We start from the raw sequence: 57,457 nt of genomic DNA on the forward strand, positions 1-57,457 counted from the left end.
ATGCGATCGTCGGCAGCGTCAGATGTGTATACGAGACAGGGCATGGGTGGGCTCGTCGGCGCCGACTTCGGTGGCGGACTCCTCGACTTCGAACTCGCGACCAACATCTACGACTTCGCCCGTCTGCAGCCGATCGCCAACGCGATTGTCGGACAGACCAATACGACCCTCGGCCCGGTCTTCGTCGACAAACTGCCCCGCGGCCTGCGTGCGCTGGCACGTGTCGGAGCGACCATCTCCGCAGACGACCTGCGCAAGATCCAGGGCGACATCCTGGTGATGCAGAAGAACATCTTCTCCGACCTCATGCCGATGCACCGCGCCTACGTCGTCGGCGGGCTGCCCGCTCTCGACGAGATGCATCGGGCCGGCCTGTTCGACGCCGAGATCCTGCGTGCCTGGCAGCAGATCGCGTCCAAGCAACCCGACGCGATCGCCGCAGGCAACGCGCGACTGCTGCGTCGCGAGCAGGGCGAGGTCATCAAGGATCAGTGGGACGCGACGCGTGCGTACAAGGGCGACGTCGGCGAGGCGATGACGTATGCGAGCACCGTTGCCGGATCGCCTTCTGTGGCAGGCGTTGTCGCGCCGCGCTCGTTCCGCTCGATCGAGATCCACGGCACCGCGCCGAACGGGCGTCCGGCGACATTGACTGTGCCGCTGCCGGATTGGAACTGGTCGGTCTTCCCCGAACGGTGGGCATACATCACCGATCAGCTGCTGCCCAAGTACAAGCTGCAGGTCAACAATCACTGGCCGGAGCTCTCCGCGACGCTGCGCAAACCGTATGACCAGCAGTTGGAGAGCCACCGGCCGATGTGGAACATCGCGCCGATGCTGCAGTCCGCCCTGGAGACGACGAAGGTGAGCTACCAGTGAGTCACACACCAAAGGTGTTGCGCGGCAACCGACGACGCGGCGCACTCGGCGTGGTTCTCGCCGTCGCAGCGCTTGCGGCAGCGGTGCTGTCGGCACCCGCCGCCCACGCCGCACCACCCAATCGCACACCGGGACTCGATGAGATCTTCAACGGCTACGTCGTCGGCACGTTCACCAACGGCAGGCTGGCGAGTCCCGACGAGGTGATCAAGCCACTCACTTCCGGCGACCCGTTCTACGCCGAGCCGCGTCTGCGTGGCGACGAGAAGCCGGGCACCGTGCTCAAGGCCAAGAAGGTCGACGTCCAGTTCACCGGATTCCGCCCTGGCAACCTCGACGCCTACAAGTTGATGTACGTCACGCGCGGACTGCACGACGAACCCGAGATCAGCACGGGAATCCTGATGGTGCCGGTCGATGGTCGCGACAACGCGACCCGGCCACTCGTCGGCTATCAATTCGCCAACGACAGCGTCGGGGCGTACTGCCACCCGTCGTCGATGTGGACCGGAGCCGATCCGCTCGACGGTGCGTCGTGGTCGGCGCTCGGACCGCTCGCGCAGATGTTCGGCAAGGGCTATGCGGTGATGATCAGCGACGTCGGCAACGACGGCGACCCCAAGCCGCATGGCGTCTTTGCGGGCAAGTTCGGTGGAAACGCTCTGCTCGACGGCATGCGCGCAGCGCTCGCCCATCGACCGGCGGGACTGTCGAAGAGCGCTCCCAAGGCGATCTTCGGGATCGCCGGGGGCGGCGTCGGGGCTGCATTCGGCGCCGAGAAGGCCGCGGCTTACGCGCCCGAGTTGAACATCAAGGGCACCGTGCTCGAGGGCATGGTGGTCAACCAGCGCAACTTCATCCGTACCTCCGACGGCTCGGTCGGTTCGGGCTTCGCGTTTGCGACGCTGCTCGGGCTCGAGCCGCGGTACCCGGAGATGAAGATCGACGACAAGCTGACGCCCGCGGGCAAGGCGCTCGCCGATGTGTTCCGCACGCAGTGTCAGACGCCCGCCTACTTCGGCACGCCGTTCGTGCCGCTGCGCACGCTGTTCAAGGGCGGCAAGAGTCCCGCCGACATCCCCGAGTTCCAGCACGTCTACCGCGACAACCTACTCGGCACGAAGTCGCCGAAGTCGCCGGTGCTGATCGCCTCGTGCGCCAAGGACGACTCGCCGATGTCGCTGGTGCCTGCCGCGGATTCGCGCAAGCTCGCCGCGACCTATCGCGCGGGCGGCACCCGCGTCGACTACCAGCCGACGGACTGCAGCATGCTGCACTTCTTGACCAACATGTACGGCTGGGGCACCGACCTCTTCGGGATGCAGACGATCGACTGGCTCGACGCGCGGCTGAAGAGCTGAGGTCTCGCCTGGGGTGATCTCGACAAGCTCGATCAGCGGTGGGGCTCGATCAGCGGTGGGGCGCTCGATCAGCGAGGGGCATACGATCGTGGCATGACCCGAATCACGCTCAACGGCTCGTCGGTGCTCCACAACGGCGGATTCCCCTACAGCGCGACAGTGAGCGCGGGGCCGCTGCTGTTCACCGCGGGAATCTCGCCGCTCGACGAAGAGGGCGTCGTCGTCGCGGCCAACGATGTCGTCGGGCAGACTCGCCGGTGTCTGGAGAACCTGTCGGCACTGCTGGCCGAGCGCGGCGCGACAACGGCCGATCTCGCCAAGTTGACGATCTATGTCGCCGAGCATCTCCAAGCCGACCTCGCCGTCGCGTGGGACGCGGTCGTCGCAGAACTCGGTGAGTCGGTGCCGCCGGCCATGATGGTGGGCGTCACGGTGCTGCCGTACGACGAGCAGGTCGTCGAAATCGACGCTGTCGCTGCACTTCCCGCGTGATCGCGGCTCGATGAGCTCTGCGCTCCGGCCGCACATCTCCGACGCCCAGCGTCGCGCTCGCCTGATGCGCAGGCACCGACTTGCCGAAGATTTCTCGGCCGCGACGCCCGTCGACGTCGCGCAGTCGATGGTCGGGCTGCACGCGACCACGTGGTCGACGGTCTATCTGTCGACGTGGGCTCGGATGCCGGGCTTCGTGCCCGCCGACCTCGACGCCGCACTCTACGACGACCGCAGCCTGGTCCGACAACTTGCCATGCGCCGCACCATGTTTGTCTTGCCGAGGGAGACCCTGCGCGACGCCGTCGGCGCTGTCGGTCCGCGCGTCACCGCGTCGGAGCGGACCAACATGCTGCGAGACCTGCGGCGCAGCAGCGACTTTCCCGATCCCGACGGCTGGATCGACACGGCGCGGGCGGCGGTTGCGCACCTGGTCTCCGACGGTGTTCCACGCAGCACGACCCAATTGCGCAAGGCGCTACCGGAACTCGATGGTCGAGTGACCATCGGCACGGGAAAGTCGTGGGGCGGAACGATTCCCATGGCACCGCGTGTCCTGAACATGATGAGTGCAGCCGGCGAGATCGTCCGCGGCCCCAACGACGGTCCCTGGCATCGGTCCAAGCCGCTGTGGGTCGGGATGGAGCAGTGGCTCGAAGAACCGCTCGATCCGCCCGACATCGAGACCGGCCACGTCAGAATGATCGACAGGTGGCTGCGTGCCTTCGGACCGGGTACCGAGACCGATATCGTCTGGTGGCTCGGGAGTACCAAAACCGCTGTGCGAGCGGCACTTGCGCAGCTCGACGTCGTCGAGGTCGACCTCGACGACGGATCGGTCGGCTACGTGCACGCCGACGACACCGAAGAAGTCGGCGCCGTGGAACCGCAGGCGGTGCTGCTCCCCGAGCTCGACCCGACGACGATGGGTCACAAGCAACGCGCCTTCTACCTCGGTGAGCACGGCGAGCACGTCTTCGATTCGAACGGCAACGGCGGACAAACCGCGTGGTGGGACGGTCGGATCGTCGGAGGTTGGTCGCGCCAGCCGGATGGATCGGTGGAGATCCATTCGTTCGAGCGACTGCCCCGCGCCGCGACTCGAGCACTGACATCGCGCGCGGACACGTTGGCCGAATGGCTCGGCGACGAGAACCCGCGGCCCGCATACCCGGCGCCGTTCATGCGTGGGGCGCCTCGATGAGAGCTATGGGCCGCTGACTACGACCGGGGTGGCTGCTCTCGAACTACACCCACTCGACGAACTGCACGATGATGCCGTTCGGATCCTCGATCTGGAAGTAACGCTCGCCCCAGGGTTCGGTCTCCGGTTTGGTCACCACCTGTGCGCCCGCGTCGCGCACTGCGCGGAAGACACCGTCGACGTCGTCGACCACGAATGCGAGGAGTAGCCCGTCTCCCGCGCTCCCCGCACGATGGGCGGGTTTGAAGGTTCCCAAGCCGGTCTCGAGAAAGATGACGTTCGGTGTCCCCGTCGGCGCATCGTCCGGTGCGGCGAGTGAGATAAAGCCGTCCGCCTGCATGGCGACGGTGTATCCGACGTGGCGGGATAGGAAGTCGGCCGACGCCTGTGGGTCTGGCACGTTGAGGGAAATCGCGGTGGCTGTGATGGGCATGTGGGCCTTTCTCGTATGGGGTACGAGATCCAGTATCCGTATAGTGTACGAAAAGTCAAGGAACGGGAGATGCACTGGTGAGCACCATCGAACTGCTCTGGCGCAAGGTGGTGCCGCTGCCCGCGCGGCAGGGGAGGCCGCCGCGCTTCACGGCGGACGCTGTCGTGGACTCGGCGATCACGGTCGCCGACCGTATCGGGTCGAGATTCACCCTGCGCGACATCGCGCAGGAGCTGGGAGCGCCGGTGATGTCGCTGTACTCCTACGTCGACAATCGTGAGCAGCTCGTCGAGCTCATGGTCGACCAGTGTCGTGCCGACATGACGCATTCGGTGCTGACCGGAACGTGGCAGTCGCGCCTGCGGCAGGTCGCAGCCGACAACCTGAGCCTGTTCGACCGCCACCCGTGGATGGTCGACGTCGAGTCCGAACGCGCGATTCTCGGACCGGGAACCCTCGGCAAATACGAGCGCGAACTCGGCGCCGTCGAATCTCTCGAGCTCAGCGACGCGGCGAAAGATGCTGCGCTGCAACTGGTGCTGAACTTCGTTCGTGCGTCGGCTCGTTCGCTGCATCACGCGATTGCGGAGCGGCGAGAAGAGACCCCCGAGCATTGGTGGGAGCGGGAGGGCGCGCAGCTCGCGAAACTCGGTGTCGAGGAACGCTATCCGCTGGCATCCCGTATCGGTACGGCCGCTGGACAAGCGACCGGGGCGGCCGAGAACGCCGACGCCGCTCGCGACTTCGGATTGTCGGCGCTGCTTCTCGGCATCGAGGCGATGGAGTCCTCGGGGGTGTGAACGCAGCGAGGAGGCCGCGAGCGCGACAAACTGCGTACACAATTCGGTCGTCAGCGCGAGGCCACGACAATAATTGTCTCGGCGCCCCGCTGACGTCACAGTTGTGTACGTATCCATGGGCAACGTGTTCGTGTGTCGGCGCGACGATGAGTTTTCCCGGCCACTGTGGTCAGTCTCTGTGACCGGACTTCTTCTCGGTTGAACTCGGCCCGACTTCCTCGGCTCAACTCGAAGGACAGGAGCACTGAATGTCTGAAGGACTCCCACCCGTCGTCGACGTAGATACCTGGCGTCGCGAACTCGACGAGCTGCGCGCCCGTGAGAAGGCCGCAACTCGTGAACTCGATGCGATTGCGGCGCAACGTCGTCGAATGCCGATGGTCGAGGTCACCGATCACATGCTCACCGGCCCGGAAGGCCCGATCGCGCTCTCGGACATCTTCGACGGTCGCTCACAGTTGATCGTCTACAACCACATGTGGACCGACGGAGCAGCGTTGCAGTGTGGCGGTTGCACCGGGTACACGTCGCAGTTCACCCGGCTCGACTTCCTGGACAACTACGACGCGCGTTTCGTGATCGTCACCAACGGACCGATCGGCGAGGCGCTGGACTACAAGCGGCGGGTCGGCAACCAGATGGATTGGTACTCGGCGGCGGGCACGACCTTCGGCACCGAGGTCGACGCGGCACCCGGCGAGGGCTTCGCCATCAACGTCTTCCTCCGCGACGGGCAACGGGTCTTCCGTACCTGGCACACCGCCGGCCGCGGCACCGAGCAACTCGGTCATAGCTTCTCGCTCCTCGACATCCTGCCGTGGGGCAGGCAGGAGGAGTGGCAGGACGTGCCCGACGGCTGGCCGCAGCGTCCGACATACTCGGGGTGGGCGAGCTCGGCCGACATCGCGCGCCTCTACGGAGAGGCGTAGGCCCAAGGCTCGGGACCCGGCGTCGCAGAATGAACGCTCCCGAACGTGCAGGTCAACGCTCACAGGAAGCTGCCAGCTCGTCTCCAGACTGATGGCAGAATGCTGCGAGAAGGTGTATCTGTGAACGAGATGGGTCAGGGAACACACCAGTTGATCAGCAGGGGCGCCGGAACCGGGCCGCGAGTGCTCGTCGTCGACGACGAGACCAATATCCGTGAGCTGCTCTCGGTGTCGTTGAAGTTTCAGGGATACGACGTCGAGGTCGCCGCGGGCGGCCCCGAGGCCATCGACAGGTGCCGAACCTACAAACCCGACGTGCTCATCCTCGACGTGATGATGCCCGGCATGGACGGATTCGGGCTGCTGCGCAGGTTGCGCGCCGACGGCGTCGACGCTCCCGCGCTGTTCCTGTCTGCCCGCGACAGCGTCGAGGACAAGATCAACGGCTTGACGGTCGGCGGCGACGACTACGTCACCAAGCCGTTCAGCCTCGAAGAAGTGGTCGCGCGGTTGCAGGTGTTGTTGCGCCGCAGCGGATTCGACGCGCAGGCCAAAGAGGCGTCGCGCGTCACCTTCGCCGACATCGAACTCGACGACGAGACCCACGAGGTCTGGAAGGCGGGCAAGCTGGTCTCGCTGTCGCCGACGGAGTTCACGTTGCTCCGCTACTTCATGGTGAACGCGGGCACGGTGCTGTCGAAGCCTCGTATCCTCGACCATGTGTGGAACTACGACTTCGGCGGCGAGGTGAACGTCGTCGAATCGTATGTCTCGTACCTGCGTCGCAAACTCGACTTCGGCGAGAAGCCACTCATCCACACGCTGCGCGGCGTCGGATATGTGATGCGAGAGCCGCGTACCTGATGGTGGCAACGCAGCCGCACTCTGCAGCGGCACGGTCTGCTCCGCAGCACGCCGAGTCTGCGGGCGGACTATCTGGCGCGGTCGCCAGTCGCGCGAAACGTGGTGTACCACTGCGTATCTCGCTGGTTGCGTTGACGGTGCTGCTGATGGCCGTCGGCCTTCTGGTGTCCGGGATCGCCGTGACGTCGGCGATGAAGAGTGACCTGATGTCGCGCACGGACGCGGGTCTCGTTTCGGCCGTCGACACCTGGGCCAAGCCCCGGATCCACGTCAGCGACTCGCCCGGCCCACCGCCGGGGCCTCGCAGGCCGCCGTCGCCGTACTTCGTGGAGAACACCCTGTCCAACGGGACGGTGATCTCCAGCAATGACTTCGACGACGAGCCCGCCACCTCCGCTCTGCCCCAGGGCGATGACGGCCCGGTGACGGTGAATTCCGCGGACGGCAACGGGCCGCAGTGGCGGGTGATCAAGCGGTCGAGTCCCGAGGGGCAGTCGATCGTCGCGATCCCGCTGACGGATGTGAACAAGACCATCTCGCGTCTGCAGTGGCTCGAGTTCGGGATCGGTGCGGCGATCGTTCTGGTGATCGGGGTGCTGAGCTATCTACTCGTCCGCTCCTCGCTGCGCCCGTTGCGCCGCGTCGAGGAGACCGCGCACGCGATCGCGGCGGGCAACCTCAACATGCGTGTACCGCCTGCCGCGCCGAACACCGAGGTCGGCAGCCTGTCGTCGTCGCTGAACACCATGCTCGGCCAGATTCAGCACGCGTTCGCCAAGACCGCCGCATCCGAGCAGCAGGCCAGGGCCTCCGAAGAGCAGGCGCGCGCATCCGAGGAGAAGATGCGACGTTTCGTCGCCGACGCCTCGCATGAACTTCGTACTCCGTTGACCTCGATCAAGGGGTTCGCTGAGTTGTCGCGCAGCGGCGCGCTCCCCGACACCGGCGACGCACTTCGACGCATCGACGACGAGGCGGGTCGGATGGCTCTGCTCGTCGAGGATCTGCTGGTGCTCGCGCGTCTCGACGCGCACCGGCCGCTGAACTCCGAGCCCGTCGACGTGTTGTCGCTGGCCGCCGACGCCGTGCAGGCGGCGCGCGTCGCGGCACCCGAACGGAGCATCCGGCTCGAGATCGGCGAGTCCGACGAGCCGCCGATGGTCCTGGGCGACTCACCACGCCTGATGCAGGTGATCCGCAATCTGGTGAACAACGCGGTGGTGCACACTCCGAAGGATGCGTCGATCACCGTCGGAGTCGCCGTCGACCGCGCAGGCACCCACGGCAATGGCGCGCCCGTCGACGACGTGGTGATCACCGTTGCCGACACCGGTCAGGGCCTCGAAGCCGGTGAACTCGAGCACGTCTTCGAGCGCTTCTACCGCGGCGATTCGTCGCGCTACCGCGGCGAAGGCGGCGGCAGCGGACTGGGCCTCTCGATCGTGGCAGCTCTCGTCGGGGCTCATGGCGGTCGCGTCGGGGTCGAGTCGACACCCGGCCAGGGCGCGTGCTTCTGGGTGCGCCTACCCCGGCTCGCGGCCTGAGCCGCGCGTCGACTGGGCGCTCGAGCGTGCCGACTGGGCGCTCGAGACTGTCGAGTGGGCGCTCGAGACTGTCGAGTGGGCGCTCGAGACGGTCGACTGGGCGCTCGAGACCGTCGACTGTGCGTCAGACCAGCCTGTGTAGCCGCGCGAACTCGGCGAGGTCGTCGCGAAACGTGTCGAGCGTTGCGAGCGTGTACATCCCGTCGATCTGGCGGTCGGCCCATAGTTGGTGGATGCGGCGGAGGTCGGACTGCCTCGACTTCCAGCCGATTCCGTCGATGACGGCCAGGACCACCTGGCGTGGAAGCCGTACTTCGGCCATCTCCTCGATCTCGCGCACGGCGTCGGTCAGCTTGCTGCCGGTCGAGTCGAAACCCTTTGCGGCGACGACGATGTCGGCGGCTCCCTCGTGCCCGACGATGAGGTCGGCAGGGGCGTCGCGCCCGCCTCGTCCGGAGAATCGGGAGCGGGTCACGTAGGGGAGTCCGAGATCGCGGGCGATGGCCTCGATCTCGTCTTCGATGTGTCGTCCCGACGCTCCCGCGCGGGTGGCCGTTGCGCGCGTTCCCGACCGCGCGACGAGGATGTCGGCAAACGTGTACGTCCGTGCCATCTGTACTCGCAGCATTCGGACAAGGTCGAACTCCCGGTCCATCCAACTGACCAGCTCGTATGGCTGTGTGCGCGCAACTTTCTGCCACGACGACGTCCCGAACTCGTGCCGCAGGTTGTTGCGCAACTTCTCTTGCGAGAGGCCGACGGCCAGCCGCAGGATGCTGTCCTCGTCGGCGTGATCGCGCGCCCAGACGGCGAGCCCAGTGAGGTCGGTGTCGAGTACCTCGGTCAGTGTCTCGACGGCGTCGACGATCTTCTCCGCATCGGGGGTCGACGCTGTCGGGTCGACGTGTGCTGTCAGCCGGCCCAGCGTCGACAGGTAGTCGTCGAACTCTCCCGCGTCACTCATCGTCGTCGATCCCTGTGTGTCTCAAAGATGGTGTATTTCAACGATGTTCAGTCTCGGCCGATGAACAGGTACTCGCTCACGTCGCGACGGGTCGCGGCGGCGTGGGTGCCGAAGCTGTACTTGTGGTCGATCGCGATGACTTCGACCGACGGCTTGACCTTGCCAAGCAGGTCGACGATGCGGTCGGCGCCGGGCAAGGCGTTCGACGAATAGGACAGCACGATCGCACCCGCGTCCTCGAAGTGCTCGAACGTGCGGACCAGAGCGTCGTCGATGGTCCGTTTGTAGGCGAACGGGGTGAACCGCTTCGGCAACTTCTTGGTCTTGGTGTTCTCCATGATGCTCATGCCCTCCCAGTAGACCGAGAGGCCCTCGAGGAAGTGGTAGCGCTTGATGTAGTCGTTGTCGTCGGTGGGCGGTGCGTAGGGAGGGTCGAGGTAGACGAGGTCGGGAGCGGCGTCGAACAGCGGTGTGACGTCGAGGTCGAAGACGTCACCGCAACTGCTGCGATGCTTGCGGCCGTTGCTGAAGACCGTCGAGTTGTATTCCGACGCCGCGCGCAGCCGGAAGTGGTCGCGTAGCGACATGCGCAGATCGCGCCGGCCGTCGGCGTAGCGGGTGGCGTCGGTGAACGTGAAGACGCCGCGTGGCTGCTTTCGTGCTGCCGAGAGGACGAGGGCGGAGATGGCAAGGTCGCGACGGTACCCACGCAGGCGCGCGATGTGTGACCACGCGGAATCGAGGAAGGCGCGGTCGGCGGCGTCGAAGTAGAGGCCGTCGAACGTGCTGCGGATGAAGTCGCGGTCGTCGAGGGGTGGGCCGCAGATCTCGTCGATCAATTCGGGCTCGAGGCGCACAGACGAATTGGCGACCGTCGCGCGGGCGATGATGCTCGGAAAGTTCAGGAAGTCGTTGCTCGCAACGGAGAACCCCTGCGCCTTGAGTAGATATGACACGACCCCGGACCCGGAGAACGCGTCGACCGCGGTGGTTCCGCCGATCTCGGCGAACGTCCGCTCGAGGTGGGGGAGGAGCCGGTACTTGGAGCCCATGTACCGCAACCGGGGGAAGCGCTGGGCGCGTGCCACCACCTCTGCGGAACCGACCGGCCGCGTCCCGGACGGCGTTGCGGACTGCATCGGGTGCGCGGCGTCGGTGAACTCTCGACGACTCACAGGAAAAGAATGTCACGGCCCACCGACAAGATCGCAGGCAACACGACTCGATCGCCGACAACGTCGCCGGGATTGCCCACAACACCCGCAGTATTGCCGCCCGACCGCCATAGAATGTCCTCATGGCATCGGTATTCACCAAGATCATCAACGGAGAACTGCCCGGTCGATTCGTGTGGAAGGACGGCCAGGCGGTCGCATTCCTCACCATCGAGCCGGTGACCGAGGGCCACGTCCTGGTCGTGCCGCGCAAGGAGGTCGATCACTGGGAGCAGATGGACACGGCATCGTTCACTCATCTCGCCGACGTCGCGCAGCAGGTCGGCCGTGCCGTCAAAGCCGCGTTCGACGCTCCGCGCATGGGTCTGCTCATCGCCGGACTCGAGATACCGCACGTGCACCTGCACGTCTTCCCCGCCAAGAGCATGGAGACGTTCGACCTCAGCAAGGCCCGGAAAGACATCTCGCCTGAGGAACTCGACGCCGACGCCGAGAAGATCCGCGCCGCGCTCCGGGCAACCGGCTACGGCGAGTACGTCGCCGACTGAGCGTCGCAGCGCACACTCGGCGCGCTGGAGCGCCCAGTCGACGATCTGCAGCGCCCAGTCGGCGGTCTCGAGCGCCCAGTCGACGATCTGCAGCGCCCAGTCGGCAGTCTCGAGCGCCCAGTCGTCGAGCGGCTCGGGCGGTCAGACGCTCCGGTGGATCAGCAGCGGCATGACCGCGGTGGCGCCTGGCTCGCGCAGTGCGGCGGCGGCGAGCGTGATCGCCCACCCCGACCGCGACTCGTCGACGACGAGCAGCACGTTCTGACCCGCGACCTCCGGCGGCGGCTCGCCCAGATGGTCGCGCCAATACGCGGCCTCGACGGCGCCGGGTGCGTCGCGATCGGGCGGGTTGCCCTGCCGCACCGGTAGATGTCCGCCCGGCCGCTTGCCGACGACACGTAAGTGTTCGGCGAGTTGATCGGCCAGGTTTGTGCCGGTCAGGCGCAGCGACATGATGATGTCGGGGCGCATGCCCGACTGCCGCACCCACGACGACAGTGTCGCCACCGCAGCGTCGCCGAGGTCGGCCAGCGCCTGCTGATCGTCGGCGCGAGCGGCACTGAGGAGGTCGGTCCACTCCGGGGCGTCGGCGTGTGCCAATACCCTTCCCGGTTCAGCGGCGAGGTCGGCGGCGATGCGGCCGCGACGCCCGAAATCGCCACCGGGCCACATCTTTCGCGGTTCGAGGATCTGCGCGGAACGTCGAAGGTCGCCGGTGATCGTGCGTACGACGGCGGGATCGACGTCGGCGGTCAGCGGCGGGGTCAGGGCTCCCGTGCACACCGAACAACGCCCGCACGGCTGCGCCTGCGGATCGTCGAGCGATTCGGTAAGTAGCTGCATCAGACATTGTCGGCCTGCGATGTAGCTGCGCATGATGTCGGCTTCGCGACGCCGCACCGCGACGACCCCGTCGTAGTGGGCGGCGTCGAACGTCCACGGTGTACCCGTCGCCGACCATCCGTCCGGCCCGCGTTCTGTGGCCCCGTCGACCGCAAGCTGCTTGAGCATCAACTCGATTCGACCTCGACGCTGCCCGGTCGCCGCCTCCAGTGCGGGCACCGACATCGGCTCGTCGGCCTCGCGCAATGCCGAGAGCACCGACTCCATCTTCACCGGATCAGGGATGGTGGCGGTCGCGAAGTAGTCCCACACCGAGTTGTCGGTGGCCGACGCCAACAGCATCACGACGGCGTCGTCGAGTGCGCGGCCCGCACGCCCGACCTGCTGGTAGTACGACACCGGCGACGGCGGCGATCCGACGTGCACCACGAAGCCGAGATCTGGCTTGTCGTAACCCATTCCGAGCGCAGATGTCGCAACGAGAGCCTTGACCTCGTTGCGCAGCAGGGCGTCTTCGAGATGGTGCCTGCGGTCGGCGTCGAGCTGCCCGGTGTACGCCTCGACGGCCAACGAATCTCCGTGTATCGCGCGAATCGCGTCGACGAGGCGTTCGGCGTCAGCGACGGTGAGCACGTACACGATGCCCGAACCGGGGAGTTCCGGCAGGTGCTGTGCGACCCAGGCGTACCGCCCGATCGGCGACAGCCCATCGATCACGTTCAGGTGCAACGACTTTCGAGCAAGTGGACCGCGCAGCACCAAGGTCTCGGACTGCTCGCCGCCGGCGCTGAGTTGCGCGGCGACGTCGTCGGTGACCCGACTGTTCGCCGTGGCCGTGGTTGCGAGAACAGGAGTCTGGGGATTGAGCGACTGCAGGACGTCGGAGACCCTGCGGTAGTCGGGCCGAAAATCGTGACCCCAATCGGAAATTGCGTGCGCCTCGTCGATGACGAGCAGGCCCAATTCGCCCGACAACGCGTCGAGCACGCGCCTGCCGAATCCCGGATTGGCGAGACGCTCCGGCGAGACGAGCAGAACGTCGAGTTCGCCGGAACGCAACGACGACTCGATCGCCGACCAGTCGTCGACGTTCGACGAGTTGAGCGTCGCCGCCCGCAGTCCGGCACGCTCGGCCGCCGAGACCTGATCGCGCATCAGCGACAACAGCGGCGACACGATCAACGTCGGACCCCGCCGATGAGACCGCAGGATCGCCGTCGCAGTCCAGTACACCGCCGACTTTCCCCACCCCGTCGCCTGCACCACGAGTACACGCGGCCCTGAGCTCCCTGAGCTCCCTGAGCTCCCCGAACTCCCCACCAACCCGACCACCGCACTGAGCTGGTCGTCGCGCAGGCGCGCGCCGTCGCCCGCGAGGCTGGTGATCACCGCGTCGGCGACAGCCTGATCGTCGTCGGACAGTCCTACCGGTGTTGCCGTCATGCCCGCCAATCTAGTGATGGCCACCGACGATGGCCTTTTCGCAGGCCAGACGCTCACAGGAAGCTGGCAGGTTCGACGCAGAGTTGCTGCAGTTTGGCACCCGAATCTGTACTCATGACGACAGAAGCCCTCCCGCAGGCCGCGGCACCCGTGACGATCGTCGCCGACACATCGGTCACCGCTCCGGTACTCGACATCGTCGTACCGGTCTACAACGAAGAGACCGACATCGCCTTGTGCCTGCGCCGCCTCCACGACCACCTGCGGACACACGTCCCGTTCACCGCGCGCATCACCGTTGCCGACAACGCGAGCACCGACGCCACCGTCGCGATCGCCGCGGAACTCGCGGGCGAACTCGGCGACATCCGGGTGGTACACCTCGACGAGAAGGGCCGCGGCCGGGCACTCAAGGCGGTGTGGACGCGCAGCGACGCACGGATCGTCGCCTACTGCGACGTTGATCTGTCCACCGACCTCAACGCGCTGATGCCGCTCATCGCGCCGCTGGAGTCCGGGCACTCCGACATCGCGATCGGCTCCCGACTCTCCCGCGGCTCACGGGTGGTGCGTGGTACGAAGCGCGAATTCATCTCGCGCTCATACAATCTCATTCTTCGTACGACGATGCGCGCCAAGTTCTCCGACGCCCAGTGCGGCTTCAAGGCAATGCGCACCGACATTGCCCGTCAGGTATTGCCCTACGTCGAGGACACGGGCTGGTTCTTCGACACCGAACTACTCGTCCTCGGTGAGCGCATCGGGCTGCGGATCGCCGAGATCCCGGTCGATTGGGTCGACGATCCGAACAGCACCGTCGACATCGTGTCCACGGCGGTCGACGACCTCAAGGGCTGCGCCCGGGTGGGCTACGCGCTGGCGCGTGGTCGGCTGCCCATCGTCGAGCTGCGTTCGACGGTCGGCCGTGAACGCGCGGCCGGTCCCGACATCGCGGGTGTTCCGCCGGGCATGGTCGGCCAGCTCGTCCGATTCTGCGTCGTCGGGGTGGCGTCGACGGCCGCGTATGCGGTGCTCTACCTGCTCCTGCACTCGATCCTCGGCGCGCAGGTCTCCAACTTCGTGGCACTCGCGGTGACCGCGGTGCTCAACACCGCAGCCAACCGCAAGTTCAGCTTTGGCGTGCACGGCCGCGAAGATGCTCTCAAACACCAGCTCTTCGGCTTCGGTGTCTTCCTGTTCGGCTGGGCGGTCACCGCGGGGGCACTTGCGGGACTGCATGCCTTCGCACCGGAAGCGTCGAAGCACGTCGAACTCGTCGTGCTGATCGTCGCCAATCTGGTGGCCACGGCGACGCGTTTCGTCGGATTGCGGTGGGTGTTCCGTGCTCATCTGCGACGCACCGCCGAGGTAGCGGAATGACGTCCCACAGCATTCACGAGGCCGGTCACACTGAGGTCAGACACACCGGGGCCAGCCGCTTCACCGAGCAAGAATCGAGACGATGACCACCACAGCAGAATCGGCGACGGCCCCGGACTCCCGGGGCCGCGCGCCTGTCGACACCACGGGCGGCTCGACCGCACGCACGACGCTCTGGGAGCGCGGATCGCTTGCCGCACTATTGATCGCGACGACGATCATCAACCTCTGGAACCTCTCGGCGAACGGGTGGGCCAACTCGTTCTACTCCGCGGCGATCCAGGCGGGGTCACAGTCGTGGAAGGCATGGTTCTTCGGGTCGTCGGACATGGCGAACTCGATCACCGTCGACAAACCGCCTGCGTCGCTGTGGATTCCGGCGCTGTCGGTGCGGATCTTCGGATTGAACTCGTGGGCGATCCTGGTGCCCAATGCCTTGATGGGCGTGGCATCTGTGGCGTTGCTCTACTGGATGACGCGCAGGTACTTCGGGCACTGGGCGGGCATTCTCGCCGGTGCGACGTTGGCGCTCACCCCGGTCGCCGCAATGATGTTCCGCTTCAACAATCCCGAGGCGTTGCTCATCCTGTTGATGATCGCCGCGGTCTGGGCATGTCTGAAAGCCGTTGAGACAGGACGGCTTCGGTGGATGATCCTGGTCGGCGTGTTCGTCGGGTTCGGATTCCTCACCAAGCAGTTGCAGGTGATGCTGATCGTGCCGGGACTCGCGATCACCTACTTCGCATTCGGTCCGGGCGGGTGGGGTCGACGCCTCGCGCACTGCTTCGCCGCACTCGGAGCGATGATCGTCAGCGCGGGTTGGTGGCTGCTCGCCGTCGCGCTGTGGCCGGTGTCGTCGCGACCGTGGATCGGCGGATCGCAGAACAACTCGGTCATGGAACTGACGTTGGGCTACAACGGTTTCGGCCGCCTCAGTGGCAACGAGACCGGCAGCGTCGGACCGGGCATGGGGCGCGGTTCCTACGGTGGTTCGGCAGCGGGGCCGGGCGGGATGGGTGCCGATTTCGCGGGACCGGGCGCGCCCGGTGGCCGCGGCGGCATGTGGGGACAGCCCGGCCTGCTGCGGATGTTCCAGCCGGAGCAGGGCGGTCAGATCGCCTGGCTGATTCCGTCGGCGCTGGTGCTCGGTATCGCCGCGCTGATCATCATCGGTCGGGCCAAGCGCACCGACACACGACGCGCCTACCTCGTCGTGTGGGGGCTGTGGCTGCTCGTGACGATGGCCGTGTTCAGCTTCATGGCGGGCATCTTCCACAGCTACTACACCGCTGCCCTCGCGCCGGCCGTCGCCGCCGTGCTCGCCGGTGGTGCCGCGGTGGCCTGGCGTGCGCGCGACAAGGTGTGGGTCCGGTGTGTGCTCGCCGCTGCGGTGTGGATCGCGGCGATCTGGGGCTTCGCGCTGCTCGCGCGGTCGTCGGATTTCGTGCCGTGGCTGCGCTACGTGGTGCTGTTCCTCGGGATTGTCGGGGGTGCTGCGATGTTGTTCGCGCAGCGCGCCTACGTCGGTGCGCTCGCGATCGCGATGTCGGTGATCGCCGCTCTCGCGGGCCCGTTCGCGTACACCGTCGACACCATCACCACGGCCAAGCAGGGCTCTATCATCAGTGCGGGACCGCGCGTCGAGGGCGGATTCGGTCCCGGAATGCGCGGCGGACCGGGCGGAATGCGCGGTGGCGGAGCTGGATTCGGCGGACAGCGTGGAGGCGGCCAGGGCATGGCTGGCCAGGGCGGATTCGGCGGCCCGGGTATGGGCGGCCAGGGCCAGGGCCAGGGCCAAGGCCAAGGCATGGGCATGGGCATGCCGCCCGGCATGGCTGCGGGCGCCGGGTACGCGGGGATGCGTGGCGGAATGGGCGGTCCCGGTGGCGGTCTGCTGATGGGGTCGAAGCCCAGCGCCGAGATGCTCGCGCTGTTGAAGTCCGACGCCGAGAAGTACACCTGGGTCGCAGCGGCTGTCGGATCGAACACCGCGTCGGGCTACCAGCTCGAATCCGGCTACTCGGTGATGCCGATCGGCGGGTTCAACGGCACCGATCCCTCGCCGACGCTCGCACAGTTCCAGAAGCTGGTGGAGCAAAAGAAGATCCACTACTTCATCGGTGGCGGTGGATTCGGCGGTGGCGGATTCGGTGGCGGTTCGGACAGCAGCAGGCCGTCGAGTCAGATCACTACGTGGGTGGAGCAGAACTTCACCGCAAAGACGGTCGACGGTGTGATCACCTACGACCTGACAGCTCCGAAGTAGTCGCCCGGCGTCGACGTCGGGACCTCGACAGTCGAGAGCGAATCGACAACCACGTGTTGCGATCGCTCCGGTCTCGCTTGAGTGTCCTGACGTCGACGTCCTCCGACGTTAAGGTTCTGATCGTGGCATTGACGATCGGACATCGACTGAGTCGGATGACGGGCAGAGACCCGCACGAGGAACGACGCTCGGCGACCAACCTCGAGTTGTTCTTCGACCTCGTCTTCGTGGTCATCTTCTCGGTGGCAGGCACGCAGGTGGCCCACTACCTCGCGGAAGGTCACTGGCGTACCGCCTTCTTCGGATACGTGCTGTGCACCTTCGCCGCGATCTGGGCGTGGATCAACTTCAGTTGGTTCGCCTCGGCATTCGACACCGACGACTGGTTCTTCCGCGTCATGGTGCTGGTGCAGATGGTCGGTGTCGCGATCCTCGCGTTGGGAATCGCCCCGGTGTTCACCTCGATCGAGAACAACGAGCACGTCGACATCCGCGTTGTCGTGATCGGGTACGTGGTCATGCGGCTGGGGTTGGTCACGCAGTGGCTGCGGGCGGCGTCGCAGAGTCCGCGTTACCGCAAGACCTGCCTGACCTATGCCTTGATGATCTTCATCGCGCAGGTCCTCTGGGTGATCGTTGCGATCGTCGATCTGTCGCTGTGGCCGACGATCATCGCGATCGCGGCGTGCGCGTTCGTCGAATACCTCGGGCCGTACGTGGCGGAGACGCGCTTCACTTCGACGCCGTGGCACCCACATCACATCGCCGAGCGTTATTCGGCGCTGACCATCGTCACTCTCGGCGAGGGTGTCGTCGGCACCGTCGCGATCTTGCAGGCGGTGGTCGAGGAGGAGGGCTGGACGACCGAGTCGGCGGTCTTCGGACTCTCCGCGATGGTCATGATCTTCGCGATGTGGTGGATCTATTTCACCGTCCCGGTAGGCGACGCGCTGCATCTCAACCCGGGCAAGTGCTTCCAGTGGGGCTACGGACACACCGTGATCTTCATGTCTGCCGCGGCAACCGGAGCGGGCCTCGAGGTGGCAGCGCTGTGGACCGAGCACGAAGCGAAGATCAGCGCGGGCGCCGTCGTGGCATGCGTCGCGGTGCCGCTGGGCATCTACTGCCTCTCTGTTCTCGGCATGTACGACTACCTGGTGAGATTCGACCCGGTCTCGCTGCTGTGCGCGATCGGGGCCGCTGTCCTACTCGTCGCCGGGGTGTGGATGGCCTTCGCCGGGGTGTCGCTGACGATCTCCGTCGTGGTCGTCGCGTTGGCGCCGGTGTTCATCGTGATCGTCGACGAGGCGTTCCGCGTACCGCGGCGTGCGCAAGCGCTCGTCGACATGGGACTCGACGCAGTGGTGTCGTGACATCGCTGCGCCGCGTCGACGCCGCCCCACCTGTGCTGCTTCGCGCGCACTCCAACCACTAGAGTCGTGGGCGTGCGCGTACTAGTCATCGGCTCGGGCGGCCGTGAACACGCCCTGCTCCTCGGCCTGTCCCGCGATCCGTCGGTCACCGAACTGCACGTCGCGCCCGGTAACGCGGGGACTGCGTCGATCGCCACCAATCACGCCGTCGACGTCGTGTCGGCCGACGGTGTGGTGGCACTGGCGCGTCAGCTCGACGCTGATCTCGTCGTCATCGGCCCCGAGGTGCCGCTGGTCCTCGGTGTGGCCGACGTGCTGCGCGACGCAGGGTTCGCGACGTTCGGACCCGGAGCGCAGGCGGCACAGATCGAGGGATCGAAGGCCTTCGCCAAAGATGTCATGGCAGCGGCCGGTGTCCGCACCGCGCACAGCGAGGTCGTCGACAACCCTGCCAAACTCGACGCCGCGCTCGATCGTTTCGGCCCGACCTGGGTGGTCAAGGACGACGGCTTGGCCGCGGGCAAGGGCGTCGTCGTGACCACCGACCGCGCGGCCGCACGGAGTCACGCGGCCGAGTGTCTCGAGATCGGCCATCCGGTCCTGCTCGAAAGCTTTCTCGATGGACCAGAGGTCTCACTGTTCTGCCTGGTCGACGGCGAGACCGTCGTACCGCTGATCCCCGCACAAGACCACAAGCGCGTCGGCGACAACGACACCGGGCCCAACACCGGTGGCATGGGCGCCTACACGCCGCTGCCGTGGCTACCCGACGAGGTGACCAGCCAGATCGTCGACGATGTGGTCAAACCTGTTGCGGCAGAGATGGTTCGACGCGGTACTCCGTTTTCCGGGCTGCTCTATGCCGGACTCGCGATCGGCAAGGACGGGCCGTCCGTCGTCGAATTCAATTGTCGGTTCGGTGATCCCGAGACTCAGGCGGTGCTCGCGCTGCTGAAATCGCCTCTGGGACAAGCGCTCAACGCGACGGCAACCGGCACCCTGGCCGACCTGCCCCCACTGGAGTGGGAAGACGGCGCGGCAGTCATCGTGGTGGTCGCAGCGGAGAACTACCCGGGCAAGCCGCGCACGGGCGACGCGATCACCGGCGCATCAGGCGAGGGCGTGCTGCACGCAGGAACGGCAGTCGATGCGTCCGGTGCCGTGGTGTCGTCGGGAGGTCGGGTACTCGGAGTGCTCGGGGTTGGTGCCGACCTCGCCGAGGCGCGCGCTCAGGCCTACGAGCGGATCGACGCGATCAAACTGCCGGGCTCACATCACCGCACCGACATCGGCAAGGCCGCGCTCGACGGCGAGATCAGTATCTGATCTAACGGGCCAGTTCGCGCCCGAGGAACGCCACCTGATCGGGAAGAACGCTGCGCCAGTAGCGATTCGTGTGTCCGCCGGCCGCTGTCCCGAATGCCGCCGGTGGGTGTAGCCCTGCGGCCCATTGACGGGTGTAGGTGTAGAACTGATCGCTCGAACCGATGGTGATCAGCAGCGGGATCTTGTCGAACGCGCGCTGCTGGCCGAACAGCGAGTTGCGCTGATAGTCGTCGAAACTGTCGAAGGCGCGTTGCGGGAAATTGTTCGGATCTGCCCACAGCGCAGGCGAACTCACCGCGATCGCAGCGACGCGGGGCGCGCCGAGTAGCGCTCCGAGGCGCAGTGCTCCGTAACCGCCCATCGACCAGCCGAAGAGCCCGAGTCGATCGGTGGATAAATCGAGTTCGCGATTGCTCGCCAGCATCGGGATGAACTCGTCGAGAACCATTGCGCCGCCGTCGGTTCCGTCGGCGCGCGCGTGCCAGTAGTTGCGCGCGCCGTCGACCGCGGCAATCGCGAACGGCGCATTGCCCGCGTCGACGTACTCCTGAAGCACGGTCTGGACGCTGAGCTTATTGGTGAAGATCGACTGCTCGTTTGTGTTCAACGCGTGCAGGACCACCACGACGGGGAGCGTGCCGGTCACACCCGACGGTCGTGCCACGGCCCAACGCGTCGGCCGACCACCCATCTTGGCGGAGACGAAGCTACCCGTGATGAGCTTCGGACCCTCGGCGATGGGCGCGGGCGAGGTCTCGATGGGCAACTCGTCGTCGGCGGAACGGGGGACCGCCGCTCGCCGCTCGTCGACAGTCACCGCATCCGAGCGTGAGCACGACGACAGTGAGAACGCCGACAGCGCTCCGATTGCCGAGACACCCAGGGCGGACGCGAGAACGGCCCGACGGTTGGGCTGCGCCGACGGCGCGTCGGAGGTGGGGTCGGCGCGCGGGGTTGCGGCGTTCGGCCGGTGATCGGTGCTCATCGAGTTCACAGGATAGTGGGCACCGATCAGATAGCGGCGATTGCCGCCTTCAGCTTGGTCGACGCGTCTGCGGCGACGTCGGGTAGCCCCGGCGCATCGGCGACCGCGACCATGATGTCGGGGTTCATCGCTTCGACGATCACTTCGCCCGTGACCTCGGGATTCGCCCGGACGACCACGTTGCACGGCAGCAGCAGACCGATCTGCCGTTCGATGCCGAGTGCGCGGTGCGCGAGACCGGGATTACACGCACCGAGGATCAGGTAGGGCTCGATGTCTTCATCGAGCTTCTTCTTCAACGTCGCGGTGACGTCGATCTCGGTGAGCACGCCGAATCCCTGCTCTGCCAGCGCTGCGCGGGTGCGGGCGACGGCGTCGTCGAACTCGGTGGTGAGGGTGGTGGAGTAGCCGAGTTGCATGGCGTTTCCTTTCTTGTGTGCCCGGCGATTCTGTATGGCCGGATATGGGGCCGGGTTCAGGCCAGAGCGAGGAACAGCTTCTCTAGCTGTTCTTCTGTCATGGGTTCCGTCGTTGCCTCGTCGCCGGTGAGGCATTCACGCAGGCCCGTGGCGACGATCTTGAACCCGGCGCGGTCGAGTGCACGCGAGACCGCGGCGAGCTGCGTGACGACGTCCTTGCAGTCACGGCCCTGCTCGATCATCGAGATCACGCCCGCGAGCTGACCGTGCGCACGGCGCAATCTGTTGAGTACGACGGTGATCGCTTCGTCGTCGCCGACCATGTGCGCCTCCTCGGGGTGGCTGGATATGGCTCCAATATACCCCAGGGAGTATCCGTCAAACCGTGAACCACCGTACTCGACGTTGCACCGCGCAACGCTGTTACGGCCGCCGAACGGTGGATTCGCCTGCCACGCTTCGCAACTCGTCGACCGTGTCGAGGACGAGTGCGCCGAGTTCCGTGTCGGTGCCGTCCGAGAGCCAGTGATCGAACGCTGCGGTGAAAGCTGCAATCGCCATGTCAGCGGCCAGTCGTGCGCGCACGGGGGCGTGGCCGCGGGCTTCCAGTGCCACGGCCAGTGCGTCCGCGAGCGAGGTCATCTTGAGTAGCTCCCGTTCGTGTAGCTCGGGAGTGGCGTCGATGATTCGCTGCCGGATTCGAGCGTGGTCGAGCCTGTCGACGAAGAACCGGCTGCTCGCCGCGGCGAGGGCGTGAGCTGCGGCGTCGAGCGGAGCAATGCCCGCGGGAGTATCGGCGACCGCTTCGATCGTCGCCCGCTCGAGGGTGCGCTCGCGGTCGAACAGCACCTCGCGTTTGTCGCCGAAATGCCGATAGAAGGTCCGCTCGGTGACGTCCGCGCGCTCGGTGATGTCGGCGACCGAGGTCTCGTCGAAACCCTTCTCGAGGAACAACTCGACCGCGGCTGTCTGCATCCGCTCCCGTGATCCCGTCGGCCATCGACCCATCTGGCCAGAATAGCGTCGATGACAGAACCTGACATCAGGGGTAGCGTGAGTGATGTCAGATCATGTCATCACTACGAAGAGGCTTGTCATGCGCGTTTTTCTCACCGGTGCGTCGGGACACATCGGGTCCGCACTCATACCCGAGCTCATTACGGCTGGCCACAGCGTCGTCGGACTTGCTCGCTCTGACGACGCGGCCGCGCTCGTGGCTGACCGCGGGGCGGAGGTCGTCCGTGGTGGACTCGACGACCTCGACGTGTTGCGTGCGGCCGCGTCGGACTCCGACGGTGTCATCCATCTCGCCTTCCGACACGACCTCATGCAGGTCGGCGACATGGCAGGCGCCGCAGATTCCGACCTCGCGGCTCTCACCGCCATCCGTGACGCCGTGCGCGGTACCGGCAAACCCCTGGTGGGTACATCCGGAACGCTTCTCTTGGCCGCTTCCGGCATCACCGGACGCCCCGGCACCGAGGAGGATGCGCTTCCTTCGGGGTACCGGATCGACTCCGAGAACTTCGTGATCGGACTTGCCGACGACGATGTGCGGTCGTCGGTGGTGCGTCTACCTCCGACGGTGCACTCCGACCTCGACCGCCATGGCTTCGTCCCCGGATTGATCGGGTTCGCGCGTAACGCGGGGTCGTCGGGATACCTGGGTGACGGACACAACCGGTGGCCCGCGGTGCACACCCGCGACGCCGCGCGCGTCTATCGCCGTGCGCTCGAATCGGCACCGGCAGGCACCCGGCTACACGCGGTTGCCGAGGAGGGTGTGCCGTTCCGGGAGATCGCCGCGGCCATCGGTCGGGGACTCGACGTCCCGGTGGTGTCGGTTCCCGCGGACAGGGCTGCTGACGTATTCGGTTATCTCGCAGGCTTCGTCGGCATCGACAATCCGACGTCGTCGACGCTGACTCGTGAACTGCTCGACTGGGAGCCGGAGTTCCCCGGTTTACTCAGCGACCTCGCGGCCGGGCACTACTTCACCTGAGTACGCAATATGCCCAACGCGTGTGATCGCGAGGTCGAGATTCGCGAAAGCCAACCGTGCAGTGAAATCGCTTGGCAGCATGGGGGCCATGACGGCGGCGACCACTCCCAAGGGAGAGCGCAGGCGGTCGCGCCTCATCGCGGCTGCCGGAGAGTTGTTGCTGGAGGGCGGCTTCGACGCCGTGCGTCACCGAGCAGTTGCCGATCGCGCGCAATTGCCACTCGCGTCGACGACGTACTACTTCGGCTCGCTCGACGACCTGATGGCCGAGGCCGCGGGCTTCGTGTCGCGGGCAGACGAGCAGGCGATCGTCGATCGGGGTGAGGCGGTTGCACGGCGTCGTCGAGGAAGTCACGCGACCGCAGAGATCCTCGCCGACGTGTTCGTCGGTGAGAACACCCCCCACGACGAGTTGGCGGCCCGCTACGAAATGATCGCGCTCACACCCAGGTACCCGCGGCTCTACGACGTCGTGGCCGCGCGACGTGCGACGCTCGCCGCAACACACCTCGTCGTGCTCGACAGGTCGGGACGGTTGGCACGGGCCGCACACATCGAGAACCTCATCGCCATCGAAGACGGCGCCGTTCTCGGTGCGCTCGGCAGCGGATCGTCGCCAGCCGGCGCGACGCGCGACGCGCTCGGCGAGGTCGTCGACGTGCTGGCCCCACGAGTGGAGGAACCACGGTGAATCAGCGGAGAACCGTCGTGGCGTGGAGCCGCGGTATCGGTCGGGTAGTGGCGACCGTCGTCGTCGCGGTGGGCGTGCTCGTCGCAGCGTTGTCGGCGCAGGGCGCGGCGTCGGCCGAACCGGTCCAGGCGCCCGATCCGGGAGTGCCGTTCTCCTCGGTGGTCTACGGAACCGGATGCACGTATTGGCTGACGGGCTTGGTGAACTCGCGCGGGACGGTCACGTTCTGGGAGGGCAAGAAGGGCTACACACCACGGCTCATCGGGAGCGCCGAACCTGCTGGCGGCCAGGCGACGATCAGATGGATTCCCCGCCGGATCGGCGACAGATACCTCTACACCAAACAGAACGGTGTGCGGTCGAAGCTGACGCTTGCACGAGTGCACCAGGGCTATGGCTCGGGCGGGACGTGCTTCGCGATCTGAGTCGCCGCCCGTGGCCGGCGGACGGCCAGACGCCCGTGACAGTCGAGTGTCGAGTACACGACTAGACTGTTGGCGTGTCGAAACCTGCCATCACCAATGTTCTGGCCAGCCGATATGCGTCTGCCGACCTCGCCGAGATCTGGTCGGCGACCAACAAGATCGCGCTTGAACGCCGCCTGTGGCTGGCTGTTCTGAAGGCGCAGCAGGACCTGGGGATCGACGTCCCCGACGGCGCGGTCGCCGACTACGAGGCAGTCATCGACCAGATCGACCTCGCGTCGATCGCTGAGCGTGAACGCATCACCCGCCACGACGTGAAGGCGCGCATCGAAGAGTTCAACGCGCTCGCCGGCCACGAGCAGATCCACAAGGGCATGACGAGCCGCGACCTCACCGAGAACGTCGAGCAGTTGCAGATCCTGCAATCGCTGCGGCACGTGTACGCGCACGGGATCACGGTGCTCGCACGACTCGTCGAGCATGCTGCGCAGTACAGCTCGACGGTGATGGCCGGACGCAGTCACAACGTCGCCGCGCAGGCCACGACGCTGGGCAAGAGGTTCGCGTCCGCTGCCGACGAGCTCATGATCGCGTTGCAGCGCGTCGACGAAACCATCGACCGCTACCCGCTGCGTGGCGTCAAGGGGCCGATGGGTACCAGCCAGGACATGCTCGACCTGCTGGGCGGCGACGCGTCGAAGCTCGCCGACCTCGAAACGCGCGTCGCCGGGCACCTCGGATTCGCGCGATCGCTGACATCCGTCGGCCAGATCTACCCACGCTCGCTCGATCACGACGTCGTGTCCGCGCTTGTGCAGGTGGGTGCGGGGCCGTCGTCGTTGGCGCACACGATCCGGCTGATGGCCGGCCACGAGCTGGTCACCGAGGGTTTCCAGCCGGGCCAGGTCGGGTCGTCGGCGATGCCGCACAAGATGAACACGCGTAGCTGTGAGCGCGTCAACGGCCTGCAGGTGGTGCTGCGTGGCTACGGCTCGATGGCCGCCGAACTCGCGGGCGCGCAGTGGAACGAGGGCGACGTGTTCTGCTCGGTGGTGCGACGCGTCGCGCTGCCGGACGCCTTCTTCGCGATCGACGGCATGCTGGAGACCTTCCTGACCGTGCTCGCCGAGTTCGGTGCCTACCCCGCCGTCATCGAGAACGAATTGGCCCGTTACCTGCCGTTCCTGGCCACCACCAAGGTGCTGATGGCATCGGTGCGAGCGGGCGTAGGGCGCGAGGCCGCGCACGAGGCGATCAAGGAGAACGCCGTTGCCGTTGCGCTCGCGATGCGCGAGGAAGGTCGCGAGCCCGACCTGCTCGACCGCTTGGCCGCCGACGAGCGCATCCCCCTCGACCGCGCCCAGCTCGACGCGCTACTCGACGACAAGGAGGCGTTCGTCGGAGCCGCAGGCCGCCAGGTCGCCGACGTCATCGCCGCCGCGGAAAAGCTCATCGCCGACAACCCCGAGGCCGCCAACTACGTGCCCGCGCCCATCCTCTAGACGCTGGTTGAGCGGCGCTCCCGCTGGTTGAGCTTGTCGAAACCACTCACTTCTTCTCGGAGTGGCCGAGCTGCCAGTCGGGCAGCGCGGTGTCGCGCAGGCGGCGCTTGAGCTCGGCGGCGTCGGGGAAACCGCCGTCGGCCTTGCGTTCCCAGAGCTGTGTCCCGTCGACGTCGATGCGGAAGATGCCGCCGGTGCCGGGGACCAGGGTGACCGAGCCGAGGTCGGTGCCGAAGGTGCTCAGGATCTCCGAGGCCATCCAGCTCGCGCGCAGCAGCCAGTTGCACTGCGTGCAGTAGGTGATGGTGATCGCGGGTGGGGTCATCTGCCTACGGTCCCACATGATGTGCCGGGGCTCCGAAGTCCGGCCGTCAACCCGAACATGTCTGCGCGCCGACGCAGCAACTAAGGTCGAAGCATGCGTCCAGCTCTCGATTCGTACACCTTTGTGGCCTCGGGCAAGGTGCGCGAGATCTATCAGATCGATTCCGACACCCTGCTCATGGTCGCCAGCGACCGCATCTCGGCGTACGACTTCGTGCTCTCGCCGGAGATACCCGACAAGGGCCGCATCCTCACCGCGATGAGCTTCTTCTGGTTCGACGCGCTCGGCGTGCCGAACCATCTCGCCGGTGGCCCCGATGACGAGCGCATACCCGCTGAGCTCGTGGGTCGGTCAATGGTGGTGCACAAGCTGCCGATGGTTCCCGTCGAATGCGTCGCCCGCGGTTATCTGACCGGGTCCGGTCTCATCGACTACAACAAGACCGGCGCGGTGTGCGGCGTCGTACTCCCGTCGGGTCTGCATGAGGCCGACAAGCTGCCGGAACCGATCTTCACTCCCGCGACCAAGGCGGAGCAGGGTGATCACGACGAGAACATCACCTTCGAGCAGGCTGCAGATGTCGTCGGCGCCGACCTCGCCGAGTCCCTGCGCACCGCGACGCTCGACATCTACGGCAGGGGAGCCGATCTCGCCGCAGGGCGCGGAATCATCCTGGCCGACACCAAGTTCGAGTTCGGTCAAACGCCCGACGGCTCGCTCGTCCTCGCCGACGAGGTGCTGACCCCCGACTCGTCCCGATACTGGGACGCCGCCTCGTATTCGCCGGGACACGTACAACCCAGCTTCGACAAACAGATCGTCCGCAACTGGCTGACCTCGGCGGCGTCGGGCTGGGACCGATCGTCCGACGACCCGCCGCCCAGCCTGCCCGCTGACGTCGTCGAGCGCACCCGCGCACGTTATATCGAAGCCTACGAACTGATTTCGCAGAAGTCGTTCGACGACTGGCCCGACCACGCATAGGAGACCCGTGACCGACGCACAATCCGGCAACTCTGCCACCCCGACCGCCGCCTCCCCGGCGGTACCGCCGGTCGCGAAGAAGGTTCGTACCGAGCGCACCCACCATGGCGACACCTTCGTCGACGAGTACGAGTGGTTGCGCGACAAGGACGACGCCGAGGTGATCGCCTTCCTCGAGGCCGAGAACGCCTACACAGAGGCGAATACGGCTCAGCTCGCAGACCTGCGCGCCACGATCTTCGGTGAGATCAAGTCGCGCACCAAGGAAACCGACATGTCGGTGCCGGGCCGACGCGGCGGCTACTGGTACTACGGCCGCACGCAGGAGGGTAAGCAGTACGGCATCCAATGTCGTTGCCCCATCGTCGATGTCGACAATTGGACGCCGCCCGAGGTGTCCGACGACGCACCGCTGCCGGGCGAGGAGATTTTGCTCGACGCCAACGTCGAAGCAGAAGGACACGAATTCTTCAGCCTCGGTTCGCTCGCCATCAGCCACGACGGCAAGTGGCTCGCGTACAGCACCGACGTCGTCGGTGACGAGCGATACACGTTGCGGTTCAAGAACCTCGAGACCGGCGAACTGCTCCCCGACGTCATCACCGACACCGCGGGCGGAGCGTCGTGGTCACTCGACGCCAAGCACGTGTTCTATCAGACGGTCGACGCCGCGTGGCGCCCGGATACGGTGTGGCGCCACGACATCGGGGCGGGCACCGACGACGTGACGGTGTTCCACGAGCCGGACGAGCGGTACTGGGTCGGCACGGGTTCGACTCGCAGCGACAAGTACCTGATGATCGTGACGGGATCGAAGATCACGTCAGAGTGCTTCGTGCTTGCCGCCGACGATCCGACAGGTGAATTCCGCAGTGTCGCACCGCGTGTCGATGGCGTCGAGTATTCGGTTGAGCATGCCGAGATCTCCGGTCGCGACTACTTCTTGATCGTGCACAACGACATCCGCGACGGCGAGAAGGCCGACGACTTCGCGATCGACATCGCACCCGTCGACGACCCTTCTGCCCGAACCGAATTCATCGGTCATCGCCGCGGCGTCCGGATCGAGGACATCGACGCCTTCCGCGACTACCTCGTCCTGTCGTATCGCGCCGACGCGCTGCCCCGGGTCTCGATTGCCGATCTGCGCCGTATCGACGGCATGCCGGTCGCGGAGGACTTCATCGAGGTCGCAGTCGCGCAGGAGCTGTTCTCGCTGGGGCTCGCCGGCAACCGCGAATGGGCAACGCCCCGTCTGCGTTTCGGATACGGCAGCTTCATCGAACCCGCCGAGTTGTTCGAGCTCGACGTCGAAACAGGTGAACGTACGCTGCTCAAGCGGCAGCCGGTACTCGGCGGCTACGACCCCGACGAGTACGAGCAGTCCCGCGAATGGGCAACGGCCGCAGATGGAACGCAGATCCCGCTGTCGATCGTCCGACGCAAGGGTGTCGGAGTCGATGGCAGTGAGAGTTCTTCGCCCGCACCGTTGTTGCTTTACGGCTACGGCTCGTACGAGGCGAGTTTCGATCCCGGTTTCTCGGTGTCACGGTTGTCGATGCTCGATCGCGGCGTCGTATTCGTGCTCGCACACGTGCGCGGCGGTGGTGAGATGGGGCGTCATTGGTATGAGAACGGCAAGACGCTCACCAAGAAGAACACCTTCACCGACTTCGTCGATTCGGCACGATACCTGGTCGACAAGGGCTGGACTACGCCGAAATTGATGGTCGCAGAAGGTGGTTCGGCAGGCGGACTGCTGATGGGGGCGGTCGCCAATCTCGCGCCCGAGTTGTTCAACGGCATTCTGGCGTCGGTGCCCTTCGTCGACGCGCTGAACTCGATCCTCGATCCGTCGTTGCCGCTGACGGTCATCGAATGGGACGAGTGGGGAGATCCGTTGCACGACGCGGAGGTCTACGAGTACATGAAGTCGTACTCGCCGTACGAGAACGTCACCGCGCAGCCCTATCCGTCGATCCTCGCGGAGACGTCGCTCAACGACACCCGTGTGATGTACACGGAAGCGGCGAAATGGGTTGCGAAGCTTCAGGCGTTGAGTACCTCCGACGCTCCGATCATGCTCAAGACCGAGATGTCGGCCGGCCACGGCGGCGTCAGTGGTCGCTACAAACAGTGGGAAGAAGTCGCTTTCGAACTGGCCTGGATTCTTCAGCAGACCGGCGCGCTGACCGAGTAGACCACAACGACAAAGTTGCCCCTGGCCGCGATTTCCGCAGCCAGGGGCAACTTGTGTGGTGACCAGCCGATCAGGTCAGTGCATGACGATCGGCGCGCGGTCCATGTCCTCCTCGACCAGAGGCGACGCGATCTTCTTGCGCGGCAGGAAGAACGCCGGGATGATCGTCACCGCGATCAGCGCGACGGCCACGATGAACGTGGTGCCGAACGCCTCGGCGGCCCAACTGAACCACTGATCCGGCGGGTCCTGAGGTGCCATTCCGGCCTTCACGGCCATGTCGTACTTCTCGGGAGCCGCATTCGACGCGATTGCCAGTTGTGACTCGGCATGCGCCTTGAGGTTGGTCGCGAGGATCACCGAGATGATCGCGGTACCGATCGACGACGCGGTCTGCTGCACGACGTTCATCAGCGTCGAGCCGTCGGGCACCTGCTTGTTGCTCAGTGTCGCCAGCGCTGCCGACATGATCGGCATCATCGTCATACCCATGCCGAGGCCCTGGACGAACAGCGCGCCACAGAGCAGCCAGTACGGGGTGTCGGAGCCGAGGAACATGAACGTGCCCATACCGACGGCCATCAGGACGATGCCCACGAGTACGAACTTGCCCGGCCCGATCTTGTCGGTCATCCTGCCTGCGATCGGCATGGTGAGCATGGCGCCGATGCCCTGCGGTGCCAGCAGCAGGCCTGCCGCGAGCGTGCTCTCTCCGCGGACTCCGATGAAGTACTGCGGATAGAGCAGCGCCGCACCGAAGAAGGCGATCATGAAGAACGTCATCGTGATGACGGCGATCGCCAGCACCTTGTTCTTGAACAGTCGCAGGTCGAGAAGCGGATGGTTGGTGTGCAGTGCGTGCCAGACGAATCCGAGGATGAGGATCAGGCCGATGATCGACGTGGTCAGCACCTTCGTGTCGATGAACGTACCCGCCTCGGTACTCGACGAGATTCCGTAGAGGAACAACGCAAGACCAGGTGACAACAACAGCAATCCGAGGATGTCGATCTTGGGTTTCGATTTCTCCTCGTCGTTGCGCAGCGCGAACCACGAATAGACAAGGGCCACGATGCCGATCGGCACGTTGATGAGGAACACCCAGTGCCAGCTCGCCTTCTCGATGAGTAGGCCGCCGAGGATCGGTCCCGCGATGGGACCGAGCAACATCGGGATACCGAGAACCGCCATCACCGAACCGACGCGCTCGGGGCCCGCCGCCTTGGTGAGGATCATCATGCCGATCGGCATGAGGAGGCCGCCGCCGAGGCCCTGCACCACGCGGAATGCCACGAGGGAGCCGATGTTCCATGCCAGGGCACAGAGCGCGGAGCCGATGGTGAACAGGATGAGCGACGTCATGTAGACGTTCTTGGTGCCGAAACGTGCTGCGGCCCAACTCGACAGCGGGATCACAGCGGCCAACGCCAGCGTGTAGCCGGTCATCGTCCATGCGGCGCCCGCGGCGTCGGTGTTGAACTCGTTCTGGAAGGTGTTCTGCGCGACCGAGACCACGGTGACGTCGAGGATCGACATGATCGCGCCGAGCACGACCACACCGGCGACGATCAGCACATGGCGATCGAGCTTGGTGTCCGGTGGGCCGGCGTGCGCGTGCGCGCCGGCAGAGGAACTCGTCATGAGGGATCTTTCGGTTCGGAGGTGGACGGTGTCGCAGTGCGGGTCCTCGAGGACTCGCGGTCGAGAGTGAAGTAGTCGACATCGGCGTCGACGATGTTCCGTAATGCAGACGTCAGCGCGGCCCGGAATTCATCGGGCAGTCCGTCGATGAATCGTCCGACGAGGTCTCGCTTGATGTCCAGCTGTTTTTCGACGGTCTCGCGGCCCTGGTCGGTCAGCGTCACGAGCTTGACCCGACGATCGCCCGGATCCTCGCGACGATCGACCAGCCCGGCCTGCACCAGTCGGTCGACGGTGCGCCCCGCGGTCGCAATCGAAAGGTCGACGCACTCGGCGATCTCGTGGACGGGCATCGGGGCGTCGTGCATCGATACGACGAAAAGGGCGCGGAACTGCGTGAACGTCAGCTCCGACGCCGCGAGAGTGTCCATGGCCTCGGCGGTACCGAGGCAGGAGAGTCGCTCCAGAAAACTGCTGAGCGCATCACATGCGGCGTCGTTCTGGAGCTGAGCGGGAGCGGACACTTGAAAACACTAACGCCCCTGCAACTATCTCACCAACGCAAATGTATGTGAGATGTAACCATGGTCGAGGCCTATTGTGATCTGCGACATATCTCGGTGGATGGCAGCCGGTGACTACTCTCGATCCCATGTCGGAAACCAACATCAAGAACATCCCGGTCACCGCGCTCGACGGCTCGGCGCTGAGCCTCGCTGACTTCTCCGGGCCGCTGCTCGTGGTCAACGTCGCGAGCAAGTGTGGCCTCACGCCGCAGTACGCGGGCCTCGAGGAGGTCGCCGAGAAGTACGCAGACCGCGGGTTGACCGTCGTCGGCGTGCCCTGCAACCAGTTCATGGGCCAGGAGCCCGGCAGCGCCGAGGAGATCGCCACCTTCTGCTCGACCACCTACGGCGTGACCTTCCCGCTGCTGGAGAAGACCGATGTCAACGGTGACGACCGGCATCCGCTCTACGCCGAGCTCACCAAGTCCGAAGATGCCAACGGCGAGGCGGGCGACGTGCAGTGGAATTTCGAGAAGTTCGTCGTCGACGCCGACGGCCACGTGACCACTCGCATCCGCCCGCGCACCGAGCCGACCGACCCGGTCGTGATCGAGGCCATCGAAGCGGTGCTCTGACCGGGTCGACTCCGAGACCGGGCCAACTCCAAGCCAGGTCAACCCGGAACCGGCAAACCGCGACCGGAGAGTGCAGGTTGCGGGTTGAACGGTAAGGTGAGAGCCGTCGAAAATCCGTCGGCGTCTCGTCGAGCGGATGTCACGTGAGAAGAGGAGCGCTAGCCGATGGCACGAGTGGTGGTCGACGTGATGCCCAAGGCCGAAATCCTCGATCCGCAGGGGCAGGCCATCGTCGGAGCCCTCGGTCGGCTCGGATTCGACGGCATCTCCGAGGTACGGCAGGGCAAGCGATTCGAGCTCGAGGTCGACGATTCGGTCGATGACGTGACCCTCGGCCGGATCGCAGAAGAACTGCTCACCAACACGGTGATCGAGAACTTCACCGTCTCCCGCATCGCCGACTGACGGCACGAGATCGAGTCGAGTAGGACCCACATGACTGCACGTATCGGTGTCATCACCTTCCCCGGAACCCTCGACGACGTCGACGCATCGCGTGCGGTGCGCATCGCGGGCGCCGAGGCCGTCGAACTCTGGCACGGCGACGCCGACCTCAAGGGGGTCGACGCGGTGATCGTTCCCGGCGGCTTCTCCTACGGCGACTACCTGCGTGCCGGCGCCATCGCCAAGTTCGCTCCCGTGATGGGTGCGGTGATCGAGGCGGCCGAGCGTGGAATGCCGGTTCTGGGAATCTGCAACGGTTTTCAGATCCTGTGCGAGGCAGGGCTCCTGCCCGGCGCGCTCACCCGCAACGAGGGTCTGCACTTCATCTGCCAGGACCAGTGGCTCAAGGTCGAGAACAACACGACGGCGTGGACGTCGCGGTTCGACGCAGGCGCCGAGATCCTCATCCCGCTGAAGTCGGGCGAGGGTCGCTACGTCGCGCCGGAGCGCAAGCTCGAAGAACTCAAGGGTGAGGGCCTGGTCGTATTCACCTACGCCGGAGGCAATCCCAACGGTTCCGTCCTCGACATCGCCGGCATTTCCAGCCCCAACGGACGCATCGTCGGACTCATGCCGCACCCCGAGCACGCGACCGAAGCGCTGACCGGTCCCAGCGACGACGGTCTCGGGCTGTTCTACTCCGCGATCGACGCCGTACTCGCCAACGCCTGATCCCGATGCCCACCCCGTCGCTGGCAACGTCCGCCACAGCCGAGGGGCTCGGTGAGTTCATCGACGCCTCGCCGTCACCCTTCCACGTGTGCGCGACGGTCGCCGCCGAGCTCGAATCCGCGGGATTTCAACGCCTTTTCGAGGATCAGGACTGGTCGACGGAGGAGAGCGATGCCTTCGAGGGCTTCGTCGACGACGCGGGCCGTCGGTTCTATGTCATTCGTGGCGGGTCGATCATCGCGTGGGATCTCGGCGATGGCGACGGATTCCGGATCGTCGGTGGCCACACCGACAGCCCCAATCTGCGGCTCAAGCAGAACCCCGACCGTGAATCAGCCGGGCTGGCGACGGTTGCGCTCGAACCCTACGGCGGCGCGTGGCTGAACTCGTGGCTCGATCGCGACCTCGGACTCTCGGGTCGGCTTGCCTATCGTGCGGACAGTGGTGTCAGCAGTGTGCTCGTCAACGTCACCGAGCCGGTACTTCGCGTGCCCCAGTTGGCGATTCACCTCTCCGAGGACCGCAAGGGCGTCACACTGAACCCCCAGCGACACGTCGACGCGATCTGGGGAGTCGACGCCGCGACCCCGATCCTGCAGTGGGTTGCCGAGTACGCGGGCATCGACGCCGACGCGCTGCTCGGGTGGGAGTTGATGACCCACGATGTCACGCCATCGAGGCTCATCGGACCCGAAGACGAATTGCTCAGCGCCCCAAGGCTCGACAACCAGGGCACCTGCTACGCGGGACTGCACGCGCTGCTCGACGGCGAGCCGACGATCCACACGAGAGTGCTCGCGCTGTTCGACCACGAAGAGGTGGGCAGCGGCTCGGAGCGGGGCGCGGCGTCGGACTTCTTGGCGACGACGTTGGAGCGAATCGTGTTGTCGCAGGGTGGTTCTCGCGACGATTATCTACGGTCCATGGCATCGAGCGTATGCGTCTCGGGCGACATGGCGCACGCCACTCACCCGAACTACCCGGACCGGCACGAGCCGACGCACCGGATCGCGATCAACGGCGGACCGGTTCTCAAGGTCAACCAGAACCTGCGGTACGCGTCGGATGCGTTGGGAGAGGCCATATTTGCGCTCGCCTGCGACACCGCCGGGGTACCGATGCAGCGCTACATCCACCGCGCCGACCTGCCGTGCGGCTCGACGATCGGACCGATCACGGCGACGCGGACAGGGCTGCTCACCATCGACGTCGGTGCACCGCAGCTGGCCATGCACAGCGCACGTGAACTGATGGGCGCCGCCGACGTTCCGATGTATTCTGCTGCGCTGCAGGCGTTTCTGAGTTCACCGGCCTGATCCCGCCCGCCTGATCCTGCTGCCAGGTCCCGTCCGCCGGGGCCACCCCTCACGCCCCGGCGGACGGTCGGTGTGCGCGTCAGTAGCTGCGCGCGAAGCCCAGGACGTTGTTCACGTAGTCCATCGAGTTGTTGTACCGCAGAACGGCTGTGGCCTCGGAGGCCTGGTTGCGCAGGTCGAGGTGGCCGTCGCACAGGTACCGGGCTGTGGTCAGCGCACCGTCGAAGAGGTTTTGCGGGTCGATCTTGCCGTCGCCGTTACCGTCGGCGCCGTACTTCTCCCACGTGGCGGGGATGAACTGCATCGGTCCGACGGCGCGGTCGTGGGCGGAGTCGCCGTCGAGGCGTCCGCCGTCGGTGTCGGTGATGACCTGGTTGCCCGCGAGCGAACCGTCGAGCATCGGTCCGAAGATCGGATTCTTCAGCGTGCCGTCGGGTGTGGCGTCGCCCTCGTTGGCGTGGTGCGATTCCACCTTGCCGATTCCGGCGATGAGCGTCCACGGGATGCCGCAGTTCGGCTGATCGCGTGCCATCGTGTCGGCGGCCTTTCGGTACGCCTCGAACGCGACCTGCGGGACGGCGCCGTCGGTGACGCTGGCGGGAAGCGGTGGGGGAGGCGGGGGCGTCGCTGTCGCCTTCTGGGTCGCGACGACCGGCTGTGCGGGAGCGGGCGCCTTCTTTTGCGCCTCAGCGTCCTTCTGCGCGCTCGGAGTGGCGGCGGACTGTGTGGTGGACTGGCTCGGTGTGGGAGCGCCCAGGGCGCCATGGTCGGCGTTGGCGCCCGCGGCAACAGTCAGGGCTCCGACGACGGGGATCAATGCGGCCCCGATCAGCGGCGCCCGCGACTTGGTGAACGCATGCGGCAAAATTGCTCGCCGCTGCTTCGAATGCTTACCCAAAACTGAACCTCACACGTACGTCGGTGGATGTACCGAGAGAGACCGTACATGCGGACGTGTCCTTACCGTTATCGCAGCGTTATCGAAAACTGAGTGATCGCTGAACGCCGACGTGCGACATCGCTGGTCGTTACGGGGATGTTTCGTCGAGTGTGACGTCAGGCACACAGGGGCTTTAGGCCCTTGCTGATGCAAGGATTTCGGCCCTTCGTAAAACCCCTAGTTGGGCCGCAACACCGACAGCGAGGTGCCCTCGGTGAGCACGATGTAGCCGTCGACGTCCGTCGCCCGCCCAAGGATCGGACGGGTCCAAGCGACCTTGCCCGCAGGGACGTCGAACGCTGTCAGTTGGCCGCTGCTGCCGAACACCAGGTGATCGCCGGACGAGCCGACGCAGCTCAACAGGTCGAGGTTGGTGTCGGGGTCGTCGATGCTCGGCACCGGCAGGGTTCCCGCGCGCTCGCCGTCGTCGAGTTGGTAGACGACCCGTGAGCGGTCCATCCGCGCGAAAGCGACCATCGATCCACACGGTCGGGTGTTGGATTTCGAGAGGTTCGGATCGGTGATCTGCCAGAGCGCTGCCCCACGGGCCGGGTCGCGCACCTGGTAGAAGCCCTGCGTCGCCTGCATAGATGCGTCGCCGACCGTCGTGAGCACCGGAAGGGTCGACGGTCCGTCCACCACCTCGGCTTCGGCGGACTCCGACGTCGGGCGTCGGGTGGGGGTGCCGCCGACCACGGCGTAGGTGTCGACGGACTCCTGATCCCCGTCGCGTCGAACAACGGCGAGGCCCGAGGAGTACGTCAGGATGTCGCACTGGCGGCAGCGCAGAGTGTCCTTGCCCCGCGAATCGACGACGAATCGGCTGCCGTCGGCCGTCGAGATGATGAGCATGTCGTGGTCGAATGTCGCCTGCGCCGCGGACGCGAAGGTACGGCCCCAGACGCGCTTGCCCGCTGCGGTGCGCATCGAGACCTCGTAACCGGCTTGATCGATGCGCACGAAGTTCGCGCCGACTCCGACCACCCGGGCGGTGTCGTCGAGTGCCGACTTCGAACCGACGCTGCCCGAGTCGTCGACGATATAGAAGCCGTCCGGCTGATCGCCGAGCTTGATGGCACACCCGACGTTCCCCGCGGCGTCGAACGCACACGAACCGAGCCCTGCGACGACGGGCTGCGACCACAGTGCGCGTCCACTGTGTCGATCGACGAGTTGGTAGGCGCGTCCGATGCCGCGCGGATACGAGAGCAGCCAGTGATCGCCGCGGGCGTCGGCGACCTCGATGTTGCCGGTCTGGTTGTAGCCGGGCAGTGTCTCCGCCGATGCGGTCCAGGCGACCTCTGGCTGCTGTGAGTAGCCGCGGAGCTGGGCGTTCTCGTATGTCCGTGCCACCGTGGGTGTTCCGATGGATAGCACGATCCCGACGGTCGCGACGAGAAGTGCGATCAACACCAGGGTGACTGTGCCGATGCCAAACGGCATGCGGTGTGCAACGCGCCTCACAGCGGAGCGGGCAGACATGGCCAACAGTCAATCACGGACGCGTTCTGCGCCACGCGGCCGACCGGCCCCGCGTGAGGTCACGCTCTCCCGAGTCAGGCGCCGGTAGCAGAAAGCGCGCCGCTGATCACGTCGGCGAGCGGCGTCGAGGGATGGCCCGCAAGGGTCTCGAGGTCGGTGGAATCGGAGTCGAGTTCACCGCGCGCGATGCCCGCATCCGAGTCGGCGAGGACCTTCGCGAAAGCCTCGGGGACACCGTTACTGGTCAGCGCCGCTGCAAAGTCCGCTTCGGGAAGATCCTGGTAGTGCACGTGACGGCCGCTCACCTTCGCAAGCGTCGCAGCGATGTCGCTGAGCGTCAGATGCTCCGAACCCGCGAGCTCGTAGATCTCGCCGCCCTTGGCGTTGATCAGGGCCGACGCCGCTGCGTCGGCATAGTCCGAACGCGACGCGCCCGCCACCTTGCCGTCGCCCGCGCTGCCGTAGAGGTTTCCCGTGTCGATCGCGGCCGACGCGCCCGCCAGGTAGTTCTCCCAGTACCAACCGTTGCGCAGGAGCACGGTGGGGATTCCGCTCTCGGTGAGCAGTTGCTCGGTGGCCTGATGCTCCTCCGCGAGCGCCAGGGTGCTGGTGTCGGCGCGCAGGATGGAGGTGTAGGCGATCAGCGAGACCCCGGCTTCCTTGGCTGCGTCGATCACGTTGCGGTGCTGCGGGATTCGACGACCCACCTCGCTGCCGGACACCAGCAGCAGACGATCGACGCCCGCAAGGGCTGCGCGCAACGTCTCGGGCGATTCGTAGTCGGCGACGCGGACGTTCACTCCCACATTCGACAGCGCGCTCGCCTTCTTCTCGTCGCGCACGATTGCCACGATGTCGGCGACGTCGACGCCAGCGGCGCGCAAGCTATCGGCGGCGAGTCCGCCGAGCTGCCCCGTTGCTCCGGTGATTGCATAGGTGGTCATGTGATCTCCTGGTGTTCTGGTGGATCAAGCTGTCCATCTCATCGTGCACTTACCTTTCGTATAGTGCAACAGTTTCTGGAAGCGCTGGCTGTAATGTGCAGTACACTGAGGTCATGACCAGGGCAGAAGACCGCTCGGCGCGTGACTCCGACATCGATCCGGCACTAGAAGATCCGGCGCTCGAAGCCGACGTGTTCGCGCGGGATTGCGGATCGCGCGAAGTGCTGCAGGATGTGACGAGTCGCTGGGGCCTGCTCGCGCTCGGAGCTCTGTACGACGGTGACCTGCGGTTCAGTGCGCTGCGGCGTCGGGTTCAGGGTGTCAGCGAGCGAATGCTGTCGGTGACGCTGCAGACACTGGAGCGCGACGGATTCGTCAACCGCACTGTGCTGCAATCGATTCCCCCAAAGGTGGAGTACTCCCTGACCGATCTGGGTCGCGAGGTGGCTCAGCGCCTGATGGCTGTCATCGAACTGGTCGAGGGGCACCTACCGGACGTCGAGCAGGCGCGCGAGCGCTACGACAGCCGCTGACGGCAAAGTTGCGTGGGACATACGGGGGCATTTTTGTACCCGTATGTCCCACACAACTTTCCGGTTCGTCGCCTCAGAACAGCTGCCCGAGGTAGAACTGCGCTCCCTGGTCGTCGGCGCACAGTGCCACGATCCCGTACGCCGCGCGCTCGGGTTCGGAGATCACCGAGCCTCCCGCTGCGCGGACCCGCTCGACGGCTGCGCCGACGTCGTCGACGTTCCACATGGGCACCGCAACGTCGGAATCCGCTCCGCCCGCGATACCGATCTGCGGGTGTGCGTCGTCGACCTCCCAGCCGTCGGCGATACGTCCGGGCGTGAACGTCCAGCCCAGCGCGGTCCCGTAGAACTCGCGCAACCGTGCGCTGTCGCGGGTGTGCACCGTCAGATACGACAGCTCGCCGACGCCGCGCGGATGCTGAGCCGCGCGCGGTTCGTCGGGGGCTGCGACGTACACCGCGAATTCGACGCCCTGATCGTCCACGCAGTCGAGGCCGTGCCGGTCGTCGCGTGTCGTCCCTCCGGCCGCTTCGATCCGACGCCGCGCGGCGTCGAGGTCGTCGACCGCGTAGGCGCAGAAGATCGTCTGCGGCCCAGACGTTTCCACCACGACGGTGGGGTGACTCGCGGTGGTCACCATGCGCAGCTCGTCGTCGAACTCCCAACCCAGGACCGCGCCGTAGAAGGCGCGGGCGCGAGCGGCGTCGTGGGTGTTGACCGAGATGAAACCGATGTCGCCCTGAAGGATTCGCGCGGCAGGCGGCTCGCTCATCGAGGCCCGCGCCGCGAGCGTCGGACCGGTCAGCATCCATCGGTGCCCGTAGGGATCGATGATGGTCGCGGTGCGAGAACCGTACGCCTCGTAGGGTTCTCGGGTCACTGCGGCTCCGCCTGCCGTGGCGCGACGCAGAGCCTCGTCGGTGTCGTCGACGGCGAGCATGAGGCTGACCGATACCGCTCCGGGCTGCGGCGCCCGCAACCCCATGTCGGGGAACTCTTCCGCCAGGTAGATCGCTCCGCCCCCGACCTCGAGCTCGGCATGTCCGATCGTGTTGTCGTCCATGAGGATCGGCTCACCACGAACGGTGGCGCCGAGCCGTTCGACGTACCAGTCGAGCGCCGAGCGCGCGTCGTTCACGGTGAGATAGGGCAGCGCGCCCGGTCGTTCGACGAGCTCCTGCGGTGCGCTCGTGTCGATGTCGGTTGCGGTCAATTCGTGTTCGAGTTGGACGGTGTTCATGTCGACTCCTTCGGGAAGTGACACTCCACGCTCGAGTCGCCTGCGTAGTGCTTCGGCGAAATCGTGTGCGGGAGCGAGGGGTTCGTTCCAGCCCGGCGTCGTGGCGGAGCTCAGAACGCTGAGCGGGTCGTGCGATGTCGGCGTCGCGTCGTCGGCGTTCATGCGATCACCCCTTCGCGGACTGGTTGAGCGGATAGGCCTCGCGGAATGCTCGCTTGGCCCTGGTGAGCAGTGCCTCGGTGGCGCCGACCGTACGGCCGAGGATGTGCGCGCAGTCGGCGACCGGCAGGTCGTCGACGTAGCGCAACGTCAACACGGCGCGGTTGATCGGTGAGAGTTGCGCCAGTGTCGCGTGCGCGACCATGCGGTCGAGGTGGGCATCCCACCCGTCGTCGGGGTGTTCGGGTAGTTCGTCGACCGGTTCGGGTGTGCGCTGCGCCCGCCGCCAGTGGTCGGCGAGCTTGTGCCGGGCGACGCCGATCAACCAGCCGACATTCGGCGAGGCGGTCCGGTCGCGACGCATCGTGTCCATCGCGGCCAGGAACGTCTCAGAGGTCACGTCCTCGGCGATCCGCCGATCCGAGCAGCGTCGAAAGACGTACCCGTAGACAGCGGGTAGCGCCTCGTCGTAGACCTCGAGAATGGCCTCGGGGCCGGTGTGTTCGCCGCTCACACCACCATCATCGTTCGCCGCCACCGAAACCCGACGGCCGTTGGGAGAACTTTCTTCGCACAGCACACCGCCCCGCAGCGTCAACGCAGCGGGGCGGTGGTCGGGCCAGGTGGTCAGGGGTGCGGTGGGAAGTGTCCGACGCGGATGATGTGGGTGCCGACGGTGTACGCCGTGACGAACGTCGGTCCGCCGCTGGCGCAGCACAACGGGTCCGACGACTTGAGCCAGCGGTAGCGGACCGTTACCGAGTTCTTGGTGTACTTCGCCACCCAGGTGTAGCCGTACGGCCTCGGATCGACGGTTCCGATGAATCGACCGTGCTTGAACAGAAGTACGCGTGACTGATACGTCGCATCACCGATTCCGTTGCCGTTGACCAACATCCAGTCGAGGTTGCACCCATTCCTCAACGGATTGTTGCTCGCGCGGTACGGCGACCAGCCGCCACCGTTGGCGTCACGCCCGATCTTCGAGAGTGACGACTTCGCCAGCGGGGAATTGATGTCGAAACAGAGTCCGTGGCCGCTGCCGTACGGCGGTGCGGCCGACGCGGAGCCCGAGCCGAGCGTGGTTGCCCCCAGCGTTCCCGCGACCAGGCCCGCGAGGGTCAGCGCGAGGACGATGAGACGTCGCGTTCGGAGGGAGAGCCGGGTTCGGGTGGCGAATGAGTGCATGAGGGGTGCCTTCCGCTCGGGGAACCAGTGGACGCTGGCTGCCGGCCGTGCGATCGGCCCGCTGTTGAGGTGATCGGTCGACGGCAGGGCAGTCGTTAGCAGGAGTCATTCATCGATGGGACGCCGTCTCGGCCGGGTCGCGCACGGGGATCCGAGTTGCGTGGGATCCACGGGGGCATTTTTGTACCCCGCTGTCCCACGCAACTTCGATGAGTTTTCGGCTCCGGGCCGGTCAACACCTGCATGGCAACCGCAACCATTTCCTCCATGCTCCTGTCCACCGACGATCCGCAGCAGCTCGCGCGCTGGTACGCGACCGCATTCGAAGCCGAACCGATGTCGGCACCGGGCGGTCCTGACGGACCGGGCTACACAATCATCGAGCTCGACGGCTTCTACCTGATGTTCGACAAGCGCGACGACGTCTCGGGGCGCAACCCGCAGGGAGCGCGTACGCTGCTCAACGTCGAGGTCGACGATGCTGCGGCGACGGCCGCGCGCCTCGACGCCCTCGGGGCCACCTGGATCAGCCCGCTCGAAGACCGCGACGGCAACCAGTTCGCGACGGTCGAGGACCCCGACGGCAACTGGCTGCAACTCGTCTCATTGTCCGACGAGCACGAGGCGCAGATGAGTTCCCCGACATCGCCCTACTCCGGCTTCGCAGTGCGCGACACCGCCACGACCGAGCAGTTCTATCGCGACGTACTCGGCATGCGAGTCTTGCGATTCCCCATGGGGGACAACGACATTCTGGGTATCCGCATCAACCGCGGTACCACCGTCCTTGCCTACCCGAAGCCCGATCACCAACCCGCGACCTTCACCGTGCTCAACATTCCCGTGCCCGACCTCGCCAAGAGCATCGACGACCTGGCCGCGCGCGGCGTCGAATTCCTGCGTTACGACGGCTTCGAGCACGACGAGCGCGGCATCGTGCACGGCAACGGTGTCGGACCCGACATCGCCTGGTTCACCGATCCCTCGGGAAACGTGATTGCACTTGCGCAACGAGGTGAGCAATGAGCGCGAGCGCGGCATCGGCGGATCAGTATCCTTCGCCCATGCGGCCACTGCGATACTCCATCAACATCACGATCGACGGCTGTGTCGACCACACGGCCGTCAACCCGACCGAGGCGATGCATCGGCATTCGGCACAGCTACTCGCCGACGCCGATGCGCTGGTCTTCGGTCGGGTGATCTACGAGATGATGGAAGCCGGATGGCGAGAGGTCGCCAGAAACGACGAGATCACCGACGGCAGGCCCGAGTGGATGGTGCCCTTCGCCCACGTTATCGACCGTGCGAAGAAGTACGTCGTCTCCGACTCGCTCACCAGCGTCGACTGGAATGCCGAACTGATCCGTCGCGACGACCTCGAGTCGACGGTCCGCGAACTCAAGGCCCAACCGGGCAACGGCCTGGCCACCGGGGGCGTCACGCTGCCGCTCGCGCTTGCCGAACTCGACCTCATCGACTCGTACGAGTTCATCGTCCATCCGCGCATCGTCGGCCACGGTCCGCGGATCTTCGAGGGGATCTCGCAGCACGTCGACCTGCGCCTTGTCGAGCGCTCCGGGCTCGACGCCGACATCGTCGTCCTCCGTTACGAGCCGGTCCGGTAGTACACAGAACCTCGTTCGCTCTCGGCGTAGCCCACGTCACCATTTGCCGGAACATGCCCGTGTCCTGCGGAGTTGTAGCTGTCAGATCCCCGCCGACACCTGTTTTCGTTGCGACCTGTGCAGACGTTAAGTGCAGGTGCACTCCAGTTGACCACTACAGTGGAAGCCAGGCTGGTCGTCGTATATCCGACACCACCGCAGTTGTCGCCAAGAGGCTTGAAGACATCGACGGCCGGGGCGCTAGCAATGTGAGGGAGAACAATGTTCGAACGGTTCACCGACCGCGCACGCCGGGTTGTGGTTCTGGCCCAAGAAGAGGCGCGGATGCTCAACCACAACTACATCGGCACCGAGCACATCCTCCTGGGTCTGATCCACGAGGGTGAGGGCGTTGCCGCCAAGGCACTGGAGTCTCTGGGGATCTCCCTCGAGGGCGTCCGCAGCCAGGTCGAGGAGATCATCGGCCAGGGTCAGCAGGCGCCGTCGGGGCACATCCCGTTCACGCCGCGTGCCAAGAAGGTCCTCGAGTTGTCGCTGCGTGAAGCGCTGCAGCTCGGCCACAACTACATCGGTACCGAGCACATCCTGCTCGGCCTCATCCGCGAGGGCGAGGGCGTTGCCGCGCAGGTTCTGGTCAAGCTCGGCGCCGACCTCAACCGGGTCCGCCAGCAGGTCATCCAGCTCCTGTCCGGTTACCAGGGCAAGGAGCCGCAGGAGGCGGGCACCGGCGGTCGTTCCAGCGAGGCAGGCACGCCGTCGACCTCGCTCGTCCTCGACCAGTTCGGCAGAAACCTGACCGCTGCTGCCGCCGAGGGCAAACTCGACCCCGTCATCGGGCGCGAGAAAGAGATCGAGCGGGTCATGCAGGTCTTGAGCCGCCGCACCAAGAACAACCCTGTTCTGATCGGCGAGCCCGGCGTCGGCAAGACCGCTGTCGTCGAGGGACTGGCGCAGGCCATCGTCAACGGCCAGGTGCCCGAGACGCTCAAGGACAAGCAGCTCTACACGCTCGACCTCGGTTCGCTGGTCGCAGGCAGCCGTTACCGCGGCGACTTCGAGGAACGCCTCAAGAAGGTGCTCAAGGAGATCAACACCCGCGGCGACATCATCCTGTTCATCGACGAGCTGCACACGCTCGTTGGTGCCGGTGCCGCAGAGGGCGCAATCGACGCTGCGAGCATCCTCAAGCCGAAGCTGGCCCGCGGCGAGCTGCAGACCATCGGTGCCACCACGCTCGACGAGTACCGCAAGTACATCGAGAAGGACGCAGCACTCGAGCGTCGCTTCCAGCCGGTGCAGGTCGGCGAGCCGTCGGTGGAGCACACCATCGAGATCCTCAAGGGTCTGCGCGACCGCTACGAGACGCACCACCGTGTGTCCATCACCGACGGAGCTCTCGTCGCTGCGGCAACCCTTGCCGATCGGTACATCAACGACCGCTTCCTGCCCGACAAGGCGATCGACCTCATCGACGAGGCAGGCGCGCGCATGCGCATCCGCCGGATGACCGCACCGCCAGACCTGCGCGAGTTCGACGAGCGCATCGCCGACGCGCGCAAGGAGAAGGAAAGCGCGATCGACGCGCAGGACTTCGAGAAGGCCGCGAGCCTGCGCGACAAGGAGAAGCAACTCGTCAACGAGCGCGCCGAGCGTGAAAAGCAGTGGCGCAGTGGCGATATGGACGTCGTGGCCGAGGTCGACGACGAGCAGATCGCCGAGGTTCTCGGTAACTGGACCGGCATCCCGGTGTTCAAGCTCACCGAGGAGGAGACCACCCGTCTGCTCCGCATGGAGGACGAGCTGCACAAGCGGATCATCGGCCAGGAAGACGCGGTCAAGGCCGTGTCGAAGGCGATCCGTCGTACCCGCGCAGGGCTCAAAGACCCGAAGCGCCCGTCGGGCTCGTTCATCTTCGCCGGCCCGTCCGGTGTCGGTAAGACCGAGCTGTCGAAGGCGCTCGCGAACTTCCTGTTCGGCGAGGACGACGCGCTCATCCAGATCGACATGGGCGAGTTCCACGACCGCTTCACCGCGTCGCGTCTGTTCGGTGCGCCTCCCGGATACGTCGGATACGAAGAGGGCGGCCAGCTCACCGAGAAGGTGCGCCGTAAGCCGTTCTCGGTGGTCCTGTTCGACGAGATCGAGAAGGCACACTCGGAGATCTACAACACCCTGTTGCAGGTCCTCGAAGACGGACGTCTCACCGACGGCCAGGGTCGTACCGTCGACTTCAAGAACACGGTGCTGATCTTCACCTCGAACCTCGGTACCTCCGACATCTCGAAGGCAGTCGGCCTCGGCTTCTCGAAGACCGGCTCCGACGGCTCGCAGTACGAGCGGATGAAGCAGAAGGTCAACGACGAGCTCAAGAAGCACTTCCGGCCGGAGTTCCTCAACCGCATCGACGACATCGTCGTGTTCCACCAGCTCACCCAGGACGAGATCATCCAGATGGTCGACCTGATGCTGGCACGCGTCGAGACCGCGCTGCGCAACAAGGACATGGCCATCGAGGTCACGGACAAGGCCAAGTCGCTGCTGGCCAAGCGTGGTTTCGATCCGGTTCTCGGTGCGCGCCCGCTGCGTCGCACCATCCAGCGTGAGATCGAGGATCAGCTTTCGGAGAAGATCCTGTTCGGCGAGGTCGAGCCGGGTCAGATCGTGCTGATCGACGTCGAGAACTGGGACGGCGAAGGCGAAGGCGAGGACGCGAAGTTCACCTTCGTCGGTTCGGAGAAGCCGCGCGAGCTGCCCGACGCTCCGGTGGAGCTGAGCAAGGCAGGCGAGGGCAAGAGCGACGCCTGAGTCAGTCGAAAGACCGACAAGTCAATAGATCGACAAGTGCAGGGGTGCAACAGTAAAAGCTGTTGCGCCCCTGCGCTGTATCTTCTCGGGTAGTTGCCGCAGCGTCCGCCAGAAGGACAGCGTCTGCCCGAAAGGGCAGTGCGTGCCGAAAGGACATCGGGATGTTTCGACGTGGGCCCAATGCGCCGACCGCGTTGTATGAGGTCGGCGAGCAACTCGGATGGGCCACGGCCACGTCGGTGGACCTCTCGGTCATCCAGCCACCGACCCACGCCGGCGTCGATGTCCACGATCTCCGGCGACGTGGCGCCCGGTGGCAGGCATGGGCGATCGAGAGTCCCGTCGGTGTGCTGGCCTCACACCTCGAGGTGTTCAACGACGAGTACGACCAGCCGGTGTACGACGTCGCTGGTCGCGTGGCGCCCGATCACACACGGGTTGCGTTGCCGCATGTCGAGATCGGATGGCGATTGGTGCCGTACGGCCATCACCGACTCGCGGGCCGGTTCGGGTCGCCGGGGTCGCGCAAGGTGTCGTCGAAGGGCACAGGCATGGCGGTGCGAGTGTCACGCGATTGCGACGAGGCCGCTGTCGATGCGTTGCTCGGCGACCCACGATGGACCGACATCGGCCGTCGCGCACAAGCGATTTCGCGAACCGGACTGGCGGTGGAGATCGTCGGCGGCCGCGCGGTGGTGTTCACCACGACGGCCACAGCGCCACGCGGCACCGAGCGATGGCGTGAGCTGATCGCCGCCGAGGAGGTGCTGCACACCATTCTCGACGAGCACCGCAGATGACCGATCGAGGCTGACGAAGGCAGGCGCCGGCCAGGGTCGCGATCCGATAGAAAATTCAGCAGCGAAGAGCCTGGTACCACCCGTGGTGCCGGGCTCTTCGCATGTCTAAGGTGAGGCGTCGGAAAAAGATTCCGGCACGGGGGAACATGTCAGTGCTTTGGCCGCATCCAATGTAATGACAACGCAGAAAGCGTTGACGAACACCGGAGATCCACTCCTCGAAAGGACCATGATCATGGCGACTGCAAGCTACGACACCAACGGCGACGGCTACGTGGATGTTCAGCTCAAGGACACCAACGGTGACGGTTACGCCGACGTGAAACTCCAGGACACCAATGGCGACGGCTATGCCGACGTTCGGTACACCGATACCAACGGTGACGGACGAGTCGACGTCCGTGAGAGCGACACGAATGGCGACGGCTACATCGACACGCAGTACGCCGACACCAACCGCGACGGCTATGTCGATACCGCGAACTACGACACCAACGGTGACGGCTACGTCGATACCGCGAACTACGACACCAATGGCGACGGCTACGTCGACACCGCGAACTACGACACCAACGGTGACGGCTACGTCGACACCAGCTACGGCGTCTAGCGCGCGTCTGCGGCGGCTGACTCAGTGGCGCCTACCATCGGCGTGATGAAACGAATCGCGCTCGGCGCCACTGATGTCACCGTGCCCAATGTCGTCCTGGGGATGATGCGTATCCAGGACCGCTCCGACGACGAGATCCGCGAACTCGTCGGAGTGGCCCGCGACGCGGGCATCGACTTCTTCGACCACGCCGACATCTACGGCACAGCACCCGCGCACGGATGCGAACAACGTTTCGCGCATGCGCTGCGGTTCTCGTCGTCGGAGCGTGAGCAGATCACGATCCAGTCGAAGGCGGGCATCGTCAAAGATGGTCCCTACTACGACTTCTCGTACGACCACATCGTCGAGGCCGTCGACGGATCGCTGCGGACACTCGACACCGACCACCTCGATATCCTGCTCCTGCATCGACCTGACGCCCTCGTCGAGCCCGACGAGGTGGCACGCGCCTTCGACGACCTGGAACAGGCGGGCAAGGTGCGCCACTTCGGGGTGTCCAATCACACGCCACGGCAGATCGAACTGCTGAAAAGGTCTGTGACACAACCGATCGTCGCCAATCAGCTGCAACTGTCGATCACCCACGCGCCGATCATCGCGCAAGGTGTTGCAGCGAATATGGCGGGCGAGGAGCAGGCGCAGACCCTCGACGGCGGGGGCGTCCTCGACTACTGCCGCCTCAACGACATCACCGTCCAGGCGTGGTCGCCGTTCCAGGCCACATTCTTCGACGGTGTCTTCCTCGGATCCGACCGCTACCCGGAACTGAACGCCGTGATCGACAGGCTCGCAGCGAAATACGACGTCGAGCCGATCGCGATCGCCACGGCGTGGATCACGCGACATCCCGCCCAGATGCAGGTGGTTCTCGGCACCACCACCCCCGCGCGCGTCGTCGCCGCGTCGAAAGGTTCCGACATTCCGCTCACCCGTCCGGAGTGGTACGAACTGTTCCGCGCCGCCGGGCATCCCGTCCCGTAGGTCAGGCGACTGGCACCCGAATACTAGGATGTGCAAGTATTTGGGGAGAAGGTAGGCGCGCGACAGCGAGGAGTGGCACTCATGACGGATCAGCCGACGGTTCTCATCGATGTGGTCGGACGGATCGGGCAGATAACACTCAATCGGCCCGCGTCCATCAATGCGCTCGGTCATCCGATGGCGCTCGCCATGCACGACGCTCTGCGCACGTGGGCGAACGATCCCGCCATCGACGCGGTCGTCGTCGCAGGTGCGGGTGAGCGTGGGCTGTGCGCAGGGGGCGACATCGCGGCCATCCATCGAGACGCGTCGAAGCTCTCGTCGGGTGGAGGGGGAGACGACGCGGTGGCCGCGAACAGTCCGTCCGGCCGCTTCTGGTCGGACGAGTACCGCCTCAACCTCGACATCTCGACCTATCCCAAGCCCTACGTCGCGATCATGGACGGAATCGTGATGGGTGGCGGCGTCGGTATCTCCGCGCACGGCAACACGCGCGTCGTCACCGACAGAACTCGTCTGGCCATGCCGGAGGTCGGTATCGGCTTCGTGCCCGACGTCGGCGGGACATTCCTTCTCGCACGCGTGCCGGACCAACTCGGTACCTACGCAGCGCTGACCGGCGGCACGCTGTCCGGTGCCGACGCGATCGCCATGGGCCTCGCCGACCACTACGTCCCGGCCGAGAATCTCGACGCCTTCCGTGACTCCATCGTCTCCGACGGCGTCGACGCCGCGCTGTCGCGCTACGCCGTGACGCCGCCCGCATCGACGCTCGACGCCGAAAGAGACTGGATACGTGAGGCTTTCGCAGCCGATACGGTGTCGGAGATCATCGAGAGGTGTCGAGCGGTTGGTGTCGAGTCGGCCGATCGTGCCGCGGATCGGATCGCGTCGAAGAGTCCGGCCTCGTTGGCCGCAACCCTGTACGCGTTGCGCCACAAGGAATCCGACCTTGCGCAGACACTGCGTCGTGAATATCGCGTCTCGCTGCGCTTCCTGCAGCACCCCGACATGGCCGAGGGAATCCGCGCGCAGGTGATCGACAAGGATCGCACCCCGGCGTGGACCTCGGATCATGCGTCGGCCGCTGCGTCGCTCGACGCCGTGTTCGCCCCGCTGCCTGCAGCCTGTGAGCTCTCGCTCGACACCACAACCGTCTAGGAGGAATCGAATGTCCGAGTACGAGACGATCGTCACCGAGAGTGCTGATGGCATCGGTGTGATCACACTGAACAGACCGAAGGCGCTCAACGCGCTGAACACCACGCTGATGAACGAAGTCGTCACTGCGGCAGAGCAATTCGACGCTGATCCGGAGATCGGCGCCATCGTCATCACCGGTTCCGAGCGTGCCTTTGCAGCGGGCGCCGACATCAAGGAGATGTCCGACAAGACCTTCAGTGAAGTGGTCAGCGAGTCGTTCTTCGGCGCCTGGGACAACCTGTCGCGGCTGCGCACCCCGACCATCGCCGCGGTGACCGGCTACGCACTCGGGGGTGGCTGCGAACTCGCGATGCTCTGCGACATCCTCATCGCGGGCGACAACGCGGTGTTCGGGCAACCAGAGATCAACCTGGGGGTCATCCCCGGTATCGGCGGATCGCAGCGCCTGACCCGCGCCATCGGCAAGGCCAAGGCGATGGATCTGATCCTCACGGGTCGTCAGATGAAGGTCGACGAGGCCGAGCGTGCCGGACTCGTCTCCCGCGCCGTGCCGGCCGCCGAATGCCTCGCGACAGCGAAAGAGGTTGCCGTGACGATCGCGGGCAAGTCGTCGATCGCGGCGGGGCTGGCCAAGGATGCGGTGAATCGTGCCTTCGAGACGACACTGACAGAGGGCGTGCGTGCCGAACGCGGCCTGTTCTACTCGACGTTCGCCACCGACGACCAGACCGAGGGCATGGCGGCGTTCGTGGCCAAGCGCGAGCCGGATTTCCGTAACCGCTGAACCCGATCGATCGCCGACCGGCGGTCATGAGCGGCGACGGGTGTGGTCGCGACGGTCTGCGTGAGGAATATGGGAAGATCACAGGCGTGTCTCGACGTCTGTTCCGCCGCATGGGTATTGCCGCCGGTGCACTTCTCGCTGCCGCGGCCGTGGTCGTGCCCGGCGTCAGCGGAGACGGCACGTCGCATGGGCCGACCGTCAAGCCAGCCGTCCGTGCCTCCGCTGAGACACCGCCGGCGTATGTGGCGCTCGGAAGTTCGTACGCCGCAGGCCCAGACGCCGTACCGACGCGTCTGAACGTCTGCTTCCGCAGCCCCGACAACTACCCCAATCGGGTGGCCAAAGCGATGCGCCTGCGACTGGTCGACGCCACGTGTTCGGGTGCGACCACGGAGAACATCGTCGACAAGCCGCAACGATTCCTCGCGCACAAGCAGATCGACGCCGTCACCCGCAACACCGCACTCGTGACCGTCACCAGCGGCGGAAACGACATCGACTACATCGGCCGATTGCTCGCGATGAGTTGCAACAACGTCGCGAGCGGCGTCGACAAAGCTTTGGGGCCTGCCGCCAGGAGTTGTCACACCGGGCATCGGATCGCCGCGGAACCCACCGACGCCGACTACGCGCGGGTTCAGCGCCTATTGATCCAGACGGTGTTGGAGATCAAGCTGCGTGCTCCTCGCGCGCGAGTGGTGCTCGTCGACTACCCACCGCTCACCGTCGCGGGTGAGGCGCCGTGCGACCTGCTCCCACTCACGCCCGAGCAGACTGCGCAGACGGTGCGGATCTTCGACAGGCTTGCGGATGCCACAGCGCTGGCGGCACACGAGACCGGCGTCGACCTGGTCCAGGCGTCGGTCGCAGGCGCCGACCACACCGTGTGTTCTGCACAGCCGTGGCTGCGGGGGTTCGCTCCGCCGATTCCGTATCACCCGACGACGCGCGGCAAGGCCGGCGTCGCGGGCCTCGTCGTCGAATCGCTCGGCGGTCCGGTCGCCTGATCGCGCCCGATCTCCTTGGAAGTCGGTGTCCCTGAAAGCCTGCGTCCCCGGAAGTCGGTGTCCCTGAAAGCTGGGGCATGTGCGTGAGGCGGGGTGCCTTTAGCGTTGGTCATGGCTCCGGTGCCACCGGGGTGAGGGGGTAGGCCGCCGTCGGACGAATGTCATGTGGATGGAGATCTCGTGGGTGCAGGTTGTTGTGACCATTGCCGCCGCTGTTATCTGCCCAGCTCGCGTGGTGCCCTGGGGAGGGGGCCGCGAGCTGGGCGGCGTCTACATCCGAGCGTGACGTTTCGACGACGGTCGGTGCCTCCGAACACGACGGTCGCCGAGAGGGAACCTCCGTCATCTCGGTGATTCGATGAATCCCAGATCAGCGGCCCCCATCTCGGTGACTGTCGTGCGGACGCGGCCATCAGCGTCGACTCCGACCCACTCGCATCGGTCGTCGGCCTCGGCGACGACGCTCACAGCAAACGTGCGGTGCCGTGGCAGCGCGCGTATGCGGACTGCGCCGTCCGCCGCTCGGCGGAGCGTGCCGATGATCAGCTCGCGTGTGGACTTGTCGAGAGGATCCGGGGCGTCGCTGTCGGGGCGATCGAGCCCGCGGTCGTCGAGGAGGCTCACCGCGACCCCTCGACGTCGGGCATCGTCGACCGCGGCGTTGATGTCCGGAGTGCACAATGCCCTGGAACGCAACAGATCTCGTAGCCGCGCCTCGGTGAGGCTGCATTCGGTTCGGGTTGCGTCGTCAAGGCGCTCGCCGCCGCAGAGTCGCAGCAGGAGCGGTCGGGCCAATGCGGTGACCGGTTCGAGTTGTCGGGCGCGTTCCTGGGCCGCGGCACGCGCCGCGGCGACGTTGCCCGCAGCTTCTGCCGTTCGTTGTCGACTGTCGGTCAGATCACGCGCCAGCGTTCGATTGACCCGCGCAAACACGACGCCGATCGCGACGAAGCCGCCAGAGGGGCCGATCAGCAGAATGCCGGGAAGTGCGTTGCCCGTGGCGGCGTACGACCACAGACCTGTCACAGCCAAGGCAACGGCGAAGCCGATGATCGCTGTGGCGGGCCGTCCCCTCATCGCGAGCAGTGCCGCGATCAGTGCCGGTGGGCCGGTCACCCACAGGGGAATCGCCTGCGTGGTGTCTTCGAGTGCGAAGAGGTAGGTGGCGCACATGAGCGCGGGCACCGCGGCGACGAAGAGTGCCGGCAGTGGGCGCAGGACGTCAGTTACGCCGCCGACCAGGAACGCGACCGCGACCGCCATCATGACGACGATCCCTACCGGGACCCACCAGGGAGCGGAACCCGGATTGAGTGCAGCAGCCGCAGCAAGGACGATGACGATCGACGCAGCGAGCACCCGAGCGGTGGATGAACGCAGGCGGAGTGGGTCGGGTTCATCGACGCGGACGGGATCGGCAGGCCTGTGCCAGACGAGCGTCACGGCGGTGCCCCTGCCGGGAACGGAGTCGACGGTCGCCTCACCACCCACCCGCCGTAATCGTTCCTCGACGGACATCGCGAGTCCGAGCCGCTCACGTGGCACAGCAAGGCGATCGAAACCAGGCCCGTCATCACCGATGGTGACCTCGATCCCATGATCTTCGACGAGTATTCGGCAGGATCGGCTGCACTCGGGTGGAACGTGCCGAAAGCAGTTGCGAGCGGCCTCCGCGGTCGCTCCGACCAACGCTTCCACGGACACCTGCGGAAACGTCGATCCGGCGGATGCGCGCACGTCGCTGCTCACAGTCATGCCGGGATCGTTGTGCTGCGCGGCCTCGCTGAGCCTGCGCACGACCCCGGCAGGTTCTGGATTGAGACCCGACGTCGTCTCGCGCAGGGCGTCGTCGAGCGCGACCAGCGTTGCGGTTGCACGAGAGGGGAGTCGAGGCGAGTCCGGGTTTCGCGCGGCCTCGAGAAGAGTGGACATGATCTCGTCGTGGGTGATCGCCCGTGTGAGCGCGCGTTCGGCCAACCGTGCGCGGGTCGCGGCCGTCTGCTCGGCGAGGGCGATCTCAGCGGCAGAGTTGCGGTCGAGGGTGGCCGCGATGCGCAATCCGGACACGCCGAGTGCGAACGGCACGATGGCAAATGCCGCGCTGCACGCGGCGTCGGCAATCATCGTCGCCGGCGACGAAATCCCCTGGGTCACATTGCCGGTGACCTTGATCGTGATCGCGCAGACGATCAGATACAGAGCTGCCGGGGCGGGTTTCCATGCGATCATCGCGCAGATCGTGCCCAACACCACGAAGGGTCCGAGCCAGTAGACGGTGGCATCGTCGAGCGGTGTGCCGTTCCACGCAGGCCACCAGAGGAGTTCCGCCACGAGCACACCGAGTGCTCCGAGGGCGGCCCACCGTCGGAGCCGGACCGGATTGGCCGAGATCAGGCAATGAACTCCGACGATGACGCCCGGGAGTGCCGCACAGATCAATGCCGTCGGAGTCCACCACCACGCCGATATCGAGCGTGCTTGCGCTACTGCGGGAATCAGAAATGGAATGAATACGCAGTAGGCCGCGCCCGCAAACAATCCGTAGTAGCGAAGCGTTCGAGAGACGGCCGTTCGAGAGGCAGCGGAGTCCGTGGTGGGCGATTGGTGCGTGGCATTCTTCGATGGTCGCCTCGCACTGTTCCGACGGAACTCGGACACCGACCGATATGGTTCGGGGAATTGCCGTGCGGTCACCGCCCGCATTATTCCCCCAAGCAGCTCATGCTGTCTCGTAGAGAGCGCATTCCGACCACTTTCCCGAAGGGACTATCCCATGGTGAATTCGGAAGAATCCGAAAGTCAGATCCGGCGAATCGGAGTCATCGATGATCACGATTCGGTGATCGAGGGCTTACGGGGTTTCTTCGCGGATACACGTGACCTGCAATTGGTTGTCGGCGCGCACACCGTCGAAGAACTCCTTGCTCAGCTCGGACCCGGCACTGCCGACATGGGCGTCCCACTTGACCTGGTCGTCCTCGATCTCCGGCTCGGTGACGGGTCGACGCCCGCGGGCAATATCGCCGAGTTATCGGAAGCCGGAGTATCGACGCTCGTCTACACGTCAGGAGACGAACCCTATTTGGTTCGGGATGCGGCAGGCGCTGGAACTCTCGGCGTCGTCCGCAAGAACGCGACGAAGGCAGAGGTGTGCACAGCGGTGCGTACGGCAGCGGCGGGGTCGACCGTTGTGTCGATGGATTGGGCGGCGGCGCTCGACTCGGACCCGCAATTCGTCGACCTTCCCACGCGACTGAGAGAAGTGTTGGAACTGTACGCCGCGGGCGGATCGGGGGCTCACGTCGCTCGTGTCATGGGGCTCTCTCCGGACACGGTCAACGAATACATCGAGCGCATTCGCAGTAAGTACCGCGAGGTGCATCGCGACGCTCCGACGAAGACGGACCTCTACAAAAGAGCTGTCGAGGACGGCTGGCTTCCTATGCCGCGTCGGAATCCGCCGAAATAGCCGCCCCCGAGGATGCTGAATGTGTGTCGAATCGAAGGATGTGGGTGCTGCAACACCCACATCCTTCGATTCGACACACATCTGTAGCTCGACGGGTCGCCGCGCCGGCGAGATAGGGGGAGCAGGCGATCTCGCGGTCACGACCAACGGCCCCGCGGTCTCGGTGTGATGGCCCCGGACTTGCTGCTGCTCGTGCCGCCGAGGATGTCGTCCGCTCGAAGGGATTCGTGTCCTTGTGGACATCGGATCGTGGAGAGGCCCCAATGTGTGACACACTAGAAGTCGGGTCGTCGAACTGACGGCTCAGCAAAACAGGAAGAGAAATTGCATGACTCAGGGCACCGTCAAATGGTTCAACGGCGAGAAGGGCTTCGGCTTCATTGCTCCCGATGACCAGAGCCAGGACGTGTTCGTTCACTACTCCGCCATCACGGGCAGCGGCTTCCGCAGCCTCGAGGAGCAGCAGCGCGTCGAGTTCGACGTCGAACAGGGCGCCAAAGGACTTCAGGCCACCAACGTGACCGCTCTCTGATTTACATCAGACACAGGTAAAAAGCCCCGACGATGTCGTCGGGGCTTTTTCGTGCACGCTGGTTTTTATCAGACCGGCTGTTCGGTGAACTCGTCGTCGCGGTTGCGCCACTGATGCCACGCGACGATCACGGCGGAGATCGCGAGTAGCGCTCCGGTCGCGGCGAACAGGTAGCCGGCCCAGACGTCGAACACCTCTGAGGCGATCACTCCGCCGACGATCGCCACCACCGCGACGGCCAGCGATCGGCCGACATTCTGGGAGCGCCAGTCGAGGCGATTGCGACCGGTGGTGATCAGGCTGATCGGGCTGCGTCGAAGCACCTCGACCACGAAGATGGTTGCCGCGACGGTGGCCGCGTAGGCAAAGATCACGCGTGGAACACCGGGCCACGACGCCGGTGCGATGGTGGGCAGCAGTGCGCTCAGCGCGAGGGGATGCGCGAGGTAGATCCCGAACGATCTGTCCGACGCCGTGCGGAGAATCTTGTCGGGGACCGACCCCGGTGTTCGACGCTGCTGCCAGATGGTGCCCAGGCAGTAGAGCATCATGATGATCGCGATGAACGCGTAGACGTTGTGCGGCAAGAACACGTTGGTGGCGCGTGCGACGGAAGTGCCGGTCGACGTGATGTGCAGGTAGTACGCGAGCGTGGCGCCGATGGTCGCGACACACGCCGCGAGAAGTGCCCAGCGCCAACGGATCACGAACGCCTGGAACGCCTCGTAGTGCATGGCAGCGACACATCCCGCGAGGATGAAGAACTGATACGGGAAGATCGTGATGACCAGGTGCGTCCAGATCACGCCGCCGACGCCGTCGGCGAAAATGTCGAGCGGCGGGCGGACCATGAGGTACATCAACGTCACCTGGATCGCGAAGCTCACGATCAACTGGTAACGGTGAAAACCCCACGTGCGCTTGAGGATTGCGAGGATGAGCGGGAAGAACAGGTAGATCTGCATGCTCACCGACAAGAAGTACAGGTGATACATCGCGTTGCCGGTGATGAGGTCGTAGCCGATGCTCTTGGCTGCGGTCACCATCGAATGTTGATCGGCGACAATGCCTTTCAACGTCTCCAGGCCGCCGATACGGTATCGCCCGTACAGCCAGTAGAACAGTGTCCACGTCACGAAGGGCAGCCCGATGAGCTTGAATCGACGGCGCCAGAAGCTGATCGGCTCGAGGCTGCGGTTTCGGTACTGATACGTCAGCACAAAGCCGGTGAGCGCGAAGAAGCCATATCGGGTGTAGCGAAGAAAGACCTCGACGGAGCCTGCGGCAACGCTCGTCGCGGCGGTGATGCCGATCATGACGTGATCGAGGATCACGCCTCCGAAGGTCACGAGCCGGACCAGGTCGATCTGATACAGATGCTTGTCGCGCCGCGGCTGCTCGGTCAGCGACGGCGTTTCGGCCAGCACCGTTGTGTCTGCTTTGTCGCTTTCGGGGGAGCCTTCGGGTTCTGGCAGTCGCGGCGTCGTCTGCTGGCTTACGATTGCTCACCCTCCGTTAACCCGGCGACCAGAGATCATGAGTCGCCCTAAATGGTGTGTTGCATCGAGGAACGGTACTCCCCGATCCTGTGATTCTTGCTGTGAGACAGCTGTCGGGCCTAATCGACGTCCGGTTTGCGCCGAATTGGGTAATTGCTGGTCAGCGGGTGCGCCGCCACACCGCGAGCCCGATTGCCGCGGCGACGAAGCACGACGCCGCACCAACGGCGAGCCCCGTGCGAGCCCCGGCCACCTCGGTGATTGCACCGATCAACGGTCCACCGATCGGCGTCGACCCCATGAAGGCGACCGACCACAGTGCCATCACCCGACCGCGCATCTGCGGGCGTGAGTTGAGCTGAAGCGTCGCGTTGCCCGTCGACATGAACGAGACGCTGAGCCAGCCGACGAAGAACAGCGCGACGATCGCCAGCCACAAGCTGGGTGCTGCCGCTGTCACCGCGATGGTGATGCCGAATCCGGTCGCGGTCACGATCAGCGTGCGCAGGCCTGTGGTGCCGCGTGCGGCGACGATGAGGCCGCCGACGACCGCACCGACCCCCATCGACGACGTCATGAACCCGAAAGCCTGCGGTCCGCCGTCGAAAACGTCACGGGCGGCAACGGGGAGCGATACCTGGAACTCGTATGCGAGCGTGCCGACGAGCGCCATCATGACCAGCGGAACCCACAGGATGGGTTTGCTCCGGACGTAGCGCAGGCCCTCACGGAGCTGTCCCTTGGCGCGTGGGACGGGAATCTCGTGGGAGATCTCCGAGGTCCGCATCGCGACGAGTGAGACCACAACCGCGACGAAGCTCGTCGCATTGATGACGAAGCACCATCCGGCGCCCACTGCTGCGAGTAGTACGCCCGCCACCGCGGGACCGATCGCTCGCGCGGCGTTCACCATGACGGAGTTCAGGGTGACCGCGTTGCGGATCAACGATTCGCCGACGATCTGGTGGATGAAGGCCTGTCGCGCCGGATTCTCGAATGCGTTGTTGAGTCCGAGGAGTAGCGCGAGGATCGCGATCTGCCACACCGCGATCCAGCCGCCGAGTGTGAGGATCGCCAGCACCAGCGCGAGCACACCCATGATCGACTGCAGAAAGATC

The 57,457-nt window shown here is 65.6% G+C and carries 55 protein-coding genes (1 of these 55 cut by a window edge); 35 read left to right on the plus strand and 20 right to left on the minus strand.

Annotated features, from left to right (window positions below):
• The 4 genes from A5785_RS20320 to A5785_RS20335 all read left to right on the plus strand — a co-directional run.
• A partial coding sequence (locus A5785_RS20320; protein ID WP_064868830.1) for a hypothetical protein occupies window positions 1-879 on the plus strand: 879 nt, incomplete at its 5' end.
• Window positions 876-2,240: a lipase family protein gene (locus A5785_RS20325; RefSeq protein WP_064868833.1), complete on the plus strand. Its 1,365-nt coding sequence runs from the start codon at window positions 876-878 to the stop codon at window positions 2,238-2,240. The genes A5785_RS20320 and A5785_RS20325, both read left to right, overlap by 4 nt.
• A gap of 93 nt (window positions 2,241-2,333) precedes the next feature.
• Entirely contained in the window at window positions 2,334-2,732 is a 399-nt protein-coding gene (locus tag A5785_RS20330; protein ID WP_064868836.1) for a RidA family protein, read from the plus strand.
• 10 nt (window positions 2,733-2,742) lie between these two features.
• Window positions 2,743-3,936: a winged helix DNA-binding domain-containing protein gene (locus A5785_RS20335; RefSeq protein ID WP_064868839.1), complete on the plus strand. Its 1,194-nt coding sequence runs from the start codon at window positions 2,743-2,745 to the stop codon at window positions 3,934-3,936.
• 43 nt (window positions 3,937-3,979) lie between these two features.
• Here the strand turns inward: A5785_RS20335 and A5785_RS20340 are convergent, their stop codons facing one another.
• Complete coding sequence (locus A5785_RS20340; protein WP_064868841.1) at window positions 3,980-4,369, minus strand: VOC family protein; 390 nt, start codon at window positions 4,367-4,369, stop codon at window positions 3,980-3,982.
• Between the two features lie 77 nt (window positions 4,370-4,446).
• On the opposite strand from A5785_RS20340, the gene A5785_RS20345 reads away from it, so the two are divergent.
• From A5785_RS20345 to A5785_RS20360, 4 genes are all read left to right on the plus strand, one after another.
• Window positions 4,447-5,169, plus strand: coding sequence for a TetR/AcrR family transcriptional regulator (locus A5785_RS20345; protein ID WP_064868844.1), 723 nt, complete (start codon window positions 4,447-4,449; stop codon window positions 5,167-5,169).
• 248 nt (window positions 5,170-5,417) lie between these two features.
• Complete coding sequence (locus tag A5785_RS20350; RefSeq protein WP_064868847.1) at window positions 5,418-6,098, plus strand: DUF899 family protein; 681 nt, start codon at window positions 5,418-5,420, stop codon at window positions 6,096-6,098.
• Window positions 6,099-6,200: 102 nt separating this feature from the next.
• Entirely contained in the window at window positions 6,201-6,962 is a 762-nt protein-coding gene (locus A5785_RS20355) for a response regulator transcription factor (protein WP_414652014.1), read from the plus strand.
• Entirely contained in the window at window positions 6,962-8,506 is a 1,545-nt protein-coding gene (locus tag A5785_RS20360; protein WP_064868850.1) for a sensor histidine kinase, read from the plus strand. The genes A5785_RS20355 and A5785_RS20360 overlap by 1 nt, the downstream gene beginning before the upstream one ends.
• Window positions 8,507-8,630: 124 nt before the next feature.
• On the opposite strand, the gene A5785_RS20370 is transcribed toward A5785_RS20360, so the two are convergent.
• Together A5785_RS20370 and A5785_RS20375 are read right to left on the minus strand one after the other, a co-directional pair.
• Window positions 8,631-9,470, minus strand: a complete 840-nt coding sequence (locus tag A5785_RS20370) for a hypothetical protein (protein ID WP_005207421.1) — start codon at window positions 9,468-9,470, stop codon at window positions 8,631-8,633.
• 47 nt (window positions 9,471-9,517) lie between these two features.
• Complete coding sequence (locus tag A5785_RS20375; RefSeq protein WP_231894121.1) at window positions 9,518-10,645, minus strand: DNA adenine methylase; 1,128 nt, start codon at window positions 10,643-10,645, stop codon at window positions 9,518-9,520.
• Window positions 10,646-10,767: 122 nt separating this feature from the next.
• Between A5785_RS20375 and A5785_RS20380 the strand changes: the two genes are divergently transcribed.
• Window positions 10,768-11,193, plus strand: coding sequence for an HIT family protein (locus A5785_RS20380; RefSeq protein WP_064868857.1), 426 nt, complete (start codon window positions 10,768-10,770; stop codon window positions 11,191-11,193).
• 141 nt (window positions 11,194-11,334) lie between these two features.
• Here A5785_RS20380 and A5785_RS20385 read toward each other — a convergent pair whose 3' ends face one another.
• The gene (locus A5785_RS20385) at window positions 11,335-13,479 is read right to left on the minus strand and encodes a RecQ family ATP-dependent DNA helicase (protein WP_064868860.1); all 2,145 of its coding nucleotides are present in this window, start codon (window positions 13,477-13,479) and stop codon (window positions 11,335-11,337) included.
• A gap of 114 nt (window positions 13,480-13,593) precedes the next feature.
• On the opposite strand from A5785_RS20385, the gene A5785_RS20390 reads away from it, so the two are divergent.
• The 4 genes from A5785_RS20390 to purD all read left to right on the plus strand — a co-directional run bounded on the left by A5785_RS20390 (window position 13,594) and on the right by purD (window position 19,824).
• A complete protein-coding gene (locus A5785_RS20390) occupies window positions 13,594-14,859 on the plus strand; it encodes a bifunctional glycosyltransferase family 2/GtrA family protein (protein ID WP_064869018.1) in 1,266 nt (421 codons plus the stop codon).
• A gap of 82 nt (window positions 14,860-14,941) precedes the next feature.
• Entirely contained in the window at window positions 14,942-17,125 is a 2,184-nt protein-coding gene (locus A5785_RS20395; RefSeq protein ID WP_064868863.1) for an ArnT family glycosyltransferase, read from the plus strand.
• Window positions 17,126-17,280: 155 nt separating this feature from the next.
• Window positions 17,281-18,498 (plus strand): low temperature requirement protein A, encoded by a 1,218-nt coding sequence (locus A5785_RS20400; protein ID WP_049698029.1) that lies wholly within the window; start codon window positions 17,281-17,283, stop codon window positions 18,496-18,498.
• Between the two features lie 72 nt (window positions 18,499-18,570).
• Window positions 18,571-19,824, plus strand: a complete 1,254-nt coding sequence (gene purD, locus A5785_RS20405; RefSeq protein ID WP_197494561.1) for a phosphoribosylamine--glycine ligase — start codon at window positions 18,571-18,573, stop codon at window positions 19,822-19,824.
• Between the two features lies 1 nt (window position 19,825).
• On the opposite strand, the gene A5785_RS20410 is transcribed toward purD, so the two are convergent.
• From A5785_RS20410 to A5785_RS20425, 4 genes are all read right to left on the minus strand, one after another.
• On the minus strand, window positions 19,826-20,809 hold the full coding sequence (locus A5785_RS20410) for an alpha/beta hydrolase (RefSeq protein WP_064869021.1): 984 nt from the start codon (window positions 20,807-20,809) through the stop codon (window positions 19,826-19,828).
• 26 nt (window positions 20,810-20,835) lie between these two features.
• Window positions 20,836-21,228 (minus strand): DUF302 domain-containing protein, encoded by a 393-nt coding sequence (locus tag A5785_RS20415; protein WP_049697670.1) that lies wholly within the window; start codon window positions 21,226-21,228, stop codon window positions 20,836-20,838.
• Between the two features lie 56 nt (window positions 21,229-21,284).
• Window positions 21,285-21,551 (minus strand): metal-sensitive transcriptional regulator, encoded by a 267-nt coding sequence (locus A5785_RS20420; RefSeq protein WP_005207431.1) that lies wholly within the window; start codon window positions 21,549-21,551, stop codon window positions 21,285-21,287.
• A 100-nt stretch (window positions 21,552-21,651) separates the two neighbouring features.
• Window positions 21,652-22,203: a TetR/AcrR family transcriptional regulator; helix-turn-helix transcriptional regulator gene (locus tag A5785_RS20425; protein ID WP_231894256.1), complete on the minus strand. Its 552-nt coding sequence runs from the start codon at window positions 22,201-22,203 to the stop codon at window positions 21,652-21,654.
• 121 nt (window positions 22,204-22,324) lie between these two features.
• Here A5785_RS20425 and A5785_RS20430 point away from each other — a divergent pair, with 121 nt between their 5' ends.
• From A5785_RS20430 to purB, 4 genes are all read left to right on the plus strand, one after another.
• The gene (locus tag A5785_RS20430) at window positions 22,325-23,230 is read left to right on the plus strand and encodes an SDR family oxidoreductase (protein WP_064869024.1); all 906 of its coding nucleotides are present in this window, start codon (window positions 22,325-22,327) and stop codon (window positions 23,228-23,230) included.
• Window positions 23,231-23,309: 79 nt separating this feature from the next.
• Window positions 23,310-23,921, plus strand: coding sequence for a TetR/AcrR family transcriptional regulator (locus tag A5785_RS20435; RefSeq protein ID WP_049698032.1), 612 nt, complete (start codon window positions 23,310-23,312; stop codon window positions 23,919-23,921).
• The gene (locus A5785_RS20440) at window positions 23,918-24,346 is read left to right on the plus strand and encodes a hypothetical protein (RefSeq protein WP_231894255.1); all 429 of its coding nucleotides are present in this window, start codon (window positions 23,918-23,920) and stop codon (window positions 24,344-24,346) included. Before A5785_RS20435 ends, A5785_RS20440 begins: the two co-directional genes overlap by 4 nt.
• Before the next feature lie 74 nt (window positions 24,347-24,420).
• Window positions 24,421-25,848, plus strand: a complete 1,428-nt coding sequence (gene purB / locus A5785_RS20445) for an adenylosuccinate lyase (protein ID WP_064868872.1) — start codon at window positions 24,421-24,423, stop codon at window positions 25,846-25,848.
• 46 nt (window positions 25,849-25,894) lie between these two features.
• On the opposite strand, the gene A5785_RS20450 is transcribed toward purB, so the two are convergent.
• On the minus strand, window positions 25,895-26,173 hold the full coding sequence (locus tag A5785_RS20450) for a SelT/SelW/SelH family protein (protein ID WP_049698034.1): 279 nt from the start codon (window positions 26,171-26,173) through the stop codon (window positions 25,895-25,897).
• A 93-nt stretch (window positions 26,174-26,266) separates the two neighbouring features.
• Between A5785_RS20450 and A5785_RS20455 the strand changes: the two genes are divergently transcribed.
• Together A5785_RS20455 and A5785_RS20460 are read left to right on the plus strand one after the other, a co-directional pair.
• The gene (locus tag A5785_RS20455) at window positions 26,267-27,157 is read left to right on the plus strand and encodes a phosphoribosylaminoimidazolesuccinocarboxamide synthase (protein WP_064868875.1); all 891 of its coding nucleotides are present in this window, start codon (window positions 26,267-26,269) and stop codon (window positions 27,155-27,157) included.
• 7 nt (window positions 27,158-27,164) lie between these two features.
• Window positions 27,165-29,357: a S9 family peptidase gene (locus tag A5785_RS20460; protein ID WP_064868877.1), complete on the plus strand. Its 2,193-nt coding sequence runs from the start codon at window positions 27,165-27,167 to the stop codon at window positions 29,355-29,357.
• Window positions 29,358-29,432: 75 nt separating this feature from the next.
• On the opposite strand, the gene A5785_RS20465 is transcribed toward A5785_RS20460, so the two are convergent.
• Together A5785_RS20465 and A5785_RS20470 are read right to left on the minus strand one after the other, a co-directional pair.
• Entirely contained in the window at window positions 29,433-30,998 is a 1,566-nt protein-coding gene (locus A5785_RS20465) for a DHA2 family efflux MFS transporter permease subunit (RefSeq protein WP_064868880.1), read from the minus strand.
• The gene (locus tag A5785_RS20470; protein ID WP_064868884.1) at window positions 30,995-31,522 is read right to left on the minus strand and encodes a MarR family winged helix-turn-helix transcriptional regulator; all 528 of its coding nucleotides are present in this window, start codon (window positions 31,520-31,522) and stop codon (window positions 30,995-30,997) included. Before A5785_RS20470 ends, A5785_RS20465 begins: the two co-directional genes overlap by 4 nt.
• A gap of 128 nt (window positions 31,523-31,650) precedes the next feature.
• Here A5785_RS20470 and A5785_RS20475 point away from each other — a divergent pair, with 128 nt between their 5' ends.
• The 4 genes from A5785_RS20475 to A5785_RS20490 all read left to right on the plus strand — a co-directional run bounded on the left by A5785_RS20475 (window position 31,651) and on the right by A5785_RS20490 (window position 34,571).
• Window positions 31,651-32,139: a glutathione peroxidase gene (locus tag A5785_RS20475; RefSeq protein WP_064868887.1), complete on the plus strand. Its 489-nt coding sequence runs from the start codon at window positions 31,651-31,653 to the stop codon at window positions 32,137-32,139.
• Window positions 32,140-32,304: 165 nt separating this feature from the next.
• A complete protein-coding gene (gene purS, locus A5785_RS20480) occupies window positions 32,305-32,544 on the plus strand; it encodes a phosphoribosylformylglycinamidine synthase subunit PurS (RefSeq protein ID WP_064868890.1) in 240 nt (79 codons plus the stop codon).
• 30 nt (window positions 32,545-32,574) lie between these two features.
• The gene (gene purQ, locus A5785_RS20485) at window positions 32,575-33,255 is read left to right on the plus strand and encodes a phosphoribosylformylglycinamidine synthase subunit PurQ (protein ID WP_064868893.1); all 681 of its coding nucleotides are present in this window, start codon (window positions 32,575-32,577) and stop codon (window positions 33,253-33,255) included.
• 5 nt (window positions 33,256-33,260) lie between these two features.
• Window positions 33,261-34,571 carry a M18 family aminopeptidase gene (locus A5785_RS20490; protein WP_049697678.1) on the plus strand — a complete coding sequence of 437 codons (1,311 nt, stop codon included), beginning with the start codon at window positions 33,261-33,263 and terminating at the stop codon, window positions 34,569-34,571.
• 79 nt (window positions 34,572-34,650) lie between these two features.
• Here A5785_RS20490 and A5785_RS20495 read toward each other — a convergent pair whose 3' ends face one another.
• The 3 genes from A5785_RS20495 to A5785_RS20505 form a co-directional block, all read right to left on the minus strand.
• Window positions 34,651-35,469 carry a lytic transglycosylase domain-containing protein gene (locus A5785_RS20495; RefSeq protein ID WP_064868896.1) on the minus strand — a complete coding sequence of 273 codons (819 nt, stop codon included), beginning with the start codon at window positions 35,467-35,469 and terminating at the stop codon, window positions 34,651-34,653.
• A gap of 219 nt (window positions 35,470-35,688) precedes the next feature.
• A complete protein-coding gene (locus A5785_RS20500) occupies window positions 35,689-36,954 on the minus strand; it encodes a hypothetical protein (protein WP_082938031.1) in 1,266 nt (421 codons plus the stop codon).
• A 113-nt stretch (window positions 36,955-37,067) separates the two neighbouring features.
• The gene (locus tag A5785_RS20505) at window positions 37,068-37,937 is read right to left on the minus strand and encodes an SDR family oxidoreductase (RefSeq protein ID WP_064868900.1); all 870 of its coding nucleotides are present in this window, start codon (window positions 37,935-37,937) and stop codon (window positions 37,068-37,070) included.
• A 113-nt stretch (window positions 37,938-38,050) separates the two neighbouring features.
• Here A5785_RS20505 and A5785_RS20510 point away from each other — a divergent pair, with 113 nt between their 5' ends.
• The gene (locus A5785_RS20510; RefSeq protein WP_049697682.1) at window positions 38,051-38,470 is read left to right on the plus strand and encodes a winged helix-turn-helix transcriptional regulator; all 420 of its coding nucleotides are present in this window, start codon (window positions 38,051-38,053) and stop codon (window positions 38,468-38,470) included.
• A gap of 73 nt (window positions 38,471-38,543) precedes the next feature.
• Here the strand turns inward: A5785_RS20510 and A5785_RS20515 are convergent, their stop codons facing one another.
• From A5785_RS20515 to A5785_RS20525, 3 genes are all read right to left on the minus strand, one after another.
• Window positions 38,544-39,872, minus strand: a complete 1,329-nt coding sequence (locus A5785_RS20515) for a VOC family protein (RefSeq protein ID WP_064868903.1) — start codon at window positions 39,870-39,872, stop codon at window positions 38,544-38,546.
• 4 nt (window positions 39,873-39,876) lie between these two features.
• Window positions 39,877-40,383, minus strand: coding sequence for an RNA polymerase sigma factor (locus A5785_RS20520; protein ID WP_049697684.1), 507 nt, complete (start codon window positions 40,381-40,383; stop codon window positions 39,877-39,879).
• 113 nt (window positions 40,384-40,496) lie between these two features.
• Window positions 40,497-41,057, minus strand: coding sequence for an LppP/LprE family lipoprotein (locus A5785_RS20525; RefSeq protein ID WP_064868906.1), 561 nt, complete (start codon window positions 41,055-41,057; stop codon window positions 40,497-40,499).
• Between the two features lie 243 nt (window positions 41,058-41,300).
• Here A5785_RS20525 and A5785_RS20530 point away from each other — a divergent pair, with 243 nt between their 5' ends.
• From A5785_RS20530 to A5785_RS20570, 9 genes are all read left to right on the plus strand, one after another.
• On the plus strand, window positions 41,301-42,083 hold the full coding sequence (locus tag A5785_RS20530; RefSeq protein ID WP_049697686.1) for a VOC family protein: 783 nt from the start codon (window positions 41,301-41,303) through the stop codon (window positions 42,081-42,083).
• A gap of 38 nt (window positions 42,084-42,121) precedes the next feature.
• Window positions 42,122-42,685 carry a dihydrofolate reductase family protein gene (locus A5785_RS20535; protein ID WP_064869031.1) on the plus strand — a complete coding sequence of 188 codons (564 nt, stop codon included), beginning with the start codon at window positions 42,122-42,124 and terminating at the stop codon, window positions 42,683-42,685.
• A 261-nt stretch (window positions 42,686-42,946) separates the two neighbouring features.
• Window positions 42,947-45,490: an ATP-dependent Clp protease ATP-binding subunit gene (locus tag A5785_RS20540; protein ID WP_049697687.1), complete on the plus strand. Its 2,544-nt coding sequence runs from the start codon at window positions 42,947-42,949 to the stop codon at window positions 45,488-45,490.
• A gap of 161 nt (window positions 45,491-45,651) precedes the next feature.
• Window positions 45,652-46,290 (plus strand): hypothetical protein, encoded by a 639-nt coding sequence (locus tag A5785_RS20545; protein ID WP_064868908.1) that lies wholly within the window; start codon window positions 45,652-45,654, stop codon window positions 46,288-46,290.
• Window positions 46,291-46,525: 235 nt separating this feature from the next.
• Window positions 46,526-46,900 (plus strand): hypothetical protein, encoded by a 375-nt coding sequence (locus A5785_RS20550; RefSeq protein ID WP_049698036.1) that lies wholly within the window; start codon window positions 46,526-46,528, stop codon window positions 46,898-46,900.
• Window positions 46,901-46,945: 45 nt separating this feature from the next.
• Window positions 46,946-47,884: an aldo/keto reductase gene (locus tag A5785_RS20555; protein ID WP_064868911.1), complete on the plus strand. Its 939-nt coding sequence runs from the start codon at window positions 46,946-46,948 to the stop codon at window positions 47,882-47,884.
• 81 nt (window positions 47,885-47,965) lie between these two features.
• On the plus strand, window positions 47,966-49,045 hold the full coding sequence (locus A5785_RS20560; RefSeq protein ID WP_064869034.1) for an enoyl-CoA hydratase/isomerase family protein: 1,080 nt from the start codon (window positions 47,966-47,968) through the stop codon (window positions 49,043-49,045).
• Between the two features lie 10 nt (window positions 49,046-49,055).
• Window positions 49,056-49,832: an enoyl-CoA hydratase gene (locus A5785_RS20565; RefSeq protein WP_064868914.1), complete on the plus strand. Its 777-nt coding sequence runs from the start codon at window positions 49,056-49,058 to the stop codon at window positions 49,830-49,832.
• 86 nt (window positions 49,833-49,918) lie between these two features.
• Complete coding sequence (locus A5785_RS20570) at window positions 49,919-50,839, plus strand: SGNH/GDSL hydrolase family protein (protein ID WP_064869036.1); 921 nt, start codon at window positions 49,919-49,921, stop codon at window positions 50,837-50,839.
• Window positions 50,840-51,181: 342 nt separating this feature from the next.
• On the opposite strand, the gene A5785_RS20575 is transcribed toward A5785_RS20570, so the two are convergent.
• Window positions 51,182-53,533, minus strand: coding sequence for a sensor histidine kinase (locus A5785_RS20575; RefSeq protein WP_156525567.1), 2,352 nt, complete (start codon window positions 53,531-53,533; stop codon window positions 51,182-51,184).
• A 79-nt stretch (window positions 53,534-53,612) separates the two neighbouring features.
• Between A5785_RS20575 and A5785_RS20580 the strand changes: the two genes are divergently transcribed.
• Entirely contained in the window at window positions 53,613-54,308 is a 696-nt protein-coding gene (locus A5785_RS20580; RefSeq protein ID WP_064868919.1) for a response regulator transcription factor, read from the plus strand.
• Between the two features lie 328 nt (window positions 54,309-54,636).
• Window positions 54,637-54,840, plus strand: coding sequence for a cold-shock protein (locus A5785_RS20585; RefSeq protein ID WP_005207466.1), 204 nt, complete (start codon window positions 54,637-54,639; stop codon window positions 54,838-54,840).
• A 68-nt stretch (window positions 54,841-54,908) separates the two neighbouring features.
• Here A5785_RS20585 and A5785_RS20590 read toward each other — a convergent pair whose 3' ends face one another.
• The gene (locus tag A5785_RS20590; protein ID WP_064868921.1) at window positions 54,909-56,267 is read right to left on the minus strand and encodes an acyltransferase; all 1,359 of its coding nucleotides are present in this window, start codon (window positions 56,265-56,267) and stop codon (window positions 54,909-54,911) included.
• A 232-nt stretch (window positions 56,268-56,499) separates the two neighbouring features.
• Window positions 56,500-57,457 carry the 3' portion of an MFS transporter gene (locus A5785_RS20595; protein ID WP_064868924.1) on the minus strand. It continues 269 nt past the right edge of the window, so the window shows 958 of its 1,227 coding nt (coding positions 270-1,227); the start codon falls outside the window, past its right edge; its stop codon occupies window positions 56,500-56,502.

It is taken from the genome of Gordonia sp. 852002-50395_SCH5434458, assembly GCF_001665905.1.
Taxonomy (GTDB): Bacteria; Actinomycetota; Actinomycetes; order Mycobacteriales; family Mycobacteriaceae; genus Gordonia; species Gordonia jacobaea.

Excerpts from the sequence above, each read along its gene's own strand:
- purQ (WP_064868893.1), top strand. The coding sequence starts at position 32,575 with ATGACTGCACGTATCGGTGTCATCACCTTCCCCGGAACCCTCGACGAC.
- A5785_RS20435 (WP_049698032.1), top strand. The coding sequence starts at position 23,310 with ATGGGGGCCATGACGGCGGCGACCACTCCCAAGGGAGAGCGCAGGCGG.
- A5785_RS20415 (WP_049697670.1), bottom strand. The coding sequence starts at position 21,228 with ATGCAACTCGGCTACTCCACCACCCTCACCACCGAGTTCGACGACGCC.
- A5785_RS20560 (WP_064869034.1), top strand. The coding sequence starts at position 47,966 with ATGACGGATCAGCCGACGGTTCTCATCGATGTGGTCGGACGGATCGGG.
- A5785_RS20490 (WP_049697678.1), top strand. The coding sequence starts at position 33,261 with ATGCCCACCCCGTCGCTGGCAACGTCCGCCACAGCCGAGGGGCTCGGT.
- A5785_RS20395 (WP_064868863.1), top strand. The coding sequence starts at position 14,942 with ATGACCACCACAGCAGAATCGGCGACGGCCCCGGACTCCCGGGGCCGC.
- A5785_RS20425 (WP_231894256.1), bottom strand. The coding sequence starts at position 22,203 with ATGCAGACAGCCGCGGTCGAGTTGTTCCTCGAGAAGGGTTTCGACGAG.
- A5785_RS20360 (WP_064868850.1), top strand. The coding sequence starts at position 6,962 with ATGGTGGCAACGCAGCCGCACTCTGCAGCGGCACGGTCTGCTCCGCAG.
- A5785_RS20510 (WP_049697682.1), top strand. The coding sequence starts at position 38,051 with ATGACCAGGGCAGAAGACCGCTCGGCGCGTGACTCCGACATCGATCCG.
- A5785_RS20475 (WP_064868887.1), top strand. The coding sequence starts at position 31,651 with ATGTCGGAAACCAACATCAAGAACATCCCGGTCACCGCGCTCGACGGC.
- A5785_RS20450 (WP_049698034.1), bottom strand. The coding sequence starts at position 26,173 with ATGACCCCACCCGCGATCACCATCACCTACTGCACGCAGTGCAACTGG.
- purS (WP_064868890.1), top strand. The coding sequence starts at position 32,305 with ATGGCACGAGTGGTGGTCGACGTGATGCCCAAGGCCGAAATCCTCGAT.
- A5785_RS20335 (WP_064868839.1), top strand. The coding sequence starts at position 2,743 with ATGAGCTCTGCGCTCCGGCCGCACATCTCCGACGCCCAGCGTCGCGCT.
- A5785_RS20550 (WP_049698036.1), top strand. The coding sequence starts at position 46,526 with ATGGCGACTGCAAGCTACGACACCAACGGCGACGGCTACGTGGATGTT.
- A5785_RS20390 (WP_064869018.1), top strand. The coding sequence starts at position 13,594 with ATGACGACAGAAGCCCTCCCGCAGGCCGCGGCACCCGTGACGATCGTC.
- A5785_RS20545 (WP_064868908.1), top strand. The coding sequence starts at position 45,652 with ATGTTTCGACGTGGGCCCAATGCGCCGACCGCGTTGTATGAGGTCGGC.
- A5785_RS20385 (WP_064868860.1), bottom strand. The coding sequence starts at position 13,479 with ATGACGGCAACACCGGTAGGACTGTCCGACGACGATCAGGCTGTCGCC.
- A5785_RS20500 (WP_082938031.1), bottom strand. The coding sequence starts at position 36,954 with ATGCCGTTTGGCATCGGCACAGTCACCCTGGTGTTGATCGCACTTCTC.
- A5785_RS20350 (WP_064868847.1), top strand. The coding sequence starts at position 5,418 with ATGTCTGAAGGACTCCCACCCGTCGTCGACGTAGATACCTGGCGTCGC.
- A5785_RS20525 (WP_064868906.1), bottom strand. The coding sequence starts at position 41,057 with ATGCACTCATTCGCCACCCGAACCCGGCTCTCCCTCCGAACGCGACGT.
- A5785_RS20455 (WP_064868875.1), top strand. The coding sequence starts at position 26,267 with ATGCGTCCAGCTCTCGATTCGTACACCTTTGTGGCCTCGGGCAAGGTG.
- A5785_RS20400 (WP_049698029.1), top strand. The coding sequence starts at position 17,281 with ATGACGGGCAGAGACCCGCACGAGGAACGACGCTCGGCGACCAACCTC.
- A5785_RS20465 (WP_064868880.1), bottom strand. The coding sequence starts at position 30,998 with ATGACGAGTTCCTCTGCCGGCGCGCACGCGCACGCCGGCCCACCGGAC.
- A5785_RS20380 (WP_064868857.1), top strand. The coding sequence starts at position 10,768 with ATGGCATCGGTATTCACCAAGATCATCAACGGAGAACTGCCCGGTCGA.
- A5785_RS20530 (WP_049697686.1), top strand. The coding sequence starts at position 41,301 with ATGGCAACCGCAACCATTTCCTCCATGCTCCTGTCCACCGACGATCCG.
- A5785_RS20420 (WP_005207431.1), bottom strand. The coding sequence starts at position 21,551 with ATGGTCGGCGACGACGAAGCGATCACCGTCGTACTCAACAGATTGCGC.
- A5785_RS20580 (WP_064868919.1), top strand. The coding sequence starts at position 53,613 with ATGGTGAATTCGGAAGAATCCGAAAGTCAGATCCGGCGAATCGGAGTC.
- A5785_RS20505 (WP_064868900.1), bottom strand. The coding sequence starts at position 37,937 with ATGACCACCTATGCAATCACCGGAGCAACGGGGCAGCTCGGCGGACTC.
- A5785_RS20585 (WP_005207466.1), top strand. The coding sequence starts at position 54,637 with ATGACTCAGGGCACCGTCAAATGGTTCAACGGCGAGAAGGGCTTCGGC.
- A5785_RS20370 (WP_005207421.1), bottom strand. The coding sequence starts at position 9,470 with ATGAGTGACGCGGGAGAGTTCGACGACTACCTGTCGACGCTGGGCCGG.
- A5785_RS20330 (WP_064868836.1), top strand. The coding sequence starts at position 2,334 with ATGACCCGAATCACGCTCAACGGCTCGTCGGTGCTCCACAACGGCGGA.
- A5785_RS20540 (WP_049697687.1), top strand. The coding sequence starts at position 42,947 with ATGTTCGAACGGTTCACCGACCGCGCACGCCGGGTTGTGGTTCTGGCC.
- A5785_RS20430 (WP_064869024.1), top strand. The coding sequence starts at position 22,325 with ATGCGCGTTTTTCTCACCGGTGCGTCGGGACACATCGGGTCCGCACTC.
- A5785_RS20555 (WP_064868911.1), top strand. The coding sequence starts at position 46,946 with ATGAAACGAATCGCGCTCGGCGCCACTGATGTCACCGTGCCCAATGTC.
- A5785_RS20535 (WP_064869031.1), top strand. The coding sequence starts at position 42,122 with ATGCGGCCACTGCGATACTCCATCAACATCACGATCGACGGCTGTGTC.
- A5785_RS20565 (WP_064868914.1), top strand. The coding sequence starts at position 49,056 with ATGTCCGAGTACGAGACGATCGTCACCGAGAGTGCTGATGGCATCGGT.
- A5785_RS20515 (WP_064868903.1), bottom strand. The coding sequence starts at position 39,872 with ATGAACGCCGACGACGCGACGCCGACATCGCACGACCCGCTCAGCGTT.
- A5785_RS20410 (WP_064869021.1), bottom strand. The coding sequence starts at position 20,809 with ATGAGCACCGATCACCGGCCGAACGCCGCAACCCCGCGCGCCGACCCC.
- A5785_RS20340 (WP_064868841.1), bottom strand. The coding sequence starts at position 4,369 with ATGCCCATCACAGCCACCGCGATTTCCCTCAACGTGCCAGACCCACAG.